At 46.6% G+C, this 57671-nt stretch carries 53 protein-coding genes (2 of these 53 running past the window's edge); 30 read left to right on the forward strand and 23 right to left on the reverse strand.

The genetic code is table 11. The features are described from left to right. A protein-coding gene (locus METBU_RS0103655) for a DUF2914 domain-containing protein (RefSeq protein WP_017839337.1) crosses the window boundary here: on the forward strand, positions 1 to 232 show its 3' end. The gene continues 473 nt to the left of window position 1, outside the view; the window shows 232 of its 705 coding nt (coding positions 474–705); the start codon falls outside the window, past its left edge; its stop codon occupies positions 230 to 232. A gap of 617 nt (positions 233 to 849) precedes the next feature. Beyond that, a complete protein-coding gene (locus tag METBU_RS0103660) occupies positions 850 to 1167 on the forward strand; it encodes an H-NS histone family protein (protein ID WP_017839338.1) in 318 nt (105 codons plus the stop codon). Between the two features lie 319 nt (positions 1168 to 1486). Here the strand turns inward: METBU_RS0103660 and METBU_RS27925 are convergent, their stop codons facing one another. Further along, positions 1487 to 1651, reverse strand: coding sequence for a hypothetical protein (locus tag METBU_RS27925; protein ID WP_017839339.1), 165 nt, complete (start codon positions 1649 to 1651; stop codon positions 1487 to 1489). 240 nt (positions 1652 to 1891) lie between these two features. Here METBU_RS27925 and METBU_RS0103670 point away from each other — a divergent pair, with 240 nt between their 5' ends. Beyond that, complete coding sequence (locus METBU_RS0103670; protein WP_017839340.1) at positions 1892 to 2215, forward strand: rhodanese-like domain-containing protein; 324 nt, start codon at positions 1892 to 1894, stop codon at positions 2213 to 2215. Positions 2216 to 2265: 50 nt separating this feature from the next. Here the strand turns inward: METBU_RS0103670 and moeA are convergent, their stop codons facing one another. Beyond that, positions 2266 to 3513 carry a molybdopterin molybdotransferase MoeA gene (moeA, locus tag METBU_RS0103675; protein WP_017839341.1) on the reverse strand — a complete coding sequence of 416 codons (1248 nt, stop codon included), beginning with the start codon at positions 3511 to 3513 and terminating at the stop codon, positions 2266 to 2268. Next, complete coding sequence (gene mobB / locus METBU_RS0103680) at positions 3506 to 4036, reverse strand: molybdopterin-guanine dinucleotide biosynthesis protein B (protein WP_017839342.1); 531 nt, start codon at positions 4034 to 4036, stop codon at positions 3506 to 3508. Before mobB ends, moeA begins: the two co-directional genes overlap by 8 nt. Positions 4037 to 4141: 105 nt before the next feature. On the opposite strand from mobB, the gene METBU_RS0103685 reads away from it, so the two are divergent. Genes METBU_RS0103685 through rpoS form a run of 3 tightly spaced genes read left to right on the forward strand, consistent with a single transcriptional unit; the run spans position 4142 to position 6465 of the window. Further along, on the forward strand, positions 4142 to 4645 hold the full coding sequence (locus METBU_RS0103685; protein ID WP_017839343.1) for a DnaJ domain-containing protein: 504 nt from the start codon (positions 4142 to 4144) through the stop codon (positions 4643 to 4645). Continuing rightward, positions 4645 to 5436 carry a peptidoglycan DD-metalloendopeptidase family protein gene (locus tag METBU_RS0103690; RefSeq protein ID WP_017839344.1) on the forward strand — a complete coding sequence of 264 codons (792 nt, stop codon included), beginning with the start codon at positions 4645 to 4647 and terminating at the stop codon, positions 5434 to 5436. Before METBU_RS0103685 ends, METBU_RS0103690 begins: the two co-directional genes overlap by 1 nt. Before the next feature lie 45 nt (positions 5437 to 5481). Continuing rightward, positions 5482 to 6465, forward strand: coding sequence for an RNA polymerase sigma factor RpoS (gene rpoS / locus METBU_RS0103695; protein WP_017839345.1), 984 nt, complete (start codon positions 5482 to 5484; stop codon positions 6463 to 6465). A gap of 10 nt (positions 6466 to 6475) precedes the next feature. Here the strand turns inward: rpoS and METBU_RS0103700 are convergent, their stop codons facing one another. The 3 genes from METBU_RS0103700 to METBU_RS0103710 are packed head-to-tail and all read right to left on the reverse strand — an operon-like array spanning position 6476 to position 8329. Further along, complete coding sequence (locus METBU_RS0103700) at positions 6476 to 7339, reverse strand: carbon-nitrogen hydrolase family protein (RefSeq protein ID WP_017839346.1); 864 nt, start codon at positions 7337 to 7339, stop codon at positions 6476 to 6478. Next, positions 7329 to 7928 carry a GNAT family N-acetyltransferase gene (locus METBU_RS0103705; RefSeq protein WP_017839347.1) on the reverse strand — a complete coding sequence of 200 codons (600 nt, stop codon included), beginning with the start codon at positions 7926 to 7928 and terminating at the stop codon, positions 7329 to 7331. Before METBU_RS0103705 ends, METBU_RS0103700 begins: the two co-directional genes overlap by 11 nt. A gap of 32 nt (positions 7929 to 7960) precedes the next feature. After that, a complete protein-coding gene (locus tag METBU_RS0103710; protein ID WP_235726374.1) occupies positions 7961 to 8329 on the reverse strand; it encodes a VanZ family protein in 369 nt (122 codons plus the stop codon). 15 nt (positions 8330 to 8344) lie between these two features. Between METBU_RS0103710 and METBU_RS0103715 the strand changes: the two genes are divergently transcribed. The 3 genes from METBU_RS0103715 to METBU_RS0103725 all read left to right on the forward strand — a co-directional run bounded on the left by METBU_RS0103715 (position 8345) and on the right by METBU_RS0103725 (position 10725). Further along, complete coding sequence (locus tag METBU_RS0103715; RefSeq protein WP_017839349.1) at positions 8345 to 9148, forward strand: ferritin-like domain-containing protein; 804 nt, start codon at positions 8345 to 8347, stop codon at positions 9146 to 9148. Continuing rightward, a complete protein-coding gene (locus METBU_RS0103720; protein ID WP_017839350.1) occupies positions 9132 to 10322 on the forward strand; it encodes an NnrS family protein in 1191 nt (396 codons plus the stop codon). The genes METBU_RS0103715 and METBU_RS0103720 overlap by 17 nt, the downstream gene beginning before the upstream one ends. A 118-nt stretch (positions 10323 to 10440) precedes the next feature. Further along, the gene (locus METBU_RS0103725; protein ID WP_017839351.1) at positions 10441 to 10725 is read left to right on the forward strand and encodes a hypothetical protein; all 285 of its coding nucleotides are present in this window, start codon (positions 10441 to 10443) and stop codon (positions 10723 to 10725) included. A 193-nt stretch (positions 10726 to 10918) separates the two neighbouring features. Here the strand turns inward: METBU_RS0103725 and METBU_RS0103730 are convergent, their stop codons facing one another. The 5 genes from METBU_RS0103730 to METBU_RS0103750 all read right to left on the reverse strand — a co-directional run bounded on the left by METBU_RS0103730 (position 10919) and on the right by METBU_RS0103750 (position 19706). Continuing rightward, positions 10919 to 14299 (reverse strand): mechanosensitive ion channel domain-containing protein, encoded by a 3381-nt coding sequence (locus METBU_RS0103730; protein ID WP_235726375.1) that lies wholly within the window; start codon positions 14297 to 14299, stop codon positions 10919 to 10921. Positions 14300 to 14891: 592 nt separating this feature from the next. Further along, positions 14892 to 15779 carry a carbon-nitrogen hydrolase gene (locus METBU_RS0103735; RefSeq protein WP_017839353.1) on the reverse strand — a complete coding sequence of 296 codons (888 nt, stop codon included), beginning with the start codon at positions 15777 to 15779 and terminating at the stop codon, positions 14892 to 14894. A 301-nt stretch (positions 15780 to 16080) separates the two neighbouring features. Next, positions 16081 to 17106 carry an agmatine deiminase family protein gene (locus METBU_RS0103740; RefSeq protein ID WP_017839354.1) on the reverse strand — a complete coding sequence of 342 codons (1026 nt, stop codon included), beginning with the start codon at positions 17104 to 17106 and terminating at the stop codon, positions 16081 to 16083. Between the two features lie 17 nt (positions 17107 to 17123). Next, positions 17124 to 18815, reverse strand: a complete 1692-nt coding sequence (gene recN / locus METBU_RS0103745; RefSeq protein WP_014148354.1) for a DNA repair protein RecN — start codon at positions 18813 to 18815, stop codon at positions 17124 to 17126. Positions 18816 to 18824: 9 nt separating this feature from the next. After that, complete coding sequence (locus METBU_RS0103750) at positions 18825 to 19706, reverse strand: NAD(+) kinase (RefSeq protein ID WP_017839355.1); 882 nt, start codon at positions 19704 to 19706, stop codon at positions 18825 to 18827. Between the two features lie 289 nt (positions 19707 to 19995). On the opposite strand from METBU_RS0103750, the gene hrcA reads away from it, so the two are divergent. From hrcA to dapB, 5 genes are all read left to right on the forward strand, one after another. Then, the gene (hrcA, locus tag METBU_RS0103755; RefSeq protein WP_017839356.1) at positions 19996 to 21039 is read left to right on the forward strand and encodes a heat-inducible transcriptional repressor HrcA; all 1044 of its coding nucleotides are present in this window, start codon (positions 19996 to 19998) and stop codon (positions 21037 to 21039) included. Positions 21040 to 21107: 68 nt separating this feature from the next. Beyond that, positions 21108 to 21755: a nucleotide exchange factor GrpE gene (gene grpE / locus METBU_RS0103760; RefSeq protein WP_017839357.1), complete on the forward strand. Its 648-nt coding sequence runs from the start codon at positions 21108 to 21110 to the stop codon at positions 21753 to 21755. A 70-nt stretch (positions 21756 to 21825) separates the two neighbouring features. Next, complete coding sequence (gene dnaK / locus METBU_RS0103765) at positions 21826 to 23760, forward strand: molecular chaperone DnaK (protein ID WP_017839358.1); 1935 nt, start codon at positions 21826 to 21828, stop codon at positions 23758 to 23760. Positions 23761 to 23915: 155 nt separating this feature from the next. Continuing rightward, positions 23916 to 25061 carry a molecular chaperone DnaJ gene (dnaJ, locus tag METBU_RS0103770; protein ID WP_017839359.1) on the forward strand — a complete coding sequence of 382 codons (1146 nt, stop codon included), beginning with the start codon at positions 23916 to 23918 and terminating at the stop codon, positions 25059 to 25061. Positions 25062 to 25066: 5 nt separating this feature from the next. Next, positions 25067 to 25873: a 4-hydroxy-tetrahydrodipicolinate reductase gene (gene dapB / locus METBU_RS0103775; RefSeq protein ID WP_026130014.1), complete on the forward strand. Its 807-nt coding sequence runs from the start codon at positions 25067 to 25069 to the stop codon at positions 25871 to 25873. Positions 25874 to 26623: 750 nt separating this feature from the next. Here the strand turns inward: dapB and METBU_RS0103785 are convergent. The 3 genes from METBU_RS0103785 to METBU_RS0103795 are packed head-to-tail and all read right to left on the reverse strand — an operon-like array spanning position 26624 to position 31377. Further along, positions 26624 to 26854, reverse strand: coding sequence for a hypothetical protein (locus tag METBU_RS0103785; protein ID WP_017839362.1), 231 nt, complete (start codon positions 26852 to 26854; stop codon positions 26624 to 26626). Between the two features lie 38 nt (positions 26855 to 26892). Next, entirely contained in the window at positions 26893 to 29667 is a 2775-nt protein-coding gene (gene fdhF / locus METBU_RS0103790) for a formate dehydrogenase subunit alpha (RefSeq protein ID WP_017839363.1), read from the reverse strand. A 3-nt stretch (positions 29668 to 29670) separates the two neighbouring features. Next, positions 29671 to 31377: an NAD(P)H-dependent oxidoreductase subunit E gene (locus METBU_RS0103795; protein ID WP_017839364.1), complete on the reverse strand. Its 1707-nt coding sequence runs from the start codon at positions 31375 to 31377 to the stop codon at positions 29671 to 29673. Between the two features lie 253 nt (positions 31378 to 31630). Here METBU_RS0103795 and METBU_RS0103800 point away from each other — a divergent pair, with 253 nt between their 5' ends. From METBU_RS0103800 to METBU_RS0103810, 3 genes are all read left to right on the forward strand, one after another. Beyond that, the gene (locus METBU_RS0103800) at positions 31631 to 32512 is read left to right on the forward strand and encodes a LysR family transcriptional regulator (protein WP_017839365.1); all 882 of its coding nucleotides are present in this window, start codon (positions 31631 to 31633) and stop codon (positions 32510 to 32512) included. A 628-nt stretch (positions 32513 to 33140) separates the two neighbouring features. After that, positions 33141 to 34055 carry a quinoprotein relay system zinc metallohydrolase 2 gene (locus METBU_RS0103805; RefSeq protein WP_017839366.1) on the forward strand — a complete coding sequence of 305 codons (915 nt, stop codon included), beginning with the start codon at positions 33141 to 33143 and terminating at the stop codon, positions 34053 to 34055. Between the two features lie 375 nt (positions 34056 to 34430). After that, a complete protein-coding gene (locus METBU_RS0103810; RefSeq protein WP_017839367.1) occupies positions 34431 to 35258 on the forward strand; it encodes a quinoprotein dehydrogenase-associated SoxYZ-like carrier in 828 nt (275 codons plus the stop codon). Positions 35259 to 35312: 54 nt separating this feature from the next. Here METBU_RS0103810 and METBU_RS0103815 read toward each other — a convergent pair whose 3' ends face one another. The 4 genes from METBU_RS0103815 to METBU_RS0103830 form a co-directional block, all read right to left on the reverse strand. Continuing rightward, positions 35313 to 35900, reverse strand: a complete 588-nt coding sequence (locus METBU_RS0103815) for a Uma2 family endonuclease (protein ID WP_017839368.1) — start codon at positions 35898 to 35900, stop codon at positions 35313 to 35315. A 70-nt stretch (positions 35901 to 35970) separates the two neighbouring features. Then, complete coding sequence (locus METBU_RS0103820; protein ID WP_014148367.1) at positions 35971 to 36348, reverse strand: hypothetical protein; 378 nt, start codon at positions 36346 to 36348, stop codon at positions 35971 to 35973. Positions 36349 to 36786: 438 nt separating this feature from the next. Next, positions 36787 to 36930, reverse strand: a complete 144-nt coding sequence (locus METBU_RS27930; protein WP_017839369.1) for a hypothetical protein — start codon at positions 36928 to 36930, stop codon at positions 36787 to 36789. A gap of 49 nt (positions 36931 to 36979) precedes the next feature. Then, a complete protein-coding gene (locus METBU_RS0103830; protein ID WP_014148368.1) occupies positions 36980 to 37438 on the reverse strand; it encodes a DUF302 domain-containing protein in 459 nt (152 codons plus the stop codon). A 38-nt stretch (positions 37439 to 37476) separates the two neighbouring features. On the opposite strand from METBU_RS0103830, the gene mobA reads away from it, so the two are divergent. Further along, positions 37477 to 38073 carry a molybdenum cofactor guanylyltransferase MobA gene (mobA, locus tag METBU_RS0103835; protein ID WP_017839370.1) on the forward strand — a complete coding sequence of 199 codons (597 nt, stop codon included), beginning with the start codon at positions 37477 to 37479 and terminating at the stop codon, positions 38071 to 38073. Continuing rightward, on the forward strand, positions 38066 to 38914 hold the full coding sequence (locus METBU_RS0103840; protein ID WP_017839371.1) for a formate dehydrogenase accessory sulfurtransferase FdhD: 849 nt from the start codon (positions 38066 to 38068) through the stop codon (positions 38912 to 38914). Before mobA ends, METBU_RS0103840 begins: the two co-directional genes overlap by 8 nt. Before the next feature lie 264 nt (positions 38915 to 39178). Here the strand turns inward: METBU_RS0103840 and METBU_RS0103845 are convergent, their stop codons facing one another. Next, positions 39179 to 39409: a DUF2835 domain-containing protein gene (locus METBU_RS0103845; RefSeq protein ID WP_017839372.1), complete on the reverse strand. Its 231-nt coding sequence runs from the start codon at positions 39407 to 39409 to the stop codon at positions 39179 to 39181. 45 nt (positions 39410 to 39454) lie between these two features. Further along, the gene (gene htpX / locus METBU_RS0103850) at positions 39455 to 40330 is read right to left on the reverse strand and encodes a protease HtpX (protein ID WP_014148372.1); all 876 of its coding nucleotides are present in this window, start codon (positions 40328 to 40330) and stop codon (positions 39455 to 39457) included. Positions 40331 to 40447: 117 nt separating this feature from the next. Here htpX and METBU_RS0103855 point away from each other — a divergent pair, with 117 nt between their 5' ends. After that, complete coding sequence (locus METBU_RS0103855; protein WP_017839373.1) at positions 40448 to 41554, forward strand: PQQ-dependent sugar dehydrogenase; 1107 nt, start codon at positions 40448 to 40450, stop codon at positions 41552 to 41554. Positions 41555 to 41556: 2 nt separating this feature from the next. Next, positions 41557 to 42153, forward strand: a complete 597-nt coding sequence (locus tag METBU_RS0103860; RefSeq protein WP_017839374.1) for an NUDIX domain-containing protein — start codon at positions 41557 to 41559, stop codon at positions 42151 to 42153. A 10-nt stretch (positions 42154 to 42163) separates the two neighbouring features. On the opposite strand, the gene METBU_RS0103865 is transcribed toward METBU_RS0103860, so the two are convergent. Continuing rightward, on the reverse strand, positions 42164 to 42538 hold the full coding sequence (locus METBU_RS0103865; RefSeq protein ID WP_014148375.1) for a DUF4870 family protein: 375 nt from the start codon (positions 42536 to 42538) through the stop codon (positions 42164 to 42166). A gap of 669 nt (positions 42539 to 43207) precedes the next feature. Here METBU_RS0103865 and tviB point away from each other — a divergent pair. The 8 genes from tviB to METBU_RS0103905 all read left to right on the forward strand — a co-directional run bounded on the left by tviB (position 43208) and on the right by METBU_RS0103905 (position 53204). Beyond that, positions 43208 to 44479: a Vi polysaccharide biosynthesis UDP-N-acetylglucosamine C-6 dehydrogenase TviB gene (tviB, locus tag METBU_RS0103870; RefSeq protein WP_017839375.1), complete on the forward strand. Its 1272-nt coding sequence runs from the start codon at positions 43208 to 43210 to the stop codon at positions 44477 to 44479. Between the two features lie 3 nt (positions 44480 to 44482). Next, positions 44483 to 45490, forward strand: coding sequence for an NAD-dependent epimerase (locus tag METBU_RS0103875; RefSeq protein ID WP_017839376.1), 1008 nt, complete (start codon positions 44483 to 44485; stop codon positions 45488 to 45490). Positions 45491 to 45510: 20 nt separating this feature from the next. Continuing rightward, the gene (locus METBU_RS0103880) at positions 45511 to 45903 is read left to right on the forward strand and encodes a four helix bundle protein (RefSeq protein ID WP_017839377.1); all 393 of its coding nucleotides are present in this window, start codon (positions 45511 to 45513) and stop codon (positions 45901 to 45903) included. A 291-nt stretch (positions 45904 to 46194) separates the two neighbouring features. After that, complete coding sequence (locus METBU_RS0103885) at positions 46195 to 47334, forward strand: TIGR03088 family PEP-CTERM/XrtA system glycosyltransferase (protein ID WP_017839378.1); 1140 nt, start codon at positions 46195 to 46197, stop codon at positions 47332 to 47334. A 931-nt stretch (positions 47335 to 48265) separates the two neighbouring features. After that, positions 48266 to 50158 carry an XrtA/PEP-CTERM system amidotransferase gene (locus METBU_RS0103890; protein WP_017839379.1) on the forward strand — a complete coding sequence of 631 codons (1893 nt, stop codon included), beginning with the start codon at positions 48266 to 48268 and terminating at the stop codon, positions 50156 to 50158. An 86-nt stretch (positions 50159 to 50244) separates the two neighbouring features. Further along, positions 50245 to 50943: a hypothetical protein gene (locus METBU_RS0103895; RefSeq protein WP_138767159.1), complete on the forward strand. Its 699-nt coding sequence runs from the start codon at positions 50245 to 50247 to the stop codon at positions 50941 to 50943. Positions 50944 to 51213: 270 nt separating this feature from the next. Continuing rightward, positions 51214 to 52092 (forward strand): HprK-related kinase A, encoded by an 879-nt coding sequence (locus METBU_RS0103900; protein WP_017839381.1) that lies wholly within the window; start codon positions 51214 to 51216, stop codon positions 52090 to 52092. Between the two features lie 32 nt (positions 52093 to 52124). Then, a complete protein-coding gene (locus tag METBU_RS0103905; RefSeq protein WP_017839382.1) occupies positions 52125 to 53204 on the forward strand; it encodes a nucleotidyltransferase domain-containing protein in 1080 nt (359 codons plus the stop codon). 40 nt (positions 53205 to 53244) lie between these two features. Here METBU_RS0103905 and METBU_RS25815 read toward each other — a convergent pair whose 3' ends face one another. Together METBU_RS25815 and METBU_RS0103915 are read right to left on the reverse strand one after the other, a co-directional pair. Next, the gene (locus tag METBU_RS25815; RefSeq protein ID WP_040575460.1) at positions 53245 to 53514 is read right to left on the reverse strand and encodes a PilZ domain-containing protein; all 270 of its coding nucleotides are present in this window, start codon (positions 53512 to 53514) and stop codon (positions 53245 to 53247) included. An 87-nt stretch (positions 53515 to 53601) separates the two neighbouring features. Continuing rightward, on the reverse strand, positions 53602 to 54909 hold the full coding sequence (locus METBU_RS0103915) for a YhjD/YihY/BrkB family envelope integrity protein (protein ID WP_017839384.1): 1308 nt from the start codon (positions 54907 to 54909) through the stop codon (positions 53602 to 53604). Between the two features lie 458 nt (positions 54910 to 55367). On the opposite strand from METBU_RS0103915, the gene METBU_RS23215 reads away from it, so the two are divergent. Continuing rightward, positions 55368 to 57671: the 5' portion of an ATP-binding protein gene (locus tag METBU_RS23215; protein ID WP_017839385.1), read on the forward strand. It continues 279 nt past the right edge of the window; the window shows 2304 of its 2583 coding nt (coding positions 1–2304); it begins with the start codon at positions 55368 to 55370; its stop codon lies beyond the right edge, outside the window.

The raw sequence follows: 57671 nt of genomic DNA on the forward strand, positions 1-57671 counted from the left end.
ACTTTACTATTTTACTGAGCTCAAAGATATGAAAAGCGAATCGTTTTTTCATCAGTGGGTTAAAGATGGTGTGGTCGTTGGGAAAATACCTATTAATCCGCAAGGTAATCGTTGGAGAGTCTCGAGTAACAGGGTATTGATTTATTCGGATGTCGGGCATTGGATGGTTCAATTAATAGATAAAAATGGATTAATTTATAACGAAATTATTTTCGAGGTGATGAGTGATTAAAATAAATGTAAATATTCAGCTCCTTTCTTAAACCCCTTTCTTCCTTAGGTCATGAGTGTCTCCACTACATTGGTCCCCCAAGGGTAAATATTCAGTCCCCCTCTTTGAAAAAGAGGGGTTAGGGAAGATTTTTTAAATAAATCCCCCTCAATCCTCCCTTTTCCAAAGGGGAGGCAAAGTTCCAGCTTGTTTTAAACGGAGGGGTCAGAATAATTACAAATAATATCTATGGTATCGGTAAGGTTCTTGTTTGATTTTCCTATTTATCATCCCTAACTGCTAAACTCCAACCTCTACTGCTCGGGGCGATGCGAAAATAACCTGATAAACAAACTAAATTTGATTTAAAAGTCATTTGGCTTAATTTGTTTTTATTAAAACTTTGAGTTGTTGCTCATTTGATGTTTTTTTAGTTACAATTATTCAATAGTTTCCTTGAATAAAGAAAAATCATTTTAGGTGTATTAATCTTTGAACACTGGAAAATCTATTTACAAAGCATAATCATTTGTTTCATGTGATTATGTGTAAACCGACGACTTAAGCATTTGCCATGTTAACTTGAGTTTTTTTGGATCTTAATAAAATGAAACTTTACATTAAGTGGGAATTTACGCATGACCGATTTTCAGAATCTTTCAGAAAATGAATTACAAGCTGTTATTTTAAATGCTGAAAAAGCGCTTAAAGCCAAGCAAGCAAATAAACGTAAAGAAGTTATAAATCAGATAAAAGAACTTGCTGCATCTATCAATGTTACCGTTGAATTTATTGATGATGAAAAAAAATCCGCTAGAAAAGGCATTAAAGTACCTGTTAAATATCGACATCCAAACGACCCCGACAAAACATGGACTGGACGTGGTGTTATGCCTAAATGGCTCCAGTCTTTAGTTGAACAAGGTCGTGATCGTTCGGAATTCGAAATTGATTAGGTTGTTTATAGGGTATAACAACTTAGATTGTTAAGTCAGTAGGGAAATAACGTAACGTTATTGAGTAAGGTTTTAAGCTTTTTGTTTTATTTTAATGGGGGGGGGGGGCTTAGTCAGGTCGGCAATTATGATTATAAATAATTGATGAGCCGGTAGGGTTTTCTGCGCCGGTTTTAGATCCGTCAATTAGGAAAAGCCTATTTCCTTCCGGAGCTGATAATGATCTAATGGCTCAAAGAGAAAGAGCTTCCAAGAAGCTAGACTTGGAAGCTCTGAAGTTAAAAGTTGAAGTGTCGGTGTTACTTAAATCAGTCATATATCACAGGCGCTCACTTTTATTGCGTTTGTGAGTCGCGTTAATGTTTCCGGCAATGGCGGCCGTGGCAAATAACGTAGAAGAGAGTATGAATTCTCCGGAAACAAAGCCAAGTACACCGGTGACAAATACCGCGCCAGTTAAAATGTCTTTTTGGAAGTCGCTCATTAGATGAATCCTCGTTTATCTAGTTAAAGGTTTAAATTACGGTTTAACTATACTGAACAGGATTGATGTTAACAATAGCATTAAAAATAGATGGATTGTTCACCAAAATGGTACTAATGTTTAATGAACTTTTCATACAAGGCAATTACAGTTCTCGCAAATACCGAATTTGTTGATATGTATAAAAGGCTTACAATGGCGATCGTTTTTTGAATAAAGTTGAAAAATAGAAGATCAAATATGCCGATACAACAAATTTCCGCCACCGAGTTAAATGTTAAGCTGCAAAGCGATACCCCGCCCTTTTTGCTTGATGTAAGAGAGCCTTATGAATTTGCTTACGCCAGGATAGCAGGTAGCGTGTTGATCCCGTTGCATCAAATTCCCGAGCGGTTGGATGAGCTGGATGTCGATCAGGAAATTGTCGTAATTTGTCACCATGGCATACGTAGTCAGCAGGCGGCGTCTTTTTTAAAGCATCATTCGTTTCGAAAATTACTGAATCTACGAGGAGGAATCGATGCATGGTCTTGTGAATGCGACGCTTCGGTACCGAGATATTGATATTTGAGGCAATGCTTACTGTTTCAGGAAGTTTATTGTGCACATATTTTTTAGTCGATCCAGGTTGAAAAAGGCTCGATGACGACCTTATCGCCTTTTTTTATGCCTTCGCAATTGCTGGGAAGTACAATGAAGCAATTAGCCTGGCTCATGCTTGACAGTATATGTGAGCCTTGTTTTCCCGCCGAGCGAACCTGATGCTCGCCGTTATCCGATTGCGATAAAATCCCCCTTATAAACTCAAGTCGGCCAGGCGATTTTTTGATTGATTCCCGGCAAATGGCAGTTAATTGCAGCGGTTTTTTCGGTGAGACTCCAGCCATGAACTGAAGCCCCGGTATGACAATACGCTGAAAAGCTAAAACCACCGAGACCGGATTTCCCGGTAATCCGAAAAATCGGCAAGCGCCGATCGAGCCAAATGCAAGCGGTTTTCCGGGTTTTACCGCTATTTTCCAAAGTTCGACCCGTCCGATTTTGTCTAGTATTTCTTGGATAAAATCAGCTTCGCCAACTGAAGCGCCGCCGGTGGTTATGATCGCATCATGAGTATCAGCTGCCGCAATTAATAGATTTTCGAGTTGAGCTTTATCGTCCGGCACAACGCCTAAATCAGTAGTTGAGAAGGCTTCTTCTTTTAGTAATGCACTCAGCATATAGCGATTGCTGTCGTATATTTTTCCGGAAGTTAAGGGTTGACCAAGCGGCGTCAATTCATCTCCGGTCGATAGGATGGCGATCTTAATTTTGCGTTTTACGTTGACTTGATAAATGCCGGCAGAAGCCAGCAAACCAAGATCGATAGCGGAGAGTCGTTTCGGTGCGGTTATCAGGATGGCATTTTTTGCGATATCTTCCCCGACAATTCTGACATGCTGCAAGGCTTGAACCTTGGCCGGAAAATGGACGGTTTCGCCGATTCTTTGCACGTGCTCTTGCATGACGACGGTATCGAGTGCTTCCGGTATCACGCCGCCGGTAAAAATTCTGACGCATTGCCCGGGTAAGATACTTCCTTCGTAGGGGCGCCCGGCCCATACCGTACCGATTAGGTTTAAGCTGAACGGATGGTCGGGATTGATATCGGAACTGGCTAACGCATAGCCGTCCATTGAAGCATTATTATGATAAGGCAGATCGATAGGTGAAATGGCCGATTCCGCCAAAACTCTACCTAACGCATCGTGCAAATTAACCTTTTCAGCGTCGTTTATAGGCTCTATTGACGATCTCATGCGGGTTAGCGTCTCTTCAAGGGTCAGCAGGCGGTCTTCTGTTTGAATACAGGCATCAATCATGCTTGCGCTCCAAGAATTGGTTTAAAATGTAATCGGCTATCATATCCGGATTATTTAAGTCGAAACCCGGTAAATGTTTGGGTAATTCGAGCGGACTATCCGATGCAACGGCGATAATGTTGGGATCGTTTGGGTATATCAGCGGTTTGTTAAGCGCCGGCCTATGGATTTCGATTTTTGGGAATATTTCAGCCTTGAAGCCTTCGACTAGAATAAGGTCCAGGTTACTTTGGTCGATAACTTGCAGCTGGTCGGCAAGCTTAGGTTCTTGAGCTGGTTCGATTTCAGTAATAATTGCGCGCCGGTGTTTTGATGCCAATAACACGGATATCGCACCCGCCTTGCGCAGTCGGTAACTGTCCTTGCCCGGTTGGTCGATCTCGAAATTATGATGACTATGTTTGATCAAACCGATTCGTAACTTATGATTTTTGAGAATGGGTATTAGTTGTGTCAATAAGGTAGTTTTACCGGTTCCGCTGAATGCTGCGAAACCGAGGATAGGAATATGAGTTTGTAGCATGGTCGACTAATTTTTGTAATCGTGAAGAATTAGGAACTAAGATATGATCCTAAGGTTGAATATGCAATTATTTCAGTAAGCGGATCATTTTAATCGGAGAACATTTTGATTCGAATTTATTTGGCGATACTGGCGTTAGCCGCCCTTTTTTGGCTATTACGCGGGTTTTTAAGTCGTCCACCTGAAGTGGTGGCTCGTCATGCAAAACTAATAATAGCCGTTTTCGTCGGATTGATTCTGCTATATCTTGGCGCGACAGGAAAGCTGAATTGGTTGATAGCATTTTTGGGTATCTTGGTTGCCGTCTTGTCCCGGCTTGCTCCGGCTTTGCTGCATTACGCGCCGGCGTTACAGAAGCTTTGGTTTATGTTTAAATCGGGTAAGCAACAAAACAGCCAAGGACGTAGTTATTCGAGCTCTAGCAATGCCTCAATGTCGATTGAAGAAGCTTACGAGATTTTAGGATTAAAACAAGGCGCGGCTCGTCAGGATATTATTGCCGCTCATCGAAAGTTGATGCAAAAATTACACCCGGATCGAGGAGGGTCGGGTTATTTGTCGTCTAAGATCAATCAAGCAAAAGATTTATTACTAAAGTATGTAGCCTGATGTTTTTATTTAAATTAGTCGCACGCCGCGATTGGCGGGTATTGATGCTTGCCGGAGCCGCCGTTTCTTGTGGGCAGGTTGTTTTGCCGGATTCGGAAATGGCGACAATCCCTTCCGTATCAAGGCCTGAACCGGCTAAAGCGACTATTGACTCCAGTTACTATGTCGTCCAACCGGGCGATACGCTTTATTCAATCGGGTTTCGATCGGGTCATGGGTATCAGGTGCTTGCTGCCTGGAATGGGATTAAACCGCCTTACAAAATATTGGTCGGACAGAGGCTCAAAATGTTTGATCCAGGTCCCGAAAAACCTACTATCGTTAAACCTTCAAATGACCTGGGAAGCTTAGTGCGGGCCCCAGTTGAAAAGAGAAATTCGTCACAAAAAAAATCAATAGTTTCAAATGATAAGAAAAAACTGTTAAAGTTGCACTGGCAGTGGCCGATTACCGGAATAATACTAAAAAACTTTTCCCAATCCGGTAGAAAAGGAATAGATATCTCAGGTCGTTTAGGTCAGTCGGTTAAGGCGACGGAAGCGGGTAAAGTCGTTTATAGCGGTACGGGTTTGATCGGCTATGGAAATCTACTCATCGTTAAACATAATGAAACGTACATGAGTGCTTATGCCAATAACAGTCTATTGCTGGTCGAAGAAGGAGAGTATGTAGATAAGGGCCAAAAAATAGCTGAAGTAGGTAAATCGGCGTCGGGGCAAGCCGCGCTGCACTTCGAAATAAGAAAAAACGGAAATCCGGTGAATCCGATCGAGTATTTGCCGAAAAATTGACGAAACCACTTCGGCAAAAGCCGATTAACCTGGGGGTTAATAATAATGAAAGAAGAATTCGTTGAGGTTACTTCCATTAAGCCGCACGGTACACTCTCGGATGATCTCGTTTTCGACGACGATGATGATCAAAGTTTGTGTCTCGATGAAGTGCCTGTTATAGAAGATGTGCTGATTGATGATTCCCAAAATGACTACACATTCGATGCTACACGCTTTTATTTAAATGAGCTGGGTCGGTCGAAGTTACTGACTGCCGATCAAGAAAAAATGTATGGTAAAAGGGTTTTACGAGGCGATGAAGATGCTCGTAAAATAATGATCGAAAGTAATCTTCGTTTAGTCGTTAAAATTTCTCGTCGTTATTTAAATCGAGGTTTACCGTTGCTCGATCTGATCGAAGAAGGAAATCTCGGCTTGATTAGAGCTGTTGAAAAATTCGACCCCGAGCGTGGATTCAGATTTTCAACTTACGCTACTTGGTGGATAAGACAAACCATCGAAAGAGCGATTATGAATCAGACTCGCACAATCAGGCTTCCTATTCATATTGTTAAAGAGATGAACGTCTATCTCAAAGCGCAAAGGCAATTAGCGCAGACACTTGATCATGAGCCGAATGCCGAAGATATCGCCCGTCATCTTGATAAGCCAGTCAAAACCGTCGAAAAAATGCTCAAACTGAACGAGCGCGTCAGCTCCGTGGATGTTCCAGCCGGAAAGGATTTCGATAAACCGTTGGTGGATTCGATTTCTGATGAATGGAGTATGTCTCCAACTGAAACCCTGCAAGAAGAAGGTATCAAGGATAATGTAACGAACTGGATCTATCAGCTTTCGGAAAAACAACGCGAAGTCATTTGCCGGCGCTATGGGTTGTGCGGTCATGAATCCGCAACTCTGGAACAAGTGGCTCAAGAGCTGGGAGTCACCCGGGAAAGAGTCAGGCAGATTCAGATGGACGGTTTAAAAAGACTCAAAGAAATATTGGAATTCGGCGGCTATTCCTTTGAGTCTATTTTTCACTAACGGATTTGCTTTAAATGAATCTTTCTTGCAAAGGCCAATCTCTGTAATTAAAGACTTGGCCTTCTGCACGAACTTTTGCAATCCCGGCCAATGAAATATCGGCATAGACCCATTGCGTGGCATTCAATTCGCCAATCGCTGCAATACCGTTGTCTGGAAACCCTCGATCGACCGGCGTATAAATCGCTGCCGCACCTACGTTGACATCGACCGCTTCGGACCATGGAGCGTTGCCTACTGTCGGTGACTGTACGACAAAACATTGATTTTCCAAGGCTCTTGCCTGACAGCCAATTCTAACTCGATGATAACCTGCAACGGTGTCGGTACAACTCGGCACCAAAATCAGATTCGCGCCGGATTCGACTTGTTTTCTAGCCAGCAGCGGAAATTCGCTGTCATAGCAAACATTGATCGCAATTTTGCCGTAGTCGGTGTCGAAACATTTTAATGCTTCACCGCTTTTAATCAACCACTGCTCGTTTTCGAAGCGCGTCATCTGCAGTTTATCCTGAAAATCGTAACGACCATCGGGCCAGAATAAGTATGCGCGGTTCCGATAGTCTCCGTTTTCGATTTTGACTGGAAAAGTTCCAGCCTGAATATAGCAAGAATATTGCTGCGCCAGCGAGCGATATAAGTCGACATAGTCGTCATGCAGGCTTTGCATGGCATCCAGTTGTTTTTCCAGAGATTGGTATATTTCTTCCGAAAAAAGCGAAGCTAATTCCATGCTGCCGTATTCCGGAAACACTAAAATTTTTGCGCCTTCATCGGCGGCTTCCTGAACCCAGCATTCGATTTTGGTTTGATAATTTGCCCAGTTTTCGAGAAAACCGATATCGTATTGTGCGGCCGCTATTTTAATTGTCATGTTTCAACCAGAATGTCATCAGCTTAGGGGTTTCGGTTTCATCGTCCAGGTCTTTCCAGGTATAGGTAGTTTGCAGTTCCGGGTGTTTGAAATAGCCGCGTTTGTTCCAGAACTTGTCGAGCGGTATGTAATCGGCCGGACGGCGGGGATGGTCGGCAGGCCGCTCGACGCAACAAAAACAAATATGCTTGAAACCGCCCAAGTCATCGGCATGCGCTTCGCGTTGCTCGAAAAATTTAACGCCAATGCCGAGGCCTCGATAATTTTTATTCAAAACCGACTCGCCGCAATAAAAAATTTCGTCCGGGTTATAGCCGTTTTCAATAAAAGGTTTTTTGACTTCGTCGGTTTCGTATTTCAATGGAATCGCGGTCGATGCGCCAATGATTTTTTCGCCATCGAAGGCCAATACGATGACGCTTTCCGGGCAATTAATATAGGTTTGTAGATATTTTTTTTCATAGTCGTAATCGCCATCGTAAAGATAGGGAAAATCATGAAAAACTTCGATACGAAGGCGAGCTAGTTCTGGGATGTATTGCTCCAAATCTTTGCCGCTCCATCTTTCAATGCGTATATTGTTTGACATCGTGTTAACCTGCTTTTAAAAAACAGAATATTTTAGCGGAAGCGGGCGCGCGTTGTGAATTTATACAGAACGAATAGTGCAATTGCAGCGCCAATCGTATCGGCAATCCAGTCATAAACATCCGAGGAACGTCCGTCGACGAAAGATTGATGCCATTCGTCGCTGATTCCGTATAAGCTGCAGAAAATAAGGCTAACAACTGCCAAGAGCCACGGTTTAGCAATAAAATGTTTTAAAAAACGCCAGGCAAATAAAGCCAGAATAAAATAGGCGCCGGCATGATACAGTTTGTCTTGGTGTTCGAACCACATTGGCGCCGGCAGGGAAGGTTGATGCGACAGCCAAAAAATAAATCCGCAGTAAGAAGCCAAAAGTGAAAAGTCCCTAAATTTAGTCATCATTTGAATTCGTTGGTAATGAAAAACATATTTCGAATAGCCGAAAGTTGCTTGTTCCAAGCCTCGATTCCGGAAAAACTGTTGCACACTCATCAGGCTTGGCGGTACTGCGAGGACGACTTACTAAGCTATGAGTCGGTAGATACGCCAAAGACTATTGAAGCTACGCAATTTCCCGATAAACCTCGGTTATTGTCGCCGAAACAAATGCCACGTCGGCAATTAACGACTCCGGAAGGCCTTGCGGCATTTTTTCATGCCTTGGCGCATATCGAGTTCGTTGCAATTTATCTGGCCTGGGATATTATTTACCGATTTCGCGGCTTGCCCAACGAGTTTTATCGGGATTGGCTGCGAGTAGCCGATGAGGAATCACAACATTTTACGTTATTAAGCGACCATCTTGCGACACTCGGTTACGATTATGGCGATTTGCCGGCACATGGCGGTTTATGGGATCATGCACATGATACCCGGTACGACTTGTTAGCAAGATTGGCTATTGTGCCTCGTTGTTTGGAAGCGCGCGGCCTGGATGTAACGCCGGCGATGATCGAAAAACTTGAAGCATTAGGCCATGCTGATGGTGTTGCGATTTTAACCCGAATTTTGAATGATGAAGTCGGTCATGTGCAATTGGGTTCGAAATGGTTCGATTATCAGTGCCGCCAACAATCGCTCGACCCCTGCGAAACCTATAAAAAACTCATCAATCATTACTTCAAAGGCAAACCGAAAGGCCCATTTAATCGCGAAATGCGTATAATTGCCGGCTTCTCGGATGCTGAACTGGATTGGCTGGAATATGAACAAAAACAATAATGCTTCGACGCCTGTATTTGATTACCCGATTTTTGGTCTGGGATTCAGGCCATTTTTTATATTGGCCGGTTTATTCGCGTTATTGCTGATTTTATTGTGGAATGCCATCTATAAAGGCGAGTTGTCGGTTCAAAATTATTATGCACCGAATATCTGGCATGCACATGAAATGTTGGCCGGTTACTCGGTGGCCGTCATTGCCGGTTTTTTGTTAACGGCCGTGAAAAATTGGACAGGACAGGCAACTGCAAGCGGTGATAGTTTGGCCGGACTTTGTTTGCTTTGGTTGTATGGCCGGATTTTGCCGTTTTATGCCGAGCTATTACCGGAATTTTTGATCGCGTTGACCGATTTTGCCTTTTTGCCGGTGTTGGCTTATTCGGTCAGTCGGCCGATTCTGCGATCCGGGCATAACAAGAGTTTGGTTTTCATAGCCTTATTGGCGTTGATGGCGACGGCTAATGCCTTGGTTCACCTTGAAATGCTTGATGTTTATGAAAGTACGGCCATGTTGGGACTCAACATGCTTTTGGCTATTATCATCGTGATGATTTTGGTCGTTGCCGGGCGTGTTTTTCCGTTTTTTACCGAACGCGGCTTAAAGGGCGTTATCGCGATTCGCAATCCGCTTTTAGACGTCTTGTCGATTGTTTCGGTCGCCTCGGTTTTCTTGTTGCAAATGGCCGGTATATCCGGGCACATTCTTGCTGTGAGTGCTATTGCCGCTTTGGTGATCAATCTTATGCGTATTGCTGGTTGGCATGTGCGGCAAGTTTGGTATGTGCCGCTGCTGTGGATATTGTATATCGGTTATGGATGGATCATTTTGGGGTTGGGCTTAACCGTTTTGGCCGCTTATGCAAAAATTTCGTATTCTTTGGTTTTGCATGCGTTTACGCTAGGTGGAATCGGTGTGTTGACCTTGGGCATGATGGTCAGAGTATCACTGGGGCATACGGGGCGAGTTATGAAGGTTTCGAATGTTATTGTCATTGCTTTTGTTCTGTTGAATTTATCCGCTTTCGTTAGGGTTATTCTTCCCGCTTTGTTACCTGCTTGGTATGGTCAGTTTGTTTATATCTCGACACTGGCTTGGTTGGCGGCCTTTGCTCTGTTTGTGTTTGTTTACGCGCCGATTTTATTAGCGCCTAGACCCGATGGAAAACCCGATTAGAAAAGAGTGGGTAATATTTACGGGATTGCGCGTTCGGCATAGGGAAATACCGGCTCTTTTATGACAAAGAGACGATGTAGGTTGGATGTTTTTTAAAAATTAACTCATTGGAGATTGTATGGCTGAAACTGTAGATGAATTGACTGTCACCTACGAAGATGGCGGTATTGAAACCGTCAAGGAACTCGATAAAAAAGTATTGAGTAAAGGCGCATGGGCGACGGTGATCTATCGCTACCAAGATTGGGATCGCAAGAAAGAAGCCTACGGCCCCGATAAATATACGATTCGCCGCTATCAAAAACGCAACGGCGAATACCAGCAAAAATCCAAATTCAACATTTCCAGTAAGGATCAAGCCAAAAGCATCATCGGTGCATTGCAGGAATGGACCGAAGATTGATCTAGTCCACCGTAGAACAAATATCGGCCGACTGCGTGCCTGTCAAAGACCCGGTACATAGCATTTCATGAAGGCCTGGCAATCAACTTCGTATGATGAAAGCACTCGGGGAGGTTAGGGTGCGGTCCTCGGTAGACGCATCCCATACCTTTTGGTCTTAGACAGTTTTTCGATCAAAAGAGAGTAAGTCCTTTCAGTAGCTCGGAATGTTCGTATTAGGCTCAAAAATCGGAGTCGGCTCGCTTGTCGGTCTTTCGACGATCGAGCGTACATGTATGTCGCGCTGCGGGAATGGAATTTCTATATGATGTTCACGGAAGGCATGATTAATTCGGAAATGAATATCATGGGTAACCGGCAGTCGGTGACCCAATTCGCTAACATAAACCCGTATAGAAAAATCTAAAGAACTATCGCCGAAGCCAAGCATCAACACACTGGGTTCTGGATCTTGCAAAACCAATGGTGTAGATCTAACCGTTTCCAGCATGACTTTATGGGCTAGCTCGATATCGGAACCATAGGCTATACCGATTGGGATCACTACCCGTGTCGTCGGATCGGTCAAGGTCCAATTGATCATTTTCTCGGTGATGAATGCTTTGTTCGGTACGATCAATTCCTTTTGATCCCAATCGGTGATGGTTGTGGCACGCATTTGAATGCGGCTGACTTTGCCGCTGATATCGCTGATAGTCACGGTATCGCCGACTCGTATCGGCCGCTCGAACAGAATAATAATACCGGAAACCATGTTCGCGAAGATCTCTTGCAGACCGAAACCCAAGCCTAAACTGAGTGCGGCGACTAACCATTGCACCTGAGACCAACTGCCGCCTAGTTCATTCGCGACCACGATAAAGCCGATCGAAATCAATAAATATTTGGCCAAGTGATTGACCGCATAGCGAAAACCGGCATCGACCGTTATGCGCCGAAAAATCAACAACTCCATAACGCCCGGAAAATTGCGGATCGCAACACCGACAATGAAGGCATAGAGGCCGGCTAGAAACAAATTGGTCAGGGTTATAGGCTGATAGGCTTCTTGGTTATCAATCATGACGAGGTGTTGCCACAACGTGATGTTGTCGAGAAACGCGAAGGCCGGCAGAATATTTCGCCATATCATCCATGATCCGATAATAAGCGTAAATCCGATAAAAACATTCAGTAGCGCTTTGGTTTGGGCATTGATCTTAGGGATATCCAGCAGTTCTTCTTCGGCGGTTACAACATTATCTTCCGAGCCAGTGGTTGTCGGTTTCGAACTTTGCGCGGCAGCAGTCTTGCGTTTTTGCCGTGCGTTTTTCAGGGCTAGTTGGCGGTTAGCCAAAGTTAGCCAACGCAGCACCAAGTCATAAATAATAATACTGATAAATATCATCCTCAGCGTTACGATCAATTTGTGCTGCAATTCCAAAGCGCTTAGATAATAGCCTGCGGCCGCAAATCCGATAATGGTTAGGGGTATGACGACCGACGCTGGATACCAAATATAGCGCGATCGATAAAGCCATCCGTTCGGATTCGTTTCAAGGTAATTCTGCAGCACTCCTTTCGATGGCTTGAGGATAATGAATAAAAACGCGGCTAAAGAAAGCATTAAGATAATGACTGCCAGTCGTCCGAGATTATCGCTATGCGATGCTATAGCGGGGCTTCCGCTCAGTTCGGTCAGAAACACGCTCGGCACGGCAACAAATCGTACCCAAGCGATTTGTTTGCGAAATACCCCGGCATTTTTGGCCTTCCATTGAAAATGTTGCTGAGCAACGCCTTCCGGTGCGAACAGTCGGTAAAAAATCGAAAGCGTTAATAACGGTATTGAAGCGGCTTGCAATCCTGCTCCGATTGCTTGACTAAAGTCGGCAACATGAGGATTGTCGACCAATAACCAGCCGACTAAAAAAATCAGGAGGGGCAGAGGCAGTGCTAAAACGAAAATGTCGCCCATCGCGATCAATGTATAGGAAAATTTGTCGGTATAGACTTTTCCGATTCGGTTTGAAATGGCTGTCAATTGCTGTTTGACCTTAGCCTTGATCGTCATGAGTGCGATCAGAATTATTATCGAAAAGGCGCTAAATAGCGATTTGGATAGTGCGGCTTTAACGATGTCTTTTGTAAAGCTTAACCAGTTTAGAGGCGACAGCAGCCATTGAAATGAACCGAATAAGTCGATGAGGTAATGGGTATCGATCGGAGCTGAACTCGGTACCCACAACAAACGTTCATCAAGATAAGCGGCAAATTTTTCAGCTTGACTAAGCATTTGTTGTCTTGCGAAATCCAGATCGCCGAGGCTTCGCAAATAAGTCGTGTAAGCAATCGATAATCGGTTCAGTAAATCTTTTTGGCTATTAAGTAATACGCGCAATTCGGCCTGTATCATCATTCGTTCATTGGCCGGTAGCTTGCTGTCGACCTCCGAGTCCATGATTCTATGTAGTTCCTGATCAATATCTGCCAATTGCTTCAGTCGGTCCTCAACCTTGAATTGCGCAAGACCGGTTTGAGCGGTTTCGTCTTGGATGGTCTGGGATTGAAATGAGAATTGCCCGGCGGTAGGTACATTACGCCGTTGTTCTCTAAGTATTTTGCCGAGTGCAGGACTGAGTCCGGCTAAGCTGATTTTACGTTCGGCACTTTTGAAATCGGTTTCAATTTCGGCGGATTTGCTATCGATTTTGTTTTTCTGTTCGCCGCTTTGTTCTATCTTGGCTGTGATGGTCTGAAGATCGCGGCTGTATTGAATGTTGTCACGGGTAACGACTTGTATGACCGGATGTTTATCGGCCAATTCCCGTTCGGCTTGGTCGAGGGCTTCCTGCATTTCCTTGGCTTCTTGTTGGCGGCGTTCGGACAGGGTGTTTTCTATTGCAGCGATAACCGGGGCGAGCAAATTCTTCTGTATATCCAACAATTGCAGTTCGGATTTGATGGCTTCGGTCCTAAGCGGATTGCTGGCAGCCTCGATTTCCAGCTTTTTTAATTCGGCCGTGCGTGATTCGATCAAGGTTTTTAAATGAATGTGCCGGGCTTCGATTTCCAGTTTCGATTCTACAGCGGTTGGCGGGATTTCGAGCTTATTTCGGGCGGCATCGAGGTCTTGTTTTGCCTCAACCGTTTCTTGGCGAATCTGCTGCGGACGATTGTTTTGTTCGGTTAAGAGCGCGTCGAGTCTTTTGATTTGTTGGTCGAGGTTGCTAATTTTGCCTTTTTCGATAATCAGGCGTTGCTCGAGTTCTTCGATGGGGATGTGACTGAAGTCCTCTTGCTTTTGTTTCTCCAGTTTTTGTTGGGTTTGTTTGATTTCATTTTGTAAGGTTTTAATTCTGTCGGGCGCTTGTTGCAGGGCTTTTTGATAGTTTTCGCTGCGAAAATTAAACTCTCCGGTATTGGCAAGATTATCTAAAGCGGACTGATAATATTTAAGCGTTTTGGCTTTTACGCCTTCGTCGATACCTTCCCGGGTGGTAAGTGCTTCGATTTTGTTGCGTAGGTTCTCCGGATCATATTCGGATGTTACTGGCTTGCCGGTTTGGCTTTGAGCCAAAACGAGTTGGGGCATTAAGCTGCTTAGTAAAGTAAAAATAAGCAAGCCAATAATTGCCGGAGAGATCGGTTGGGTTGTCGAACAGATATTTTTCATCGATGATGGAACGTCTTAATAAAAGATAGCAGGAGCAAAAATCCGCAAGCACCAAGGAAGGTGCGAATGCGGATTTTGCAGGAGCAAAAATCCGCCGAAACTTTGTGCCTCTATGAGCTAGTCCCGAAGTTTGAAGTGCGAAAGTTATACTTTTCGATATGCCGATAATACAGAATTCGGCAGTTTAACCATGAAGCACATGAAGTCTATTAAGTATTTCAAGAGATTGCCTAAACATTTCCGCTAACCTCTTGGGTGAGCGAAAGTTCTATACAAAAGCATAACAAGTTATTGAATTAACTTTTTATTATTCATGATCTTCATGGCGAAATGCTTTTTCTATACCCTTTGCTGGTCAAATTTCGGCGCCGGGGGTCCGTCAAAGGACGCCGTGAATACGTCCATGTAGGCTCTGTGACAGCAAGCATCCCTGCTGTCAAAGCCTTTGCCGAACATCCAAGCGCCTCCATGCGTCAATGTTGAAATTTGAAGGGCGATGGGTATAGGCTAATTAATCGATAAATCGTTTAATTAAATTGCCGTACTCGTCAATTCTTCGGTCGCGCAGATAGGGCCAAATTTGTCTGACGCGCTCGCTACGCGCGCGGTCCAATTCCTTAGTCAAGATGATTTGTTCGCTGGTTCCGGCTTGCGCGAGAAATTCGCCTTGCGGACCGGTGATGAAGCTGTTGCCCCAGAATTCGATGCCGGTCGAGGCGTCATCGGGCGATGCTTCGAATCCGATGCGGTTACACGAAACGACCGGTAGTCCGTTAGCGATCGCGTGCGCGCGTTGAATCGTGATCCATGCGTCGAGTTGGCGCTGCTTTTCGTCGTTAGTATCGGCAGGATCCCAACCGATCGCGGTCGGATAAATCAAAATATCGGCGCCTGCCAAGGCCATTAAACGGGCGCCTTCCGGATACCACTGATCCCAGCAAACCATCACGCCCAATTTACCGATCGAGGTCTCTATCGGTTTAAAACCGATGTCGCCGGGTGTGAAGTAATATTTTTCATAATAACCGGGATCGTCGGGAATATGCATCTTTCGGTATCTGCCGGCGATGCTGCCGTCTGTGTCGAATACGACGGCAGTATTGTGATAAAGGCCCGGCGCGCGCTTTTCGAATATTGTCGATACGATGACGATCTCTTGATCCTTGGCGGCTTGAGACAGTATTTCGGTACTCGGTCCTGGAATCGGTTCGGCCGTGGCGAAGCAGTTAAAATCTTCATTCTGGCAAAAATACGGGCCTAAATGTAGTTCCGGCAAAACGGCCAAGTTGGCTCCGGATTGTTTGGCCTCTTTGATTAAATCGATCGATAGATTTAGATTGCCGGCTTTGTCGGCGTTACAAGGTTGTTGAATCGCGCTGACGATGATGTTCGAGCTCATGATTATGATGTATGACTGCGGTTCGGAAAAATCTCTCGCTCCCAAGCCCTAGCTTGGGAGTGTATATAGTCCAAGCTCTGCTTGGTGTGTATACAAGCAAAGCTTGACGGGGCGATGAAGTTCGATTTCATGATTGTGAGATATGACGGCTGTTCGAAGAAGTTCGGTATTATATCGCCAATTGCCGGGCGCAGTTATACCCTTTGCGGGATAAAATTCATGGCGCCTTATCAGGCGAGTTACCGAACCCTCAGCAAAGCCCGTAGTTCCTCGACGTTATTTATCACGAAATCCTTATTCCTTAATCTGTCGAGATAGTTGCCGGAAACTGCATCGTCATGCAATGCAGGCTGCCGTATTGATGCACGATCGGCCGGCAGGGCGTGGCAATGATTTCGTGTTGAGGGAAACATTCGGCTAGTTTATCGACGGCGGTTTGATCCATTGGATCGTCGTAAACTGGAACCATGACCGCATCATTAATGATCAGAAAGTTCGAGTAATTGGCGGGTAAACGCTTGCCGTCTGCGTCGAAAATCGGTTTCGGCAAATCCAGCGCAACCAACTTGTACGGTTCGCCGCTAATCATTTTCATGGCCTTAAGCTGTGCCTCCATGTTTTTTAGGCTTTGGTAATGCTTCTCGGACGGATCGTTGCTGCTAGTATAGGCGATTGTGTCGGAACTGCAGAAGCGGGCGAGCGTGTCGATATGGGCATCGGTGTCATCGCCGTCGAGATTTTCCTGATCGATCCACAATACGCGTTCGGCGCCGAAATGCTTTTGTAATTGCGCCTCGATTTGATCCCTGTTCAATTCCGGATTCCGGTTCGGATTGAGCAGGCATTGTTTGGTCGTCAATATCGTGCCTTCGCCGTCGCTTTCGACGCTGCCGCCTTCAAGTACCATGTCGATGTCGAGATGCGGGTTGCTTGCGAACGGGGCGTGTTTCAGTAAATTCCGATTCAAGGCATTGTCGGCCGCATGTTCGTATTTGCCGCCCCAGCCGTTGAAACGGAAATTTAGCAATAGCGGCTTGCCGTCTTTTTCGACGGTCAGAAATGCGGTATCTCTAACCCAGATATCGTTGTAATAGGCATGTATGAAACGGATACCGGATTTTTCGACTGGTAACAGCGTTTCGATATGTCGTTGCTGAACAGCGCTCTTGCACAAGATGATCAACGATTCATAACGGCAGATCGTTTCGGCGATGAAGCGATAGCTTTGTTCGACGTCGTTGAGATTCCCCCCGAAATCGCCGGATTGATCAGGCCATGCAATCAGTACGGCGGATTGTTTTTCCCATTCTGCTGGAAAACGGATCATTTTTTGTTTTTCCTATGTTATAAAGTCGACGAAGTGTCGGAGATCGATTGAAAAAGCATTTCTCGGGCATGGGCCAAGGTGTTTTCGGTAATGTTAACGCCGCCGAGCATGCGAGCGATTTCTTCGACGCGTTCTTCGGGGGCTAGCGGCCTGACATTGGATGTCGTGATATCGCTCCGGTTATTTTTGGAGACATACAAATGATGATGGGCTTGCGATGCGACTTGAGGTAGATGTGTAACGCACATGACTTGCCGATTGAGACTCAAAGCGCGCAATTTTTGTCCGACGATTTCGGCAATGCCGCCGCCGATCCCGGAGTCGACTTCGTCGAAGATCATCGTCGGCGTGGTTTTGTCATGGCTGGTTGTAACCTGAATAGCAAGGCTGATTCGTGATAGTTCTCCGCCGGATGCAACTTTTGATAAAGGCTTGGCCGGAAGGCCAGGATTGGCGCTAACCAGAAATTCCACTTTATCTTGGCCATCGGCGCGTGGGTGTGTAGCACCTAGCGGTGAAACTTGTACGATGAAATCGCCTTGCGGCATGCCAAGCTCCTTGATCATCGCCGAAATCCGTTCTTGCAATAGCTGGCCGCCTTGTTGGCGTTTTCGAGTTAATTGAGCGGCTAATTCATGGTATGCAGCAAGTAGCCTCTCGGTTTTTTCGGTTAATTCTTCGATGCGCTCGCCACTGTGGGTCAGATTGTTCAATTCCTGCTCGAGACCGAAGGCCAGTTCCGGCAATTCCTCGGGTTGTACATGGTGTTTACGGCAGAGGCTTTGAATGATGCCGATTTGGTTTTCCAGTGACTCCAAGCGCAAGGGGTCTGCCTCCAGGCTATCCAAATAGCGGCGTAATTGGTGCGCGGCTTCCTCGATCTGAATTTGCGCTTCGTTTAAAATGCCGTTGATAGATTCGATATCCGGCGCAAAACGCGTTAAATCGTTCAAGGCATGAGTCGATTGTAGCAGCAACCGGTTGAGCGATTGTTCGTCGTTTTCGTAGAGTAAATCAAGCTGCCGATGCCCGGTCGCTAGGATTTCTTCGAGGTGGGCTAGTTTGCTGTGTTCTTCTGTTAGTTCGGCATAATTGAAATTGTTCAAGTCGAGTTGCTGCAATTCGTCGAGCTGGTAGCGCAGTAATTCTTCGCGCTCGGTTCTGTCCGCGCTGGCTTTTTTCAGAGCTTGTAGTTCCTTGTGGGTTTGTTGCCATTGGTGGAAGTGGGTATCGACTTGGTCTAGTAGGGCTTGATTGCCGGCAAAAACGTCTAGCAATCGGCGCTGTTCATCGCTATGGAGTAAAGTCAAATGCGCATGCTGTCCGTGTATTTCAACTAGCTTTTCACTGAGTTCTTGTAAGGTTTGCAATGTAACCGGGCGATTGTTGATATAGGCTTTTGATCGGCCGTCATGGTTGATGACGCGCCTAATCAGGCAGTGTTGATCATCATCCAGCTCGTTTTCTTCAAGCCATTTTTTTGCCAGAGGGGCATCCGATAAATCGAATTCCAAATTGATTTCTGCACGCTTGCTATTTGGCCGGATATAGCCGGAATCGGCCCGATCGCCTAGCGCCAAGCCAAGTGCGGTCAATAAAATCGATTTGCCGGCGCCGGTTTCGCCTGTCAATACCGACATGCCGGTGTTTACATCCAGGTTTAATGTTTTGACGACAGCCAGGTCGTTAATGGAAAGATTTAGTAGCATGAGAATGAGTTAAGGATAACCGCCGCTCCAGTTGAGTTTTTTTCTGAGGATTTCAAAAAAGTCGTGTCCTTCGGGATGGAGAATTCTAATCGGTTTCGGGTCTTTTTTAATCAAAATTTTATCACTGATCAATACTTCGGGTATTTCGAGATGATCGCAAGTAACCAAGGCATTGATTTGTTTGGTTTGACAAAAGCTGATTTCGATTTCGGCCGAATCGTCGATGACGATCGGGCGATTCGATAGCGTATGAGGATTAAGCGGTACCAAAACCAAGGCATTTAGAGACGGGTGCAAAATCGGGCCGCCCGCCGACAATGAATAAGCGGTCGAACCGGTCGGGGTCGAGACGATCATGCCGTCGGATCGTTGCGAATTCAGATAGACCCCGTTAATGTGCGTGACGATTTCTATCATGCTCGGCGTGACCCAGCGATGCACGACGACTTCGTTTACGGCGGTTTGTTCGTTAAATACCCGATGGTCGCGAATGACTTTGGTTCGCAATAGATAGCGCCTTTCTTCGCTATATTGGCCGGTTAAAATGTTATTGAGCTTGGGTAATAATTCATACGGCGAAATGTCGACCAGAAACCCGAGTCGGCCCAAATTGATCCCGATCAGTGGAATGTCGTATTCGGCGATTGCCCGCGCGGCGGATAAAAACGTGCCGTCGCCACCGGCGGCGATAATCAGGTCGCAGCGCTCTCCGATAGTCTCGATGGCACAGCTTTCAATGCCGGATTCCGTTATAAATTGAGCGCTCAAACGGTCTACTACGACGGCATAGTCGTGCTGTTTGAGGTAGCGGTAAAGTATCGCTAAAGTATCGGCAATGCCGGGATCGCTGGCTTTACCGATAATACCGATGGTTTTGAATGGGCTGTGCATGGTCGTTAATCTGGGAAAGGATTTGTTCGAATTATACTCAATAAGTCAAGGGATGAGGTTTTAAAGATGAAAGATGAGAAAGGTGAAAGGTGAAAGGTGAAAGGGGAAAGGGGAAAGGGGAAAGGGGAGGGGTGTGGTGTGGTGTGGGCTGTGATGGGGGGTATTACGCGAGTTATGCTAAGTGGGTGTTTTTATTGTATTTGCTAGTATTGACAAGCAGAGGGTGAGCTGCTAATTTGCGCGGTTGGCACTCGATGGGGTAGAGTGCTAATACGCTAGAGGGTTTAATGTGAGTAACAATCAGGTGTTGAACGAAAGATCGCTGCAATTATTGAAAGCATTGGTTGAACGTTATATCCAAGACGGACAACCGGTAGGATCGCGCGCATTGTCTAAGGATACCGAATTGAAATTGAGTCCGGCAACGATTCGTAATGTCATGGCCGATCTGGAAGACATGGGTTTGATTCGTTCTCCGCACACCAGTGCTGGCCGGGTGCCAACCGTAAGCGGCTATCGTTTGTTCATCGATTCGCTGCTGACTGTTAAGCCTCTGGACTCTGAAGAACTTAAGCTGTTACGCAAAAATTTAATTGCCAAAGATAACGTCAATGATGTCATCGGTGTGGCATCAAGGATATTATCCGACGTCACGCGCATGGCCGGTGTCGTGACATTGCCCAAGCGCGAACTGGTCAGTCTACGCCATATCGAGTTTTTGCCGTTATCCAACACCCGTGTATTGGTCATTTTCGTGACTAACGAACAGGAAGTGCATAATAAAATCCTCCATACCTCAAAGCAATTTACGCCCGCTCAATTGCAGCAAGCCGCTAATTATTTAAATTCCGTCTATTCCGGGTTAAGTCTAGCCGCAGTTAGAAAAGCCGTACTGAAAGAACTCAAGGACGCTCAAGAGCGAATGAACAGGGAAATGTTGGACGCGGTAGAAATGGCCAAGTTGGCGCTCGATCCTGAAAAGTCGGATGAAGATTATGTGCTAAGCGGCGAGACCAATTTAATGGGATTTTCCGAGTTATCGGACATGGATAGGCTTAAGGAGCTGTTCGATGCTTTTAGTCAAAAACGCGGTGTTATCCATTTGCTAGATCAATGCTTAAATGCCGAAGGCGTGCAAATTTTTATCGGTGAAGAATCAGGTTATCACGCATTCGAACAATGCAGTTTAGTCACCGCCCCGTACTCGATTAACGAACAAGTGGTCGGCGTTTTAGGTGTAATAGGACCCACCCGAATGGCTTATGAAAAAGTGATTCCTTTTGTCGATATTACGGCAAAATTATTAGGCGCGGCCTTGAATCCTAAAACATAAGCCCCACATTCCTTGACATGAAGTTTTCCGCGGAAGCGGACCGTTTTTATTTAAACCGGAGTTTAATAATGAGTAACGAGCAGGAGTTGCCGGAAAAGGCAACGGACGAGCAAGCTGATGTCATTTCGGCGCAAAGCGCCAGCGCGCAGCTAGATAGCAATGTAGACGATAGCAGTCAGCCGCAGGCGGCTCAAAAGGTAAATGTCGAAGAGTTGTCGCAAAAGCTCGAGGAGGCCGAACAAAAGGCTACGGAAAATTGGGACAAAGTTCTGCGCATACAAGCGGAAATGGAAAACCTGAAAAGAAGAACCCAAAAGGATTTGGAAAACGCTCATAAGTTTGCGTTGGAAAATTTTGCCAAAGAATTATTAACTGTCGTCGATAGTTTGGAGCTTGGTTTGCAAGCCGCTATCGGCGACAGCCCCGAAGTGCAAAAGTTTCGAGAAGGCAGCGAACTGACATTAAAACAATTCGAAGCCGTTTTTTCTAAATTCAATATAGAAGTGGTTAATCCGCTCGGACAACCGTTCGATCCTGAGCTTCATCAGGCGATGGCGATGCAACCATCCGCCGATGCCGAACCGAACTCGGTCATTAATGTATTTCAGAAGGGCTATGTATTGAATGGACGGTTGTTGCGCCCGGCAATGGTTGTTGTCGCCAAGGCCGACGATAACCCTCCGCAAGAAACACCAAAAATCGATGAACAGGCTTGAACGCTTTAAAACAGCCCCCATATCGTAAACAACTAAAATTTTAAATACACTCTCAAGTCTGGAGCAATCAATGGCTAAAATAATCGGAATAGATTTAGGAACCACCAATTCTTGCGTGGCTGTGCTCGAAAACGGCACCGCACGCGTGATCGAGAATAGCGAAGGCGCTAGAACCACGCCTTCGGTCATCGCTTTCACTAAAGACGACGAGGTACTCGTCGGACAATCGGCTAAGCGCCAAGCGGTAACCAATCCCGAAAACACCTTGTTCGCGATCAAACGCTTGATCGGCCGCCGATTCAAAGACGATGTCGTGCAAAAAGACATCAAAATGGTGCCTTATAAAATCGTACCGGCCGACAACGGCGACGCCTGGGTCGAATGTCACGGTAAAAAAATGGCCGCGCCCGAAGTATCGGCTCGGATATTGATGAAGCTGAAAAAAGACGCCGAAGCTTATTTAGGCGAGGAAGTCAAAGAAGCGGTTATTACCGTACCGGCTTATTTTAACGATTCTCAACGTCAGGCTACCAAAGATGCAGGTCGTATCGCCGGTCTCGACGTCAAGCGTATCATCAACGAGCCGACGGCAGCGGCACTGGCATTCGGGATGGACAAACCGAAAGGCGATATGAAAATTGCCGTATACGACTTGGGTGGCGGTACATTCGATATTTCAATCATTGAAATCGCCGAGATCGAAGGCGAGCATCAGTTCGAAGTATTGTCGACAAATGGGGATACCTTCCTCGGCGGTGAAGACTTCGACCTTAGAATCATTGACTTTCTGGCTGATGAGTTCAAACGCGACAATGGTATCGATTTGCACAACGACCCTTTGGCCCTACAAAGACTTAAAGAAGCTGCCGAAAAAGCCAAAATCGAATTGTCGTCTTCTCAACAGACCGATATCAATCTGCCTTATGTCACGGCTGATGCAACAGGCCCTAAACATTTAAATGTCAAATTGACTCGGGCTAAATTGGAATCCTTGGTGGATGACCTGATTGATAAAACCAAAGGCCCCTGTTTAATGGCGCTAAAAGATGCCGGCTTATCTGCATCGGATATCGATGATGTGATTTTGGTCGGCGGTCAGACTCGAATGCCTCGCGTTCAAGAATTCGTTAAATCAATCTTCGGCAAAGAACCGCGTAAGGACGTTAATCCGGATGAAGCGGTTGCCTTAGGTGCTGCGATTCAGGCCGGTGTATTGGGCGGCGATGTCAAAGATGTATTGTTGCTTGATGTGACGCCTCTATCGCTCGGTATCGAAACCTTGGGCGGTGTCATGACCAAGCTGATCGAGAAAAACACGACGATCCCAACCAATGCTTCGCAGGTTTTTTCAACGGCGGACGACAATCAAACCGCTGTAACGGTTCATGTTTTACAAGGCGAACGGGAGGTTGCCAGCGGTAACAAATCACTGGGGCGTTTCGATCTGGCCGATATTCCTCCGGCGCCGCGCGGTGTTCCGCAAATCGAGGTGACTTTCGATATTGACGCAAATGGTATTTTGAATGTCTCGGCTAAAGACAAAGCGACCGGTAAAAAACAATCGATTGTGATCAAGGCTTCGAGCGGTCTATCCGATGAAGAAGTCGATCGTATGGTCAAGGATGCCGAGGCGCATGCCGATGAAGACCGCAAAGTGACCGAATTGGTGAGTGCGCGTAATCATGCTGAAGGAATCATGAATGCTACCGAGAAATCGATGAAGGATCTCGGTGACCAGGTTTCGGGCGATGAAAAGTCGGCAATCGAAACTGCGATCAATGAATTAAAAGACGTTCTGAAAGGAAGCGATAAAGAGGCTATCGAGGCCAAAACCAATGCGCTAACCGAATTGTCCGGTAAACTTGCCGAGCGCGTTTATGCGCAAAAATCGGAAGCCGAAGGTAGTGCTGATGCCGGTGAGCAATCATCGAAAAGCTCGTCTAGTGCTGACGATGGTGTCGTCGATGCCGAGTTTGAAGAGGTCAAAGACGACGACAAGAAATAATTCTATTCCGGTACCGGTTGGCTTGTCGATTACGGTTTGTCAACCGGTGTATAACTTAATCTAAATACCACGGTATGGTATTTTAAAACCTACCCAATCAGGCCTTTATTTCTTCGGAAAATAATAAGCCTGCATCGAACGATCATATAAAAAACATGGCAAAAGAAGATTACTATAAGCTTCTCGGCGTCGACAGAAACGCCAGCGACGCGGAAATCAAAAAAAGTTACCGCCGCATGGCAATGAAATTCCATCCGGATAGAAACAAAGATAATCCTGACGAAGCCGAAGTAAAATTTAAGCAAATTAAAGAAGCTTATGAGGTTTTATCCGATCCTAAAAAAAGATCCGCATACGATCAATTCGGCCATGCCGGCGTCGATGCATCGATGGGTGGTGGGCCGGGCGGTTTCGGCGGGGGATTCAGCGGCGAAAGTTTTAGTGATGTCTTCGGCGATGTTTTCGGCGACATTTTTGGTGGCGGAGGACGTGCCCGCGGCGGCGCTCAACGTGGTGCCGACCTTCGTTACAACCTTGAGTTAACCCTAGAGGAAGCGGTCGGCGGAACAGAGGCAAAAATTCGCGTGCCGGTCATGGTGGTGTGTGACGAGTGTCATGGATCCGGTGCAAGAAAAGGCTCGTCTCCGGTCACATGCTCGACCTGTCATGGCCATGGCCAAGTTCGGATGCAACAAGGTTTTTTCTCGGTTCAACAAACCTGTCCGACGTGCGGCGGAACTGGCAAGCAAATCAAAGACCCTTGCCGGAAATGTCATGGACAGGGCCGGGTACAGGATACTAAAACATTGTCGGTCAAAGTACCTCCCGGCGTCGATACCGGCGACCGCATTCGTTTGTCCGGAGAGGGTGAAGCCGGCAAGGGCGGCGGACCGGCCGGCGACTTATATGTTCAAGTTCATGTCAAGGATCATCCGATATTTACCCGCGATGGAGCCAATTTGTACTGTGAAGTGCCGATAAGTTTCCCGACTGCTTGTTTAGGGGGGGAACTGGAGGTGCCGACGTTGAACGGCCGAGTCAAATTGAAAATTCCGGCCGAAACTCAAACCGGTAAATTGTTCAGGTTGCGCGGCAAAGGCGTGAAACCCGTTCGCGGAGGCGCAGTCGGCGATTTGCTATGTCGCGTGCAAATCGAAACTCCGGTGCATTTGACCAAGGAACAAAAAGAGATGGTCGAAAAACTCGGCGAGTCTCTAACCGGCGGAGGCAAGCAGCACAGCCCTCAGGAACACTCATGGATGGATGGTGTGAAAAGTTTTTTTGACAAATTGACAGGATAATCATGATGACAAGAATTGCTGTAGTTGGCTCTTCCGGAAGAATGGGGTTGTGCTTGATCAAAGCGGCCGCTTTTGCCGATAACGCCGAATTGACTGTTGCCGTTTCAAGGCCGGACAGCTTATCGATCGGCAAGGATGCCGGAGAGTTGGCCGGTATCAGCCCGTTGGCGGTCAAGGTAGTCGATAATTTAGCATCGGTAATAGACCGGTTCGATGTGTTGATCGATTTCACGAGGCCGGAACCGTCGATGGACTATATCGACATTTGTCGCCGAGCAGGAAAAAGTATCGTGATCGGCACGACCGGTTATAGCGAAGAGCAAAAACATGTCATCGCCGAGACTTCAAAACAAGTGCCGATCGTAATGGCGCCTAACATGAGTATCGGCGTTAATTTATCGCTCAAATTGCTGGAAATGGCCGCGAAAGTCATGGGTGATTATACCGATATCGAAATCGTCGAAGCCCATCACCGTCATAAAATCGACGCGCCATCCGGAACCGCATTACGCATGGGCGAGGTGGTCGCATCGGCATTAGGCCGAGACTTAAAGGATTGCGCGATCTACGGTAGAGAAGGTGTCACCGGCGAAAGAGACCGCAAAACGATCGGTTTTTCGACGATTCGGGCAGGCGATATCGTCGGAGAGCACACCGTGATGTTTGCCGATGAAGGCGAACGCATCGAAATCACTCATAAAGCCAGCAGCCGCATGACCTTCGCGAACGGTGCCGTTAGAGCCGCAATCTGGCTGAAAGACAAACCGAACGGTTTGTACGATATGCAGGATGTGTTGGGTTTGAAAGATTGATCTCACAATCGATTTCCTGATTAGCAAGATGCTTCAGCTTGCCGAAGCCAAGTGTCCGAGCAAGGACCAGTCGTAGTCGCAAAAACCAAAATATGCTGTTACCCAAGCTCAAGCTTGGGTAACCTGTTCAGGAAGCTCTAGCTTCCCGCCAATCAAGAAAGATTGAACGAGCGAGTCGGGGTTGATTGAGAATGTGCGGAGGTTGTGTCGGTCTCAGGAAGCTGGAGCTTGGGAAATGGCGTGATGTGGGTTGGCCGTTTTTAGCTTGACGCGCATGGCTTGCGAACCCCGTCCTGCTAGGGGATATGCTGATCTTTGGGCTTTAGCTGAAGAAACTTGCTAATCAGGATCGATTTAGAAAAAGCATTTATCCCCTTTCTTTGCTGGTCAAATTTCGACGCAGGGGTGTCCGTCAAAGGACGCGGTGAATACGTCCATGTAGGTTCTGTGACAGCATTCCTGCTGTCACAGCCTTTTCCGAACACCTCGGCGCCTTCATACGTCAATGCCGAAATTTGAAGTTCGATGGGTACCATGAAGTGATTTGAAGATTGAGTTTGTTGATTTTTTAGCGCAGTTCTTCATGGTGAATTGATGGTTTATGATGCCCTCGCAGCCTCTCCAGTTTGAGAAACCGGTGCGCCAAGGTTACGCTTTACAAAGATAAACGGACCTATTCTATTTTTTCGATTGCGGGTTGTGATCACAACTTGTTTCCTGCTTCACGGTCTTCCGTGGGAGTCGATACATTCAAATCCCTTCTTGCTCCATTTGTTCCTTTCTTCGATCGGCGTTTTCCTGCAGCAATGATTCCATCTTTTTAGCATCCTCAAGTGCTTTGGTTTGCGTTTCGAGTAGCTTTGATTGTTGAGAAACGTCAGTTTGCTGTTCGGAATCCGAGCAAGCGGCGAGGGCTATGGTTAATAGTCCTGAGATCAATTTGAATTGGATTTTCATGCCGGTTTCTTTGGCTGTGATCATGAGTTCCCCGGCACAAAGCCGGGGAGAAAGGTAAGAGCTTAGTTTATTCGCTGATCCGGTGTCCCGCCTGCGTAAGCCTTGACTGCGCAGAATTTGAATTCCGGAATTTTTGCAGCGGGATCTAACGCGTCATTGGTGACTAGGTTCGAGCTGGCTTCGTTATAGCAGAAGGCCATGAACAAAGTGCCTTTCTGTATGCCTAACTCGGCACGGGCATAGGCGCTGAGTTTGCCGCGTCTCGATTCGACCGTGATGAAGCCGCCCGGTTCGACGCCGAGTTTCTCCAGATCCAGCGGATGCAGACTGACGACCGGATCGGGTTCGATTGCATCCAACGTCGGCGAGTGCCGCGTCATGCTGCCGGTGTGCCAGTGCTCTAGTTGGCGGCCGGTGATGAATATCAAGGGATATTCGTTGTCGGGCAATTCATCTGCATGAATGAAGTCGGCCGGTACGAATCTGCCTCTGCCGGTCGCGGTCGGGAAGCCGTCTGTGAAGATGATCGGTTGTCCCGGATCGCCGACATTTTCGAGCGGATAGGTCAACGAATCCTCATTCTCGAGTCTTTCCCAAGTCATGCCGGCAATGCTGGTCATCGCTTGACGCATTTCATTGAATACGTCTTCGGGGCCTTGATAATTCCAATCGCAGCCCAAACGTTTTGCGATTTCTTGAATGATCCATAGGTCTTGTTTTGCTTCGCCCGGCGGGTTGACCGCTTGGCGCCCCATCTGGACGCGGCGATCGGTGTTCGAGAACGTGCCGGTCTTTTCGTAGAAAGCTGAAGCCGGCAGGATGACGTCGGCAAACCCCGCGGTTTCGGTTAGGAAAATATCTTGCACAACCAAATGTTCAAGCGAGGCCAGAGCCTTACGCGCGTGGTTTTGGTTCGGGTCGGACATTGCCGGGTTCTCGCCTTCGATATACATACCGAACACTTCGCCGTCGAGTATCGCATGGATCATTTCGACCGTGGTCAGGCCGCGTTTCGGGTCCAGTTCCGTATTCCAGAGTTTTTCATATTTCGCGCGGAATTTCGGATCCTCAACCGATTCGTAATCCGGATAGACCATCGGAATCAAGCCGACGTCCGATGCCCCTTGTACGTTGTTTTGACCGCGCAGCGGATGCAGGCCGGTTCCGGGTCTCCCTATTTGGCCGGTCATCAAAGCCAGCGCGATCAGGCAGCGGGCGTTGTCTGTACCGTGAATATGCTGCGATACACCCATGCCCCAAAGGATCATCGATCCTTTCGAAGTCGCATAAAGCCTTGCGACTTCTTTGATGGTTTCGGCGTCGATACCGCAAATCGGTGCGACTTTTTCCGGGCTGTAATTGCGTAGATGCGTGCGCATCTGATCGAAGCCTTCGGTATATTGTTTGATATAGGCGTCGTTTTGCAGATTTTCAGCCAATATCGTATGCATGATACCGTTCAGCAATGCGACATCGGTATCGGGGCGGAATTGCAGTACGTGTGACGCGTATTTCGCGATCGCGGTGCGGTTTGGGTCCATTAGTATAATTTTGGTGCCGCGTTTGGCCGCATTCTTCATGAACGTCGCGCCGACCGGATGATTGACGGTCGGATTCGAGCCGATGATGATGATCACTTCAGCCTGGGCGACATCGGAAACCGGGTTCGATACCGCGCCGGAGCCCAAACATTCCAACAGTGCGACGACCGATGAGGCATGGCATAGACGGGTACAATGGTCGACATTGTTCGAACCGAAGCCGATGCGCACCAGTTTTTGGAACAAATAGGCCTCTTCGTTACTGCCTTTCGCGGAGCCAAGGCCGGCCAGCGCTTTCTTGCCTTTTTCGTCACGGATTTTTTTCAAACCGTTTGCGGCGAAGTCGAGCGCTTCTTCCCAAGTTGCTTCCCTGAATTCTTTATCTAAGTCATTAGGGTCCAGTAATTCAGTGCTTTTCGGAACCCCTTCGCGCCTTATCAATGGCTTGGTCAGACGCAACGGGTTGTGGATGTAATTGAAACCGTAACGGCCCTTGACGCAGAGACGGAAATGATTCGTGTAACCGTCGCGGCCTTCGGTATAAAGGATTTTGTTGTCTTTGACATGATATTTGATTAAACAGCCGACGCCGCAGTAAGGACAGGTCGAATCGACGGTTTTATCGGCTTCTTGCAGACCGACATTTCCGGCAGGCATCAACGCGCCGGTCGGGCAGGCCTGGACGCATTCGCCGCAAGCGACGCAACTGCTCGCGCCCATCGGATCGGCGATGTCGAAGACGATTTCGGAATGCGAACCGCGATTCGCATATCCAATCACGTCGTTCATTTGTTCTTCGCGGCAGGCTCTAAGACAGCGTGTGCATTGTATGCAGGCGTCAAGATTGACGGAGATCGCCGGATGTGAAAGATCGGCTTGCGGTTGGCTACGGCCTTTGAAACGAGGCGTGCCGACGTCCATTTTTTCGGCCCAAAAATCCAGTTCCGATTTCAGGGTATAAGGAGATTGGGACTGCTTCGGCATGTCCGATTTGAGCAGTTCCAATACCAATTTTTGCGAACGGACTGCGCGTTCGCTTTCCGCCTTGATGTTCATACCTTCGGACGGCTTTCGACAGCATGACGGAGCGAGTACTCGCTCGCCTTCGATTTCGACGACGCAGGCCCGGCAGTTGCCGTCGGGGCGCAGATTATCCGAGTAACATAGATGCGGGATTTCTTTACCGTGTCGTTTTGCAGCCTGTAAGATCGTTTCGCCTTCAAAAGCGAAAACTTCCTCACCGTCGAGTTTGAAACCGATTTGCGGTTGATTCATAAATTCAGGATTCGCAGCCATGAGTTAACCTCTAGTGCTTGTTAATTCGTCGGGAAAATACTTGATGACGCAGCGCAGCGGATTGGGAGCGGCTTGGCCGAGCCCGCAGATCGATGCGTCGACCATGACTGAGGATAACTCTTCGAGCAAGTCGGTGTCCCAATTGTCTTGCATCATCAAGTCGGCCGCTTTTGCGGTACCGACGCGGCAAGGCGTGCATTGACCGCACGATTCGTCTTCGAAGAATTTCATCGCGTTCAATGCCAACTTACGTGCACTGTCTTGATTGGAAAAAATGATTACTGCGGCGGAACCGATGAAACAACCGTGCGGGTTCAAGGTATCGAAATCGAGCGGAATGTCGCCCATCGAAGCCGGCAAGATTCCGCCGGAAGCGCCGCCAGGAAAGTAACCGTAAAACTCGTGACCGTCGAGCATGCCGCCGCAATATTCGTCGATTAGCTCGCGTACCGTGATACCGGCTGGTGCCAAATGAACGCCGGGTTTGTTGACGCGTCCTGATACCGAGAACGAACGAAGGCCTTTACGGCCGTTTCTGCCGTGTGAGGAGAACCAGTCGGGGCCTTTTTCGACGATATCACGCACCCAATAGACCGATTCCATATTGTGTTCGAGCGTCGGCCGACCGAACAGGCCGACTTCGGCCAAAAACGGCGGTCTTAGCCGAGGCATGCCGCGTTTGCCTTCGATCGATTCGACCATTGCCGATTCTTCACCGCAAATATAAGCGCCGGCACCGCGGCGTAAATGAATCGGAGGAAGACGGTAGACCGTTGACGGCGGGTTATTTTGCAGATTGGCGATTTCTTTGGTGAGAATTTCGCGGCAGCCTGCGTATTCGTCTCGTAAATAGACATAGATTTCATCGCAACCGACCGTTAATGCGGCGATCAGCATGCCTTCGAGAAAACGGTGCGGGTCTTGTTCGAGATAGTGTCGGTCTTTGAAAGTACCCGGTTCGCCTTCATCAATGTTGACGGCCATCAGACGCGGGCCTTTAAAGCCTTTAACGATGCGCCATTTTCTGCCGGCCGGAAAACCGGCGCCGCCCAAACCGCGAAGGCCCGAATCTTCCATTTTTTTGATGATGCTTTCGGGATTGATGTCGCCTTCGATGACTTTTTTCAGCGTTTGATAACCGCCATCGGATCGGTATTGTTCGAGGCTGATATAGTCGGCAACCGGCGCTGTGATTTCATGTTCGGCAACTGTATTTAAGACGGTTTCCGTGGTCGCTTCATCAATCGGGTTTTGGCCGACTACGGCGACGGGTGCATGTTGGCATCGGCCCACGCAAGGGACTTTTTGGATTCTAACCTTGTCTTTGAGTACGGTTTCCAAGGCATCGATTAGTTCATGGCCGCCCGCCATTTCGCAAGAAACCGACTCGCAAACACGGATGGTTAAATCGGGTGGCGGTGTTTGGCCTTCCTTGACGATATCGAAGTGATGATAAAATGAAGCGACTTCATAGACTTCAGCTGTAGACAGGTTCATTTCTCTGGCCAGCGCTACCAAGTGCTTCGAAGAAATATGGTGGAAACGGTCCTGTATCTTATGCAAATGCTCGATCAATAAATCCCTTCGGCGAGACTCGTCGCCCAATAAAGTCCTGACTTCTTCCAGTGCCCGAAGATCGACAGCATGGCCTTTAGGGCCTTGACGCTTCTTTTTTTTGATCTGTTCGGGGCTAATATTGATCACTGCCACAGGTGTTTCCTCCAAATAGTCCGCATGTAGAGCGGAATTATAGCCAATTGTTCATGCTCAAGGAACTCGCGATGTTGTCGGATGTTCGGGTTCATGCTCAGTGTGAGCACTTTAACTTAGCTATGATATAGGTTTCAACTCATCATTTTTGAGTAAAATCATCAGAAATGCTGATAAAGGCGTTGGTGAAAGTTGGGCGAGTCGTTAAAATGATTTTGCAATAACATTATTTAATATGATTATTCAGTAATTTATGAATCCAACACATTTGTTGACCTTTGCTATAGTGGCTCGTTTTAAAAGTATTACGCAAGCTGCGGAGTATCTGCATTTGGGGCAACCGGCAGTTTCCGGGCAATTAAAATTACTGCAAAATCAAATCGGAGAACCTTTGTATTTCCGTAAAGGTTATCAAATCGAGTTGACACCTGCGGGACAAGGTTTATTGGAATATGCGCAGCAAATGACCGATATCTTCAATCAGGCCGGCGAGTACGTCCGTTGCCTGCAACAAGTTAATGCCGGAACTTTAAGACTCGGTTCGACGACGACGATCGCCAGTTTTTATTTACCTCAGTATTTGGTGTTATTACAGACTTCGCATGCCGGGGTTAATGTCAGAATGAAGACCGGCGATACCGATGAAATCATTAGAAATCTCGAAGATTTGGATTTAGGCTTTATCGAAGGGCCGGTCCATGCTCAGGAACTGCCCGGTAATTATCAAGTTATCAATTGGCAGGAAGACGAGATTGTTTTAGTTTTGCCCGAAGACCATCAAATTGCCCGAGATTATCCGGAATTTGTGCCATTGGATGTGTTCATGAAATATCAGGTGATATGGCGGGAGCCGGGGTCAGGCGCCCGGCAAGCAGTGGAAACGTGGTTGGCTTCGGCGGGAATACAGCCAAAAATTTCAATTGAAGTGACTGGTGTCTCGGGTATCAAAGAAGCGGTACGCGCGGGCTTGGGAATTGGCTTTGCCTCGTCGCAAGCATTGCGAAACGAACGGCAGGGTTTGGTCGCGAGAAGGCTCAATGCGCCGTCCGGCTTGATTTGGCAACTTAAGATCATCGCTCCGAAAAAGGCGATACGATCCAGAGTCACACAGGCTTTTTTGGATTTGTGTTTATGAGGGTTGATACTTTGTAATGACTTGCGCAGGGGGGCAGCGATTTTTTTGATTACGACTCATAGTTTGAAAGCATGAGACCAAAGTCGGAAATTGGTTTATGACCATGGAAAGCATACTCTATCCGCACTATTCTCTGCCTCCCTGCGCCTCCGCGCGATGAAATATACCTTTCGCACTTCAAGTTTCGGCAGTGCCTGAGGAGGCGCCAGGGTGTGCGACAAAGGCTTTGCCAGCATGGAGCTGGCATAGAGCCAACAGGGATGTATTCACGGCGTCCTTTGACGGACACCCTGGCGCCGAATTTTGATCTGCGATGGGTATATTTATTTTACTCCCTTTTGATCGAAAAACCGCCTAAGAATAAAAGGTATGGGATGTGTCTATCGAGGAACGCCGTGAACCCATCCATGGGGGCTTGACGGCAGCTTTCGAACGCCAAGGATGGCGTGTATTAGGGCAACGCAGGGCAGAAAAATACTCCTGCATTTTCTGCATTCGTTACATCCTTGTAACTCAGCAGTTGCCGAGGAGCAAAAATCTGCCCTGCTGCCGACATCCTCGCTAGCCACACCCCATACCTTCATGAAAGTTAACTAATTTTTGAGTATAAAGGGAGTAGGAGTTTGTTTTGCGTTATTTAATTATTGCCATTTCGTCGTTTTTTTGTGTAGCGACCCATGCCGGCGTCGTGTTGAGCATTGAGCAAGTCGCTGACGGTATTTATGTGCATCAAGGCAAACATGAGTGGCCCGACCATAAAAATCACGGTGCGATTGCGAATATCGGTTTCATCGTCGGTGAACGCTGCGTCGCGGTGATCGATACCGGCGGTAATCCGGAAGAAGGAAGATCGCTCAAGCGCGCGATTGCCAAAACGACTGGTAAACCAATTTGTTATGTGATTAATACCCATGTTCATCCCGATCATATTTTCGGCAATATCGCATTTAAGGAATCGGGCACTCAATTTGTCGGACATCATAAACTAGCCAGAGCAATGGCCGCGCGTGGGCAATTCTATATCGATAAGGCAGAAGATCAGATTGGCATGGCATTAACCGCCGAACATATCATTCCGCCAGATATAGAGGTTGAAAAAACGTTGCTCTTAGATCTGGGGGGGCGGGAATTGCTGTTGACCGCGCATCCGACCGCGCATACCGATAACGACTTGAGCATCTACGACCGGAAGACCGATACCTTATGGCTCGGCGATTTGTTTTTTATCGGACATTTGCCGACTCTCGACGGCAGTTTAAAAGGTTGGTTGGTCGAACTCGCCGAATTGGAACAAAAGTCATTCAAGCAGGTCATTCCCGGGCACGGGCCAGTGGTCACGGATTGGCCGAAGAGTCTCGATCCTCAACAACGTTATCTCGGCACTTTATTGACCGAGATTCGTAACATGATTAAAAACGGAAGATTTATTGAAGAGGCGATCGAGCAGGTTGGTTATGAATTTAAAGGCCAATGGCAGTTGTTCGACGAATTTCATAAAAAAAACGTCACGGCGGCGTTTGCCGAATTGGAATGGGAAGATTGATATTTCGTTTATTAAGGAACGAGCATGAAATAACTTCGACAAATGCTGAAGGGGGGGCGGTGGCTCGATTGACAGGCGTCGGCGGCAGGGCAGATTTTTGCTCCTCGGCAACTGCTGAGTTACAAGGATGTAACGAATGCAGAAAATGCAGGAGTATTTTTCTGCCCTGCGTTGCCCTAATACACGCCATCCGTGGCGTAATGCAAAATCTGCATTCATGCCATCCATGGCAATCAGATTCCGCCGTCGAGCCTACATGGATGTATTCACGGCGTCCTGTCAAGCGAGTCGCCGAACCTCCACAGTGCCTAAAGCTTGTAGAAGTAAATTTGTGCATATTCCTAACCCATTAATTTACCTAACAGGAGAAATAAAATGATAAATAAAATAATTGGGGCCCTCTGCTTGGCTTTGATCGCAAGTGGGGCTTTGGCCGCCGAAGACGAGTCGGCCTGGACTTCGCAATTGAAAGATCAATTTTTCGCCGGTCGCACGATTACCGAATCCGATGCGGTGATTGAACTTGATGCGCCTTATCGAGCCGAAGACCCTGCATTGGTGCCGTTGAAAATCGTTAGTAAAATTCCGCAAACCAACGACAGATACATCAAAAAGATTTTGGTGCTGGTAGACAAGAATCCTTTTCCCTATGTCGGCGAATTCGAATTCACGCCCGATAGCGGTAAAGCGGATTTAGCGATGAGAGTTCGTGTCAATACCTATAGCTTTGTTCGCGCGATCGCCGAAACGAGCGACGGCCAGCTTTATATGACCAAGAAATTCGTTAAAGCTAGCGGCGGCTGTTCGGCGCCGATTGGTGCGGATTTGGATGCGGCAATGCAACGGCTCGGCAAAGCCAAATTTAGGTTGCCCGATAATATCAAGCCGGGCGAGGCGAATGAGGCACAATTATTCATTAGCCATCCCAACATCACCGGCATGCAGATGGATCAAGTGACGCGCTTCGTCAAAAAATCGCATTTCGTCAATCAGGTTAATGTGTCATTCAATGACAAGCCGATCTTGACGGCGAAAACCGATATCGCGATCAGTGCCGATCCGAATTTCCGGTTTTATTTCATACCGGAAAAGAGCGGCATTTTGAAAGCGGAATTTACCGATATGTCTTGTCTAAGTCCAACCAGCCGAGCGAACTGTAAAGCAGGCCAAAGCTTTACCGAAACTTTGGCTGTAAAACCGTAAAACAGTATATGACCGGCTATTGACGAAACCAAAGCCGACATGGTTTGGCTTCGTCTAGCTGCTTGGATCGGGTTCGAAAGCGACTTTGTCGTAAATTTCTTTTAGGCTTAACACGCAGTCGATGCTTTCCAGGTGAACGCTTGTATCAAGGCCGGCGGTTTCGGTCAAAAGCCAAGCGTCGCCTTGCCGGACATAGCGCTCGATCAGCGGCTGGTCTTGAGCGACCAACAGATATTCGCGAAGCGATTCGATCTTGCGGTAATGCGAAAATTTAGCGCCTCTATCGTAGGCTTCGGTAGAAAGCGATAACACCTCGATGATAACCGACGGGTTGATCAATGTGTCGACATGGTTGTCTTCGAATTGCGGCGTGTCGCAAGCCGCTGCGATATCCGGATAATGATAGCTGCGTGCCTCTTTAGCCTTGACCCGCATGTCATTGATGTAAACCTCGCAGGGGCGGCTTTTGAGTTGAGCTCTTAGTTCACTCGCAATATTGATATTAATCAAATTATGTTCGCGGCTTGCGCCGGTCATCGCGAACATTTCGCCGTCGACGTATTCGCTTTTGATTTGCGCTTGGCGTTCGATTGCTAAATATTCTTCTTGGGTATAATACTTTTTTTTGAGTACAGCAGACATAAACAGCCTCCTTTGTTTGAGCTCATCCGATTCGCCAAAAGCCTCTTTTGATGGGCGAATCGTGAGGGTGTTATTTCACGAAACAACTTTTTTCGGCATAAGCTTCGGCTTCTTCCATCAGCTTCCTCAATCGTTTGGCTTCCGGCGGGTCGCGGAATACGCCGCCGGCCTCGCCCGGCGTTTTACGCATAAAGCCGAAGGTTCTAGCTTGATCGTAATCGGCAAAACTCATTTTTTCAGCGATTTTGTCTATTTTGCATCCGCAGCCGTATTGGGTGATGTAGGTCAGCCCGCCTTTCTTTGCGATACAGCTCAGAACATAATCGACGCGTTCCTGAGTCGGAAAATCGCTGACAAAAGGCGCGTCTTCAGCAAGTTTTTCTTGAGTTGTGCTGCACCCGGCAAGTGTGGCTAGAATGGCTGAACCGATTAGAAGTTTCATTTTCATGCGAAGGTCTCTAATTCCTGATTTGATAAAGTGAAAAAATAGTAATTATTCACATTCCCCTTATCATTCCCACGCTCCAGCGTGGGAATGAAGACCGAGACGCTCTAGCGTCTCGTACCGCTGGAGCGGTTCTCAGGCATTCCCTCGCAGAGCGTGAGAATGACAATTGCCGGGGGACTGAATAGTTACAAAAAAATGCTCTTAACCCAGCCTTAACAAATGTAGTGTCTACAGTCTAAGTTATTGAAGCATAAAAATTAAACAACGTGCCAAAATGGCTTTGCATAGCCTTAATATTTAGTAGCTTATGCTCGGTAAATATTAAAACTGGGCTAACAAAAGTATGGTCTGTTTATTAATTTACGTATACCCGTCGTAGATCAAAACTCGGTGCCTGGGTGTCCGCTAAAGGACGCCGTGAATACGTCCATGTAGGCTCTATGCCAGCTCCATGCTGGCAAAGCCTTTATGAATGCCATGGATGGCGTGAATGTCGATTTTGCAGGAGCGAAAATCGACCGGACACCCAGGCGCCTCCTCTGGCAATGCCGAAATTTGAAGTGCGAAAGGTATAAAATGCATTAAATATTAATGTTCAATTAAGATGCAATATCGGATCTCGAACGGAAAACTATTCCTCGACGGCAAAATCGACAATTAGTTTGAGCATGCCGTTCATTTTAACAGAGAATGCATCGAGTTCAGGATTACCTGTGTCGGTGGGTAATAAATGCGTACTGACGATGGTTTTACCCTCAAACGCATAGAGCACGACATTGCAAGGCATATGACTGACCGAATGGGGCGACAGAGTCAATAACGTTTCGGCATGAGTCAGGTTACAAAATTGTATCGTATCGTAGTCCGGAAAATTTGCCGTTCCTCGATCTCGGATGACTTTTCCGATACGACTATGTGCGGTAATTCGTAAATTGTGTTCTGCAATGGCAATTTTAATCTCCGCCAGCACGTCATCGTAAGGTTTTTGGGTTTCGACCCGGTAATATTCGATGAACTCGCCTTTTTGTTGTAAGGTTTCGCAGCTTGCAATAATCATCAGGCTTGCGAAAATAACGATCGATCTTGTCATACAGTTTTATTCCCATTCGCTACTAACAGCTTAACATTATGAGCAATCCAACAAAAGTGACCGGCGTTATTTTGGCCGGCGGACTGGCCCGACGCATGAACAATCAAGACAAAGGTTTGGTGCTGTTTCATCGGAGGCCAATGGTCTCCTATGCGATCGATTCAATTAAGCCGCTGGTCGACCAAGTCATTATCAATGCCAATCGTAATCTCGACGCCTATAGTAAATTCGGCTTGCCGGTCGTTTCCGATCAAAACGGTAATTTCGAAGGACCCTTGGCCGGTATTCTTTCCGCGATGGCGCATGCCGATGCCGGAATAGTGCTGGTAATGCCTTGCGATTCGCCGTTGATTAAGACCGATCATTTGCAACGATTGTTAAAAGCCGGTCTAAATCCCGAAATCGATGTGGCGGTTGCGTTCGATGGCGAGCGCTTACATCCCGTGTTTTTGGCCATCAAGACAACGCTCGAATCCAGCTTGATAGATTATTTGGGCAGCGGCGAGCGTAAGATCGACCGTTGGTTGATGAAACATCGAATGACTCAGGTCGATTTTAGCGACGCCCCCGAGGTTTTTGTCAACGTGAATACTTTAGGCGAATTGTCCGCGTTGGAGGGGCAGGGCAATGAGTAATCTCTATAGGCCTGATATGACCAATGCCGGATTGGGTTTTTCACTGCCGTCCGTCGCGATCGATGAACGAGGAGAAGCTCAAGCTATCGAATTAGTCGGTGAAAGAGCCTTGACCATTTATGTGGACAAGCAAGAAATCGTAACCTTGATGACTATTGGCGCGCATCCCGAATTATTGACGCTCGGGTATTTAAAAAATCAGGGATTTTTCGAGGATATCGCTGACATTAAAGTTGTTCAGGTCGACTGGGAAACCGAGGCGGTCGCGGTCGTAACCCGGCAAGGCGGCAGCGACTTTTCCGAACGTATGGCACAGCGAACGGTGACGACCGGTTGCGGGCAAGGTACGGTATTCGGCCGATTGATGGAAAAACTCAAGCAAATCCGAGTGCCGGATGTGTCGATCAAACAATCGATGCTTTACGCAATGCTCGATGCGTTAAAAAATTATAACGAAGTTTATAAAAAAGCCGGTGCGGTCCACGGTTGTGCGTTATGTACCGGCGAGCGGATCGATTTTTTCGTCGAAGACGTCGGGCGGCACAATGCGGTCGATGCGATTGCCGGTTTGATGTGGCTGAATGATTTATCCGGTGCCGACAAAATTTTTTACACGACCGGACGCTTAACCTCGGAAATGGTGATTAAAGTCACTCAAATGGGCATACCGATATTATTGTCGCGTTCCGGAGCGACCCAAATGGGCCTCGAAATGGCCAGGCAAGCCGGCGTTACGATGATATCGAGGGCAAAAGGCAAACACTTTTTGGTGTTGAACGGCAGCGAGCATATCGAGTTCGACGCGATACCCGAACGTCGGAGAAGTTTCGAAGAGGGTTGATTTATTCGAATCGAGCAGGGATGATCCAAAGCGGACTTATGATTTGAACCCAAGAAAACATTTTGTCCACGAAAATGTTCAAATGTTGAAACTTTTCAGGCGGGGCGGGTTATTTAACTTGCCTCGAGCGGCTTTGATTAGATTTTGGCCACGGTCGAAACGTTCAGGACGGAGTTACAAACTCCGTTCTGCCAAGGAAAAATCCGGCCCACCAAGTACTAAATCGTTACATCAGTCTGATTCTTGCGTCATGATTGACTGCGTTCAACTCAGCTTTTTGATCCCGACGAATTTGTTTTGCGGCGTCAGTTCCATTTCGAAATATCCATGAATACCTTGTCGGGTCAAAAAAGACTGGATGTTGCCGGCAGGAAATTGAATGCGTCGTCCGTCGTCGGCGATGACCGATATGGTTTTGGCCAGGCCTTGATAGACACCGAGGTATTGATCGTAGCTCAGGTTGAGCCTGAAGCGTATGAAAATTGATTGGTTCATCGAAAAGTACCGGGCCAGCAGGCTGGCCCGGTGGTCTGTTGCGGGTTAACGGCTATTTTGCAATGCGGCTATACGCTCTTCCAAAGGCGGATGGCTCATGAACAAACGGTGCATGCGGCTGCCGTGAATACCGAATGCGGCCAATTGTCCCGGCAGTTCTTCGGGTTCATGCGCCCGTTGTAAGGCCCGTAGCGCATTGATCATCTTGTCGCGCCCGGCCAATTTAGCTCCGCCGGCATCGGCACGGTATTCGCGGTAACGCGAGAACCACATGACCAGCATCGATGCAAGCATCGACAAGACTATTTGCATGACTATCTGCGTGATGTAATAAGCCGGACCGTAACCGCGTTCGGTTTTGAACACGACTCGGTCGACCGTATGGCCGATCACCGTCGCGAAAAAATACACGAAGGTATTAACCACGCCTTGCATCAGGGCCATCGTGACCATGTCGCCGTTGGCAACGTGACTGATTTCGTGGCCGAGAACCGCTTCAACTTCTTCGGCGCTCATGCTTTGTAACAAACCCGTGCTGACTGCAACCAAGGCGTTGTTTTTATTCATGCCGGTCGCAAATGCATTCGGGTCCGGTGTTTGGAAAATGCCGACTTCCGGCATGCCGATACCGGCCGCTCTCGCTTGACGAGCGACAACATCGACCAACCATTTTTCGGTTTGATTTTGCGGGTGTTCGATGACATGCACGCCCATCGCGCTCTTTGCCGACCATTTGGATATCGCCAACGAAATCGCCGAGCCGGTGACACCGATAATAGCCGACATTAGCAGTAAGGCGTTTAGATTGAGATCGACACCTTGGGCATCCAATACCCCGCTGAGTCCGAATATATTGAAGATAACGCTGATAACGACCAATATGGCGGCATTGGTTGCTAAAAAAAGAAGAATACGCATCATAATTGTATTACCTTGAGTTTATTGAGGGTTGATAACGATATAAGGGACAATTTTTTTATTTCAAGCGCATTTTAGAGTGTTACCATATCGAAAAGTTTATTTGTAGGAGGCCTCTGTATGAAAGCCAAAATCTTTTTAATGCTATCGCTAATTGTATCGTGTCCGATCCAAGCCGCAAGCGTCAATGAAGTTTTAAAACAATTACAGTTGCCGGTCGGTTTTTCCATTTCGTTATTTGCCGAGGATCTTGCGAATGCCCGGTCGTTAGCCCGAGGCGAAAAGGGCGTTATTTTTGTCGGCACCCGCCAGCAAGGCGCTGTTTACGCCGTTCAGGACACTAATGGCGACGGTAAGGCCGACAAACGCTATGTCATCGCAACCGATTTATACATGCCTAACGGCGTGGCGTTTCAAAACGGTTCGCTGTATGTTGCAGAAGTTAACCGGATTATCCGTTTCGACAATATTATCGACAATTTGGCGAACCCGCCTAAGCCGGTCGTGGTATTCGACGGTTTACCTTCCGATCGGCATCACGGCTGGAAATATTTACGTTTCGGCCCGGACGGCAAACTCTATAGCGCGGTCGGCGCGCCCTGCAATGTTTGCGAGCCGGATAAAGAAATCTATGCAACATTGATTCGCTTGAACCCAGACGGTTCCGATCTTGAAATTTTAGCGCAAGGGATAAGAAATACCGTCGGTTTCGATTGGCAGCCCGGAACGAATACGCTGTTTTTTACCGAAAACGGCCGCGATCTAATGGGGGACGATATTCCGCCCGATGAATTGAATCAATGGGCGGAGCCTAGTCAGCACTTCGGCTTTCCTTATTGCCACGGCGGCACCATTGCCGACCCGGAATTCGGCAAGCAACGAAGCTGCGAGGAATTTGTCGCTCCGGCATGGCAATTCAAGGCTCATAAAGCGCCGTTGGGTATGCATTTTTATCGAGGCGAGCAATTTCCCGAACGCTTTAAACAACAGCTATTCGTCGCCCAACACGGTTCATGGAACCGGAGTCAACCTCACGGTTATCGTATTGCCATGGTCAAGTTCAAAAATGGTCGGCCTGTATCCGAACATTCTTTCATTTCCGGTTGGCTGACTTCGTCCGATGAGGTTTTGGGGCGCCCGGTCGATATCCTGGAAATGCCGGACGGCAGTTTATTGATTTCTGACGACAACTTAGGCGTTATTTATAAAGTTGAGTATCGAAAATAAATATGAATAAGGATTTTGAAGTTCTCGATAAGCATGAGGTTTATCACGGTTTTTTCCGGCTAGAAAAATACCGGCTTAAACATCGTTTGTTCGCCGGTGGTTGGAGCCCGGAAATCGAACGCGAATTATTTAGACGCGGTTCTTGTGTCGCGGTCTTGTTATACGACCCGGTCAAAGATACTGTGGTTTTGATCGAACAATTCAGGGTCGGTGCGATTTTAAGGCCGGAAGCCCCTTGGTTGTTGGAAATCGTTGCAGGAGCGGTCGAAGAGGGCGAATCGCCGGAGGAAGTCGCTTACCGAGAGGCAATCGAGGAAGCGGGCTGCGAGATTCTGGAATTACTGCCGATCAATGCGTTTTACACGACTCCCGGCGGTTCGTCGGAGTGGCTTAGCTTGTATTGTGGCAGGATCGATAGTACCGGTGTCGGCGGAATTCACGGGTTGGATCATGAGCAAGAGGATATTCGGGTTTCGGTCGTGAGTTTCGATGAGGCTTTTCGGCTCATGGAGCAGGGTAAAATTAACTCGGGCATTCCGATCGTCGCGATTCAATGGTTGGCATTGAATCGCGATAAACTCAGAAGTCGATGGACTTGAGTGTTTCGGTTTATTTGAAATTTTTGGGAACCATCGGCTTATTATCGAATAGGGTATGCCAACCCAATGCTATTCGGTAAACCAACCACAACACGGCAAAAATCAATAGAAACCAACCCAAACCCATCGCAAAGGTCAATCCGCTTGCCGCTAACAATGCGACAGCGACCCACGCGGTTTTGATTTGCCAGTCGAAATGGGATTCCAACCAAGTGCCCCGAACATCGTTTCGCTTGATGAAGTTAATCGCGACACCGATGAAAATAGGCAAGCCTGCAAAACCGAATGCCAGGACTTGACATAAATAGACGATGCCGGTTAGGTTTTTAAGCTTTTCCATTTTTTCGGCGTTAATTTTATTATTATCGGTTTCATTGCTATTCATGAAGTATCTCCTTACATAGTGTCGAACACTATGAGTTCATAAATGAGCCGTAAGTTCCCCTAGCGAATTCAATAGAATAACGGATGCCGGTTCGATTGGTTCAAGTAGTCGAAAAAATTACGAAACTGTAATAAATCGCGCTTAAAATTAAATTAAGCTCTGCTAAGCTTCATCAAAAATTAGAAAAGTGAGTCTTAAATTAAGAATCGTCTTTGTAACGTTTTGCCGTTTAGGATACGGTAAAAATAACTTTCCTAATTAATGCATAGGGCGGTGTCTCAGGTATATTGACACAGAGGGTAGACGCTCCGCGTCGATTGCGGCGGCTAGGTAGATTGAGAGACTTTAAATGCATTGGTTAGCTCTTGCTTGTTTTATCGATCACAGGGGACGCAGAGCGTCTCGGGATGCATTCCCACGCAGAGCGTCACTACTATTAAGTTAAGCCGTCACAGAATAAGTAATGCTGGCATTCAGGCTCGAATGTGCCTCAAAGCTTGCTATCCATGGCACTGGATTCCGCCAGTCCATGGCGGAATGATGGGGTTCCATTAACTTAATCGCAGTGACGCAGAGCGTAGGAACGATGATAAATCGCGAAGTTATTTGTTACGAAATCTTTAGAAAAATAGTTAATATTCGAGTTTTAGACATAAGGAATAAAAATCTATGTTAGAAAATGTCAAGTTGGGAATGATCGGTCTCGGTTATGTCGGTCTGCCCTTAGCCGTTGAATTCGGGAAGAAATACCCGACAATCGGTTTCGATATCAATGCAGAGCGTATCAAAGAGTTGCAAAACGGGAGCGATCACACGCTTGAAGTCGACGAGGAAGAATTAAAAGAAGCCGTTCATTTGACTTACACCTCATCGGCCGAGGAAATCAAAACCTGCAATATTTACATTGTTACGGTGCCAACACCGATCAATGAATATAAACAGCCCGATTTGACTCCATTGGAAAAAGCCAGCACCTTGCTAGGCGAGCTGATTAAACCCAATGATATCGTTATTTACGAATCGACCGTTTACCCCGGTGCGACCGAGGAAGTTTGCGTGCCGATTCTGGAAAAAATATCGGGACTGACATTCAATCAAGATTTCTTTGTCGGTTACAGCCCGGAACGGATTAATCCCGGCGACAAAGAACACCGAGTCACCAATATTCTCAAAGTGACCTCCGGTTCGACTCCCGAAATCGCCGACCGCATCGACCGGCTTTATCAAAGCATCATCACAGCGGGCACACACAAGGCCAGTAGTATTAAAGTCGCCGAAGCGGCCAAAGTTATCGAGAATACGCAACGCGACCTGAATATCGCATTGATCAATGAATTAGCGATCATCTTCAATAAGCTCGGCATCGATACCGAAGAAGTGTTGTTGGCCGCCGGTACCAAATGGAATTTTTTACCGTTCCGGCCCGGATTGGTCGGTGGACATTGCATCGGAGTCGATCCCTACTACTTGACTCATAAGGCGCAAGCGATCGGTTACAATCCCGAAGTCATCTTGTCGGGACGCCGCATCAACGACGGCATGGGCGAATATGTCGTGTCGCAATTAATCAAATTGATGCTGAAAAAACGCATCCATATCAAAGATTCCGATGTGCTGATAATGGGCTTGACTTTCAAGGAAAATTGCCCTGATTTGCGCAATACCCGTGTCGTCGATATCGTCAAAGAACTGCAAAGTTACGGCGTTAACGTGCATGTTTACGATCCTTGGATCGATCCCGCCGAAGCAATGGAAGAATACGGCATAACGACCATCGACAAGGCGGAAGTCGGCTGTTACGATGCGATCCTCTTGGCCGTTGCGCATGAGCAATTTAAGCGAATGGATATCACTTCAATCAAAGCGCTGGGTAAAAAAGAGTCGGTGATTTACGATTTGAAATACGTTTTTCCGGCTGAACTGACTGACGCACGTTTGTAATTTATGAAAATACTGGTAACAGGAACCGCCGGTTTTATCGGCAATCATTTGGCTTTGCGGCTGCTCGAAAGAGGCGACGAAGTCATTGGGATCGACAATCTGAACGATTATTACGATGTCAATCTGAAAAAAGCAAGGTTGGCGCGCATACTCGATCATAATCGCTATACCGATATCCGAGCCGACTTGGCCGACCGCGACAGGATTGAACAGGTATTTAAAGAGCATCGTCCGGAACGCGTCGTCAATTTGGCCGCGCAGGCCGGCGTGCGCTATTCGATCGAAAATCCGCATGCCTACATCGACAGCAATATCGTCGGCTTCATCAACATTTTGGAAGGCTGCCGGCATTACGGCGTCGAGCACTTGGTCTATGCCTCGAGCAGTTCGGTATACGGTGCGAACGAAAGCATGCCGTTTTCGGTACACGACAATGTCGATCACCCGCTGAGTCTTTATGCGGCATCGAAAAAAGCCAACGAATTGATGGCGCATACTTATAGCAATCTTTATAACCTGCCAACGACCGGATTACGATTCTTTACTGTATACGGACCTTGGGGTCGGCCCGATATGGCCTTGTTTTTGTTTACAAAAGCCATTCTGAACGGCGAAAAAATCCAAGTTTTCAACTACGGCAAGCATCGCCGCGATTTCACCTATATCGACGACATTGTCGAGGGCGTGATCCGAACACTTGATAATATTGCTCAACCTAACCCGGATTGGACCGGCGCGAAACCCGACCCCGGAACTAGCCGTGCCCCTTGGCGGGTTTACAACATCGGCAATCAAAATCCTGTCGAGTTGATGAAATATATCGAAGTGCTCGAGCAATGCCTCGGTAAGACTGCGGAAAAAGAATTGCTCCCGCTGCAACCCGGCGACGTCCCCGACACCTATGCCGATGTCGAAGCGCTGGTGCAAGATGTCGGTTATAAGCCTGGAACGCCGATTGAAGTTGGGATAGCGCGGTTTGTGGAGTGGTATGGGAGTTATTATGGTGAATAGTGAATAGTGAATAGTGAATAATGAATGGGGTGGGGCGCTTCTTAAACGGAAAGGATGATACTAGACCGCATTATCAATTACAGGCTTGGCAGCTTAGTATGAGCTTGGTTAAGCTGGTTTATGTTTGGTCTAAGGGATTCCCTGTTGAAGAGAAATATGGATTGCAGTCTCAGATACGGAGAGCAGCAATTTCTGTGCCTTCAAATATTGCGGAGGGTGCCGGAAGGAAAGGTTCTAAAGAATTTGCACATTTTCTTAGCATCGCACAGGGTTCGTTGAGTGAGCTGGAAACTCAGTATTTGATCGCAATTGATTTGGGTTTCGCTCAAGCGAGTGCAGAACTTGAAAACACTTTGGTGAAAACAGCCAAATTGGTGTCGGGCCTTTACAGGTTTCACCAGCTTAGAAAATAGATAATGGTAAATAGTGAATAGAATGATTTTTTGGGTAAGCATTCAGTTCTCTCGTTGACAATGAGGGGTTAGGGGAGATTATTTGAGCAAATCCCCCTTTTTCTCAGAGCGAGGCAAAAGCTCAACCGGATTTAAATGCAGTTGGCTGAACAATGATTTTTTTGTATTTTTGAAAGATTTTCGATTGACAGAAACTACAAGGGCTCTATCCTTTTCACCATTCACCATTCACCATTCACCATTCACCATTCACCATTCACCATTCACCATTCACCATTCACCAATAATAAAATGCAGCAACATAGCCCCCCCCTAATCGCCCACATCATTTACAGCCTCGGCGTCGGCGGATTGGAGAATGGTTTGGTGAATTTGATTAATCGTATGCCGTCCGATCGCTACCGGCATGCGATCATTTGCCTGAAAAACAGCACTGATTTCAAAAATCGCTTGCAGCGGAAAGACATCGAAATTTACGAATTGAACAAACGGGAAGGGCAAGACTGGCAGTCATTCGTGAAAATGTATCGTTTGCTCAAACGAATCGAGCCGGCGATCGTACATACGCGCAATCTCGCCGCGATCGAATATCAGGTTCCGGCGCTGTTAGCCGGTGTCAAACATAGAGTGCATGGCGAGCACGGCTGGGATGTGTTCGATCCGGACGGCAGCAACAAAAAATATCGATTATTGCGGCGCATGCTGGGGCTGATCATCGATCGCTTCATTCCGCTTTCCGGTCATCTCGACAATTATCTGCGCGCAAAAGTCGGCATTCCCGATTCGAAAATCCGGCGTATCTGTAACGGCGTCGATATCGAGCGCTTTCAGCCCGCACGCCCAAAAGTCGTTGTCGGCGATTGTCCGTGGCCCGATGCCGAAAAAAGGTTGATCATCGGTACGGTCGGCCGAATGCACGGCGTCAAGGATCAGATGACGTTGGCGCAAGCATTTGTCGAATTGCTGAGGCGACATCCAGAATCTAAAAATGCGATCGGATTGATCATGATCGGCGACGGCCCACTGCGTGAGCAAGTAAGGCAATTGCTGGACGAAAACGATTTGCTCGATCACGCCTGGCTGCCGGGCGAACGAAGCGACGTTGCCGAACTGATGCGCGGTTTTGATGTTTTCGTCTTGCCGTCCCAGGCCGAAGGCATTTCGAATACGATACTCGAAGCGATGGCGAGCGGCTTGCCGGTGATCGCGACACGTGTCGGCGGCAATCCCGAACTGGTCGAACACGGCAAGACCGGATTTTTAGTTGAAAAACAAAATCCGGTCGAGTTAGCGGGTAGGCTAAGCGACTATATCGGCGATTCGAAGCTATGTATCGAGCACGGCAGCAAAGGTCGCGAACGGGCCTTGCAAGCTTTTTCTATCGATGCGATGGTTAAAAATTATCTGAGCGTGTACGATTCATTACAGTAACAAGCTAGGCTGTCGAAAAATGCCAGCAATTCCCAGTTTGAGCAGTTTCGCCGATTTTAGGGTGTGGGGTATGCCTGTCGAGGAACGCCGTAAACCCATCCATGGGGGCTTGGCGGCAGCTCGAACGCCAAGGATGGCGTGAATGCAGATTTTGCATTACGCCAAGGATGGCGTGTAGTAGGGCAATGCAGGAGCAATTGCCGAGGAGCAAAAATCTGCCCTGCTGCCGACATCCTCGCCAAGCATACCCACACCCTTTTTGATCTCCAAATTGGGAATTGCTGGAAAAATGCCGCATTTAGCTAATTGCCGTGTACCCGCTTTTTAAACTCAAAATATTTTTGAAAAGGCGCCCGATGCGCACCCAGCGGCATTCAAGCTATACTCATCGTAGATCAAAATTCGGCACCGGGGACCCGTCAAAGGACGCCGTGAATACATCCATGTAGGCTCTATGCCAGCATCCATGCTAGCAAAGCCTTTGCGATCGACATGGATGTCGTGAATGTCGATTTTGCATTACGCCATGGATGGCGTGTATTAGGGCAATGCAGGAGCAATTGCCGAGGAGCAAAAATCGACCGAGCACACCGGCGCCTCCTTAGGCACTGCCGAAATTTGAAGTGCGAAAGGTATATCTTGGAATTTGTGTAATTATTCACATCCCGCTATCGTTCCCACGCTCCAGCGTGGGAATGCAGCCCGAGACGCTCTAGCGTCTCGTACCGCTGGAGCGGTACTCAAGCATTCCCACGCAAAGCATGGGAACGATAATTGCCGGGGGACTGAATCGTTACGAATTTGTTGATGATCATAGGCGTTGTTTTCTCAAAATCCATAAAGCAGTCATTCTATCCGACTTGGAAATCGGTAAATTTCGACACCCTAGTCACAAGCTCAATTCAAGAATTTTTATTTTCCAGGAAAAATCATGTGTGGAATCGTCGGTATATTTGATCTAAAGGAAAAACGCGAAATCGACCGCGAGTTACTCGGTCGCATGAACGAGGTGCAATTTCATCGGGGGCCTGATGAAGGCGGCTTGCATACCGAACCCGGTTTGGGATTCGGCCATAGGCGCTTGTCGATCATCGATCTTTCGAGCGGACAGCAACCGATGCACAGTCAAGACGGCAATGTCGTATTGACTTACAACGGCGAAGTCTATAATTTTCCCGAATTGCGTAAAGAACTCGAAGGACTGGGTTATACCTTCAAGACGCATTGCGATACCGAAGTGATATTGATCGGTTGGCAGGCATGGGGCGAGTCTTGCGTCGACCGTTTGCGAGGCATGTTTGCATTCGCGATTTGGGATAGGGCGAAAGAAACGTTGTTTCTAGCGCGCGACCGCTTGGGCATAAAACCTTTGTATTACGCCGAATTGTCGAACGGGCAGTTTATTTTCGGTTCGGAACTGAAAGCACTCAAAGTTCATCCGCAATTACCGAGGGAGCTCGATGCGACCGCGATCGAAGACTATTTCGGTTTCGGTTATATTCCCGATCCGAAAACGATTTACAAAAATGTTCATAAACTCGAACCCGGGTTCAAATTGACGATCCGTCGGGGTCAACAAGAATACCGCCCCGTGCAATATTGGAATGTCGAGTTCGGCGTAAGGCAAGTCAAGAGCGAACAGGAAACCGCCGAAGAACTGATCGAACGTTTTCGCGAAGCAGTCGACATTAGAATGGTTGCCGATGTGCCGCTCGGCGCTTTTTTGTCGGGCGGAGTCGATTCAAGCGGCGTCGTCGCAATGATGGCCGGGCTTTCCGAACAGCCGGTCAATACTTGCTCGATCTCGTTCGGCGATCCGGCCTTTAACGAATCGAAATATGCGCAGTTAGTTGCCGAACGCTATCATACGGCGCACCGCGTCGAACAAGTCGATCCGGACGATTTTCATTTGATCGATCGTCTGGCCGGACTTTACGACGAACCCTATGCCGACAGTTCCGCGCTACCGACTTACCGCGTCTGCGAACTGGCGAAGAAGCAAGTGACCGTGGTGCTTTCGGGCGACGGCGGCGACGAAAATCTGGCCGGTTATCGGCGCTACCGCTGGCATACCTACGAAGACAGGATGAGGCAAATTCTGCCCGATGGATTGCGCAAACCATTGTTCGGCTTTTTAGGGAGAACCTATCCGAAAGCCGATTGGGCGCCGAAAATCTTCAGGGCCAAATCGACGTTCGAATCGATCGCGCGCGATTCGCTCGAAGGCTATTTTCACAGCGTTTCGGTAAATTCGAACGAAATTCGTAACGCACTGTTTAGCCAAAACTTAAAACAAGAATTGCAAGGCTATCAAGCGGTCGAGGTATTCAGGCGGCATGCCAAAAATGCTGCTAGCTATGACGCTCAGTCGCTAGTACAATATCTCGATATCAAAACCTACTTGCCGGGCGATATTCTGACCAAAGTCGATCGCGCCAGCATGGCCCACGCGCTCGAAGTCCGCGTGCCGCTACTCGATCATAAGCTGGTCGAGTGGTTTGCTGGTCTTCAACCGGATTTGAAACTGAAAGGTCGCGAAGGCAAATATATTTTCAAAAAATCTTTAGAAAACTATTTGCCGGACGATATTTTGTATCGGTCGAAAATGGGTTTTGCGGTACCTTTGGCAAGTTGGTTTAGAGGTCCGCTGCAAGATCGCGTGCGAGAATCGTTATTGGGCGAGACGATGCGCGACAGCGGCTATTTCGATCAGGCGTTTGTCAAAAAGATCGTCGACCAGCATCAAAGCGGAATCAGGGATTACAGCACATCGATTTGGTCTTTATTAATGTTTGAGGCGTTTTTTCGTAATGAAACCTCATAAGACACATTGTACTAATGTGCAATGGACAAAAGCGGTTCTTGTTGTTAATGTTTCAACAATTTAAATTTTTTGAGCGAGGCTTCCAAATGAATCCAGAAAATCAATCAACGAAGGAAATAAAACCAACGCCTCCGGTCGACAAGAAGAGACGGTCGTTTACGAAAGCCGGTATGACGACTCCTGTGATTATGAGCTATATGAGTAGACCGGCATGGGCGCAAACAATTGGTGATAATTGTTCATTTACTCAGGCACTTTCAGGAAATACATCACCAAATGGATCAACGAGTTGTGGGCCTAATAGGCTTAGCTCAAGATCGCCTGGGTTTTATCAGGGGCAACCTGTAAGCAGATGGGAGGCGGTCTATGGTGTAACCGACGCCTCTTTCAATAGCATATTCTATCCATGGCGAGCCAAGATAGTCACTATTAATAATAAAAAGAAAAAGAAAAGCGAAAATAGCAGTAGCGCTAATGATAATCCAACTTTAAAAGACCTTTTGGATGCTGCGCATGATGATGTAGTATTTGAGCAAGGAACTCTTAATGAGGAAAATGAGAAGGTTTATATCGAGATCGATATTGAAAACCCTAAAAGAGCTAAAGTTTTGCATTATATTGCGGCATATTTGAATGCGATTTCTCCTGTATTAATTTTTCCCTATACCGTAGAGCAAATAGTAAACGATTGGGGGCAATGGCTGCTTTTTAGTAATTTGCAATTAATACAAGATAAGGATCTTACTGTAGCTGAAGTAGCCGATATATTAGGAATCCAGTTGTAAGGTGAAATGGTTTTTGTATTCAGGTGTTTTAACTTATAAATTAGGCGATGATTTTTTGGCCTACGCTCCGCTTACCAGTGAGACTGCGGTAATAAGTTCAACCGTTTATGATATGTTGCATTGTCTTTCATTGCGACCGATGACTGTACCCGACCTATTTGATGAATTATTCTTAGATCGAAGCGATGATGACTGTGTTGATTTTATTCACCGCTCATTAAAACAGTTATTTGAGCTTGGATTTATCTGCAACGACAATTCGGACAACTCGTGTTAAGCAGCCGCGTGAAATCGGAAGCCATTCTTCTTGAGATTAAGCCTTTTAAAGTTTGCATCGAAACATCTTTGCCTGCGGTTATCGATACGATTAAGGCACTATATAGTGACTATAACTATTTTATCTATGATGATTCGGTTTTCGTGGATTTTTATATAAAAATAGAGAAGGGTGGTTTTTTTCGAGGTTATAGTCAGGCTCAATGCTATATAGATGGTAAAACACCGTTTAAACCTCTTCCTTTGTCTCAGGCCTATCCTTTTTTTGAGTGGGGATTAAATTGGATAGTGGCAAGTCATATTCATTATTATCTGCTACTTCATGCTGCAGTTGTTGAAAAGAACGGTCATGCTTTGATATTGTGCGGTAAACCTGGAGCCGGTAAAAGTACTTTATGTGCGGCTATGGTCGGGAACGGTTGGCGGCTTTTTTCTGATGAAATGGCTATTATTGATTTAAAGACAAATGAGTTAGTGCCATTTGTTCGTCCTGTCAGTTTGAAAAATCGATCGATTGATTTAATTCAAGAGTTTGTTCCTGAAGCCGTTTTTGGTCCTTGTTTTCATGATACGGCTAAAGGAATTATTGCTCACATGAAACCGAATAGCGCTAGCGTGTTTTTGGCAAATAAAAAAGCTTTCAGTAAGTGGATTGTTTTTCCTCAATATCAAGAGCATAGCCAGACCCTCCTACAATCTTTTCCGAAAGGGAAAACGGTATTGGAATTAATTAAAAACTCTTTTAACTATAATATGTTAGGCGGATATGGTTTCAGTAATTTATGCCAGTTGGTGGATCGATCCGACTGCTATAATTTTATATATAGTAATTTAGATGAAGCAGTAGTGTTATTCGACCAGTTACTTGAATAATACATGCTTTTACTTTTTCTATTTAAATTTCAATGAAAAACTTGCCGCTTCTTGCTTTAGTATTAAGGGAACCAAAAACTGTTTTAAATTATACGTTATCCGACTGGGATTTATTAATTAGACAGGCACGTAGAGCAGGTTTATTGGCAAGATTAGGATTTTTATTTAAGCGAAATTCAGTAGAAGGTATTCCTAGTTGCGCGCTAAAGCATATTGAATCCTCGATGATTTGCGCGGAAAATATGCGAACTTCCTTGAATTGGGAAATAAAATGTATTAAAAAAGCCTTATGCAGGTTGGATTTGCCTTTAATTTTTTTGAAAGGCACGGCTTATATTGTTGGGGATAACGATGCAGCATTAGGTCGTTTTTTTTCTGATGTTGATATTTTGGTGCCCGAAGAGAAATTGCTTGATGTAGAAAGAGCGCTAATCTATGCCGGTTGGAAATTTGATGATATTGATGCTTATGATCAGCGTTACTATCGTAAATGGATGCATGAGATTCCGCCTATGCGTCATGTGCAAAGACAAACGTCAATTGACGTTCATCATAATATATTGCCTAAAACTTGTTTTTTTTGTCCAGATGTTAAAAAACTGTTGGAATGTGCAATAAAGATTCCTGAGCAGGGCAGTTGGATATTAGCGACTGAAGACCGTGTAATTCATAGTGCGTCCCATTTGTTTCACGAAGGTGAGCTAGAGCATGGTTTTAGAGATCTATCGGATTTGGATTTACTAATAAAAGAGTTTTCTATTAAAGAAAATTTTTGGGATAACTTGCTATTTCGAGCTGTTGAACTTAATCAACAAATCCCTCTGTATTATGCGCTTCGTTATACGTCAATTATACTTAAAACGCCTATTCCTAAGCACGTGCTTGATAGGTCAGTACAATGGCGTCCGAACGGTTTAAGACAAAAGATCATGGATTTTCTTTTTCTACACGCCTTGATGCCGGACCACCCCAGTTGTTCGGACCGTTGGACCGGACTCGCGCGTTGGCTGCTTTACATCCGTTCCCATTGGCTCAGAATGCCGGTGCATTTACTGATTCCTCATTTGCTTCGAAAAAGCTGGATGCGCTTGACCGGTAAGGATAATCACTAATCCTTATCTGGTCGGATTCAAAAAGTTGTCAGGTCCGACTTCACATAAACTCAACCGCAAAGCCTTTTTGAGGTATCACTCTTACGACTTTGACGTCTAAAACCGGAGCATCTTCGATTTCCAAGGTTTGAATTTGTATTTCGTCGCCGATTTGCGGCAATGTATCGTTCAGACAATTGATAAATACCCCTCCGGATGAAAAGTCCTGCATTTGTAATCGTTCGGTTTTGCCTGAAGCGGGAATAACGACCAGTACGGGGGCCCGATGGATTAATCGTGGATGAATTCTCTTATCGTTGGATGTAGACAAGGCTTTACTTCCTAGCAGTGTAGTGATGGGTTTTGGAAAAATCATAGTCAAAAGACGACAAGATTGCCAGGAAAACGTTTTTACTACTTAAATATCCTTGACTAATGTATTGATTTGACTGGATTCAAGCAACTTTTCGGATTCCTCGATCAACTTTAAGCAATCTTCGATACCTTGAATGTCCGGTAGTTTGTGCTGACCATATTGTTCTAGCGTTTTGATGACACGGGCTACATCAAGCCGGCGACTGTCGACCGCGGGTAGGAATACCGTCTCGTCGTCTTCCTCCCGGTTTAGCTCAATAATGATACCGCCATTTTTCAACTTCTTTAAAACAGTACTAACAACTGAAATCGGAAGCCTGAGTCGCTTACTGATTTCGCCTTCTGTCAAAGGCGGCGCTTCTTCGGTAAATGCATGAACTATCAATTGCATCATTTTTAATGCTGAGGCCTTTTGTATCACAATGCTCGGCTCGCTGTATTTTTGATCTTCCTTGAACTCGGTAAAGTTTTGTATATAAAAAGCGATTTCGCAGCCGAACAGTACAATCATCCAGCCGATCTGTAACGATAGGATAAATAGCGGCAAGGCCGCAAAACTGCCATATATCGCGTTATATTCCGAGACGCCGAATTGCAAGGTGAGATAGGCCCATTGAAAAGTCTGATAGGCAATAGCGGCCAAAATGCCTGCGATTAATCCGGGTTTTAATTTGACTTTATGATTCGGAATATAAATATATATGAACGATAATAACGCCGACATGATAACCAATGGAGACAGACCTAATAGCTGCAACACCAGATTGGCGCCGAAATCGGGTAAATGCATGACGCCCAGTAACCAAGCAAGATGGGTTTTCAAAAAAACCGTAATGCCACTGGAAATGATGAGTAAAATCGGAGCGAGAAACATCAAGGACAAATAATCGCTGAGTTTACGGTTCAGCGGACGACCGCTGTCGATTTTCCAGATTGCATTGAAGGATTCTTCAATGAAGACGATAACCTTGATCACCGTAAAAAACAAAAAAATTACCCCAATCCCCGCTACGACGCCGCCTTGGGCAGTTTCCAGCATATTTTCGGCAAAACCGATTATTTGCACGATCATCGTATCGTGTTCCGGGACTTGCTCCAGTAATTTTTCTTTTAGAATTCGTTCAAAACCAAAGCCCTTGGCGACGCCGAACAGCATTGCAAAAACAGGTACGATCGTTAATAGCGTATAAAGAGCCAAAGCCGAGGAACGGAGTATACAAAGGTCACGAATGAAGCCTTTTGAAGATAACAATATGATTTTCAAGGCATGCAATCCGTATGCTTCATAGCGATTCAATGACTGCTCTTGAATTCTCCAGACGTCTTCGTTAATAAATTTGATGATGTTCAATGGATTAGGGGGGTATTTATGATATGAGTTAAAATTAAAAGAGCAACGATATTCGTTAGACGAAATCCTTAATTGAATCCTTACATTAACGCTTACATTTTTCGCGGTCGAAGCTATAACTATCTAACCCTTTGTAATTATTCATCTCCCCCTATTGTTTCCACGCAGAGCGTCATTGCCATTAAGTTAAGGATTTTTCCGTTCGCCCTGAGCCTGTCGAAGGGTGAATGGAAAAATCCTGGGTCGATAAGTTAAGCCGTCCATGGTTCGACAGGCTCACCACGAACGGCTTAACTTAATGGCAGTGACGCAGAGCGTGGGAACGATAATTGCCAGGGGAATGGATAGTTACAACGCTTTTTAGGTACCATATTACAAAAGACGCCGTGAATTGTTAGGCCCGAGTCGTAATACTTTTTTTAATTAAACACAAAAAAATCAAGTCCTGTAAACAAAAAATGAGATTACGATTATCTCTTGCCGATTTAGGCCAATCCGTTTCGCTGATTATACCGGTTGGACTCCTCTATTTTGTATTTGGACTACTCGGCCTCGAATTGGCTCTACCTCCCAGTACAGCAAGCGCGGTTTGGCCTTCCGCAGGCATTGCGCTAGGATTGCTTTTACTTTTAGGTTACCGGGTTTGGCCAGGAATCTTTATCGGCAATTTTTTTATTTCCGCTCAGACATTCGGTTTCGACGACAATATGTTGGCCGTTTCCTTAATCTCGGCAAGCGGCGCTTCGGTTAGCGCTTTAACCGGTCGTTATTTAATCGGTCGTATTGTCGGGTTTCCCAGCGTTTTGCTGGAAGATAAGCATATCATTCTTTTTTTGTTATTCGGTGGGCCGGTTAGCTGTTCGATTCCTGCAACATTGGATATTGCAGCGCTCACGCTGAGCGGAGTCCTCGGGCCTTCGGAAATCCCCATCAATTGGTTTATCAAATGGGTTGGAGACAGTATCGGCGTTTTTGTGTTTACGCCATTGCTACTGATTGTTTTTGCCAACCCTAAGTCGGTTTGGCGTAAACGCTTTTTTCCTGTCGGAATTCCTTTATTGTTAAGTTTTATGCTGATTATCGGTTTTTTCTTTTATGTGCAAAAACTCGATCGTAAACAGCACGATCTAGATTTCGAAAATCAATCGCTAATGTTAGCCGAGGCGCTTAAGCATCGAATCAAGCAGCATCAGCATATTGTTTATGCAACCGGCAATCTTTTTATCGGCGACAATGCTGTTGGGCCTAATGATTTTAAATTGGCGGCTCGGCATGGTTTTGATGAATTTCCTGAAATACAATCGATCAGCTGGCAGCGTTACCGCATAAAAGAGAAGACACGCTTAAAATTGCTTCCAGTCTATAGCGAGCATCGAGATGAGTCAATTTCGGTGGCGCTCGAATTATCGGAACGGCGGCTTGATCAATTTGCTCGTGTTCAAAGTTTCGATTCATTGGTAAAAGCAATTATTGAGCCCGCTAAGGGACATATTCATTTCCTGTTACCGATTTATCGGTCAAAGAAGGAAACCCCGCAAACTCCTATAGGCATCTTAGCAAGTACGGTTTCTACCGAAAGCATGATTCGACAGACATTTAAGGGGCTTAATACAAGAGGCGTTTACCTTGCTATAACCGGTTCCGATTCCGAATCCGGTTATAGCATTATTTACAGTAATACCAAGGATCATTTGCATAATAATTTTCGTAAATATTCGTTGTTATTAGGCAATCAAGAATGGCAGTTTTATTTTTATCAAGACCATAGCTCGATTTACGCCCATTTTCATTGGCCGATGTGGTGGTTTTTGATAAGCGGTCTGTTATTTACCAGTTTGCTTGGTGCCGGGTTGTTAATGCTAACCGGTCGGCATGTCAAAACAGAATTGGTCGTCAGTGAAAGGACTGCGGAATTGTTGAGTGCCAAACAGGCGGCTGAAACCGCGAATGAAGCGAAGAATCAGTTTTTGGCAAAAATTAGTCATGAGCTGCGCACACCGTTGAACGGTATCATGGGTTTCGCACAATTATTGCAAAAATCGCCGGAAATTCCTAAAGCACAAAAGCAGCAAATCAATATCATCAGTCATTGTAGCGAGGACTTATTAACGCTAATTAACGATATTCTTGATATTGCCGCGATTGAGAATAATAAAACTAAGTTTGTGGTAGAACGCTTTGATCTTGTAAGTTTAATCAATGATATTGTCGAATTATTTAGGTTAAAGGCCGCTGATAAACAATTAGCGTTTGTTCATAATCAGCATAGTTTGCCGCAATTTCTTCATGGCGATCAAAAACGCTTGCGTCAAATAATTGCTAATTTATTGGATAACGCAATTAAATACACCGATCGCGGACGCGTTACATTAACGACGGATTATCAAAACGACCAGTTGATTATTACGGTAGCGGATACCGGATGCGGCATAGCTAACGAGCATCTCAACTTGATTTTTTCCCCTTTTATTCAATTAAGAGGAAAGGGGCTTTACAAGGAAGGTATTGGCATTGGTTTGGCTATATGCAAGGAGTTGATCAAGCTCATGCAAGGCAGTATTTCGGTGCAAAGCGAGCAGGGGAGCGGTAGTGTTTTTACAGTGAATTTACCGCTGAAAACCGATTCTACAAAAGCCTCTAAAACTTCCGGTTTAGTTATTCCTTACAATAAGCATTTCGGTAAATTACAGATTTTAATTGCGGATGATAATGAAATTAATTTAATACTGCTGAAACAGTTATTGTTGAAGCAAGATTGTGCA

It is taken from the genome of Methylotuvimicrobium buryatense 5G, from assembly GCF_000341735.1.
Lineage (GTDB): Bacteria > Pseudomonadota > Gammaproteobacteria > Methylococcales > Methylomonadaceae > Methylotuvimicrobium > Methylotuvimicrobium buryatense.

Excerpts from the sequence above, each read along its gene's own strand:
- mobB (WP_017839342.1), bottom strand. The coding sequence starts at position 4,036 with ATGCTACAAACTCATATTCCTATCCTCGGTTTCGCAGCATTCAGCGGA.
- fdhF (WP_017839363.1), bottom strand. The coding sequence starts at position 29,667 with ATGGCTGCGAATCCTGAATTTATGAATCAACCGCAAATCGGTTTCAAA.
- METBU_RS0103820 (WP_014148367.1), bottom strand. The coding sequence starts at position 36,348 with ATGAAAATGAAACTTCTAATCGGTTCAGCCATTCTAGCCACACTTGCC.
- METBU_RS0103750 (WP_017839355.1), bottom strand. The coding sequence starts at position 19,706 with ATGCACAGCCCATTCAAAACCATCGGTATTATCGGTAAAGCCAGCGAT.
- METBU_RS0103875 (WP_017839376.1), top strand. The coding sequence starts at position 44,483 with ATGAAAATACTGGTAACAGGAACCGCCGGTTTTATCGGCAATCATTTG.
- METBU_RS0103705 (WP_017839347.1), bottom strand. The coding sequence starts at position 7,928 with ATGTCAAACAATATACGCATTGAAAGATGGAGCGGCAAAGATTTGGAG.
- METBU_RS0103720 (WP_017839350.1), top strand. The coding sequence starts at position 9,132 with ATGAACAAAAACAATAATGCTTCGACGCCTGTATTTGATTACCCGATT.
- recN (WP_014148354.1), bottom strand. The coding sequence starts at position 18,815 with ATGCTACTAAATCTTTCCATTAACGACCTGGCTGTCGTCAAAACATTA.
- rpoS (WP_017839345.1), top strand. The coding sequence starts at position 5,482 with ATGAAAGAAGAATTCGTTGAGGTTACTTCCATTAAGCCGCACGGTACA.
- moeA (WP_017839341.1), bottom strand. The coding sequence starts at position 3,513 with ATGATTGATGCCTGTATTCAAACAGAAGACCGCCTGCTGACCCTTGAA.
- tviB (WP_017839375.1), top strand. The coding sequence starts at position 43,208 with ATGTTAGAAAATGTCAAGTTGGGAATGATCGGTCTCGGTTATGTCGGT.
- METBU_RS0103670 (WP_017839340.1), top strand. The coding sequence starts at position 1,892 with ATGCCGATACAACAAATTTCCGCCACCGAGTTAAATGTTAAGCTGCAA.
- dnaK (WP_017839358.1), top strand. The coding sequence starts at position 21,826 with ATGGCTAAAATAATCGGAATAGATTTAGGAACCACCAATTCTTGCGTG.
- METBU_RS0103710 (WP_235726374.1), bottom strand. The coding sequence starts at position 8,329 with ATGATGACTAAATTTAGGGACTTTTCACTTTTGGCTTCTTACTGCGGA.
- METBU_RS0103815 (WP_017839368.1), bottom strand. The coding sequence starts at position 35,900 with ATGTCTGCTGTACTCAAAAAAAAGTATTATACCCAAGAAGAATATTTA.
- mobA (WP_017839370.1), top strand. The coding sequence starts at position 37,477 with ATGAGCAATCCAACAAAAGTGACCGGCGTTATTTTGGCCGGCGGACTG.
- METBU_RS0103785 (WP_017839362.1), bottom strand. The coding sequence starts at position 26,854 with ATGATCACAGCCAAAGAAACCGGCATGAAAATCCAATTCAAATTGATC.
- dnaJ (WP_017839359.1), top strand. The coding sequence starts at position 23,916 with ATGGCAAAAGAAGATTACTATAAGCTTCTCGGCGTCGACAGAAACGCC.
- METBU_RS27930 (WP_017839369.1), bottom strand. The coding sequence starts at position 36,930 with ATGCATTTTATACCTTTCGCACTTCAAATTTCGGCATTGCCAGAGGAG.
- METBU_RS0103895 (WP_138767159.1), top strand. The coding sequence starts at position 50,245 with ATGAATCCAGAAAATCAATCAACGAAGGAAATAAAACCAACGCCTCCG.
- METBU_RS0103905 (WP_017839382.1), top strand. The coding sequence starts at position 52,125 with ATGAAAAACTTGCCGCTTCTTGCTTTAGTATTAAGGGAACCAAAAACT.
- htpX (WP_014148372.1), bottom strand. The coding sequence starts at position 40,330 with ATGATGCGTATTCTTCTTTTTTTAGCAACCAATGCCGCCATATTGGTC.
- METBU_RS0103700 (WP_017839346.1), bottom strand. The coding sequence starts at position 7,339 with ATGACAATTAAAATAGCGGCCGCACAATACGATATCGGTTTTCTCGAA.
- METBU_RS0103800 (WP_017839365.1), top strand. The coding sequence starts at position 31,631 with ATGAATCCAACACATTTGTTGACCTTTGCTATAGTGGCTCGTTTTAAA.
- METBU_RS0103735 (WP_017839353.1), bottom strand. The coding sequence starts at position 15,779 with ATGAGCTCGAACATCATCGTCAGCGCGATTCAACAACCTTGTAACGCC.
- METBU_RS0103740 (WP_017839354.1), bottom strand. The coding sequence starts at position 17,106 with ATGATCCGTTTTCCAGCAGAATGGGAAAAACAATCCGCCGTACTGATT.
- METBU_RS0103810 (WP_017839367.1), top strand. The coding sequence starts at position 34,431 with ATGATAAATAAAATAATTGGGGCCCTCTGCTTGGCTTTGATCGCAAGT.
- METBU_RS0103880 (WP_017839377.1), top strand. The coding sequence starts at position 45,511 with ATGAATGGGGTGGGGCGCTTCTTAAACGGAAAGGATGATACTAGACCG.
- METBU_RS0103845 (WP_017839372.1), bottom strand. The coding sequence starts at position 39,409 with ATGAACCAATCAATTTTCATACGCTTCAGGCTCAACCTGAGCTACGAT.
- METBU_RS0103890 (WP_017839379.1), top strand. The coding sequence starts at position 48,266 with ATGTGTGGAATCGTCGGTATATTTGATCTAAAGGAAAAACGCGAAATC.
- METBU_RS0103840 (WP_017839371.1), top strand. The coding sequence starts at position 38,066 with ATGAGTAATCTCTATAGGCCTGATATGACCAATGCCGGATTGGGTTTT.
- METBU_RS0103830 (WP_014148368.1), bottom strand. The coding sequence starts at position 37,438 with ATGACAAGATCGATCGTTATTTTCGCAAGCCTGATGATTATTGCAAGC.
- METBU_RS0103715 (WP_017839349.1), top strand. The coding sequence starts at position 8,345 with ATGAAAAACATATTTCGAATAGCCGAAAGTTGCTTGTTCCAAGCCTCG.
- METBU_RS0103660 (WP_017839338.1), top strand. The coding sequence starts at position 850 with ATGACCGATTTTCAGAATCTTTCAGAAAATGAATTACAAGCTGTTATT.
- dapB (WP_026130014.1), top strand. The coding sequence starts at position 25,067 with ATGACAAGAATTGCTGTAGTTGGCTCTTCCGGAAGAATGGGGTTGTGC.
- grpE (WP_017839357.1), top strand. The coding sequence starts at position 21,108 with ATGAGTAACGAGCAGGAGTTGCCGGAAAAGGCAACGGACGAGCAAGCT.
- METBU_RS0103860 (WP_017839374.1), top strand. The coding sequence starts at position 41,557 with ATGAATAAGGATTTTGAAGTTCTCGATAAGCATGAGGTTTATCACGGT.
- METBU_RS0103730 (WP_235726375.1), bottom strand. The coding sequence starts at position 14,299 with ATGCCCCAACTCGTTTTGGCTCAAAGCCAAACCGGCAAGCCAGTAACA.
- METBU_RS0103855 (WP_017839373.1), top strand. The coding sequence starts at position 40,448 with ATGAAAGCCAAAATCTTTTTAATGCTATCGCTAATTGTATCGTGTCCG.
- METBU_RS0103865 (WP_014148375.1), bottom strand. The coding sequence starts at position 42,538 with ATGAATAGCAATGAAACCGATAATAATAAAATTAACGCCGAAAAAATG.
- METBU_RS0103885 (WP_017839378.1), top strand. The coding sequence starts at position 46,195 with ATGCAGCAACATAGCCCCCCCCTAATCGCCCACATCATTTACAGCCTC.
- METBU_RS27925 (WP_017839339.1), bottom strand. The coding sequence starts at position 1,651 with ATGAGCGACTTCCAAAAAGACATTTTAACTGGCGCGGTATTTGTCACC.
- METBU_RS0103690 (WP_017839344.1), top strand. The coding sequence starts at position 4,645 with ATGTTTTTATTTAAATTAGTCGCACGCCGCGATTGGCGGGTATTGATG.
- METBU_RS0103725 (WP_017839351.1), top strand. The coding sequence starts at position 10,441 with ATGGCTGAAACTGTAGATGAATTGACTGTCACCTACGAAGATGGCGGT.